This window comes from Alicyclobacillus acidocaldarius subsp. acidocaldarius Tc-4-1 (genome assembly GCF_000219875.1).
In the GTDB taxonomy this organism is placed as follows: domain Bacteria; phylum Bacillota; class Bacilli; order Alicyclobacillales; family Alicyclobacillaceae; genus Alicyclobacillus; species Alicyclobacillus acidocaldarius_A.
The window spans coordinates 863,511-919,532 of the sequence record NC_017167.1; the positions used below are offsets into that span (position 1 = coordinate 863,511).

Here is a 56,022-nt window from a genome sequence, read left to right on the forward strand (position 1 = left end):
ATCTCGCGCGAACGCCACATTTGGCTGACGTAAGAGAAGCGGCTACAATAGAGTCAGAGGAGCGAGACGGCCGGGGGCGATGGGGAATGCCGAAAAGTCGCGAACAGGCGTTTAACGAGATCGTTCGCAGGGTGCGAAAGGAGTGCTTCGGCAAGGGACCGGAGCGGATCCACACGGTGTTCGTCGATAACATGGCCATCTCCGTGCTGCAAGGTAATCTGACGCCGACGGAAAAGTTCATCAGCCGAACGCCCGAAGGGGCCGAGATGGTGCGCTTGGCGCGGACGAGCATGATTCAGGAGCTGTACAAGCGGAAGGTCCCGGAGGGTCTGGAAGAGGTGGCGGGCTCGAAGTTTCTATACCTGTTTTCCGACTTCAAGGTGGAGGAGGACATGGGGGTTTCGGTCTTCATTTTTGAGCGCCCCATTCCAAAAGAGCCCCTTCCGGACGGATTCATCTGCGGCAAACAGGCGAATCAAGCGCAAGAATCCGCAGAATGAGTTGTATTCGGATTCACTTCGAACGTGCTATAATGTAAGTCCGTGGCGGGTGCATTCGCGTGAGTGGGCGCGCTACGAAACCATTGGCTCGGCGCTTGAATGGTTGGCCTGTAGGTTCTGCAGGCGAACACATCGGCACAAGTTGACCGCAACAGGCGGCAATTTGTGTCTTTTTTTGTGCGCGCAGCGGATAGGTCATGATGGTTTTCGTTTTAGGTATGAAGCTCGCCGCGCTGCACAAGGTAAGGTTGGGCACGATGTGAACGAGAAGAGCGCTGAGGAGAAAAGGGTGAGAGTCGAATGAGCAACGGGTTCTTGAGTCCAGCGGAAATTGCGCAACTGGCAGTGGAGGTCGGGGAAAAGAAGTCGAAGGAAGCATGGTGGAAGCTGCTCATTCTCGGCATTCTGGCGGGCGCGTTCATCGCACTGGGGTTCCTCGTCGACATCCGGGTGACGGCCAGCCTGCCGGACAGCCTGGCGTCCATCAAGAGTCTGATAGGCGGCGCGGTATTTCCTGTCGGCCTCATGCTGGTAGTCATCGCGGGTGGCGAACTTTTGACCGGCAACATGATGACGGTGCCCATTGCCGTGCACGCGGGGCGCGCGAGCATCGGCGGTCTCGTGTACAACTGGTTCTGGGTGCTCGTGGGCAATCTCCTCGGTTCGCTGTTCGTCGCGGGCGCGTTTGGCGTCGGCGCGCACCTGCTCACGGCGGATCCGTTCAAGGCGACGGTGATTGCCATCGCGACGGCCAAAGCGAAGCTCGCGTTTGGGCCGACCATTCTCTCAGCCATTGGGTGTAACTGGTTGGTCTGCCTCGCGGTCTGGATGGCGTATGGTGCCAAGGACATCGTGGGCAAGATCTTCGCCATCTGGTTCCCCATCATGGCGTTTGTGGCCATTGGCTTCCAGCACGTCGTGGCCAACATGTTCGTGCTCCCGGCAGGTCTGTGGGTCGGCGCCGACTACTCGTGGGGCAAAATCATCGAGGAATGGTGCGGTGCGTTCATCGGCAACGCCATCGGCGGCTGGATTTTCACCGCGCTTGCGTATTACCTCGTCTACCTGACGAAGTCTCGGCGCGAGGCTTGATTCGCTCGTTCCGTCGCCCGCCCGCCATGACCGCGCCCTTGCCGTGGGGCGCGGCCCGTCTACGCGGCCGTCTGTCTCCTCTCGCGCAAACTGAAAGAGAAAGGGGATATCGGCATGATCGATATCAGGACCGAAGCACAGGTCGAGGCGCGGACCGTGCAAGTCGAGATCGACGGCAAGGAAGTCACGGTGGAACAAGGCGCGTCTGTGCTCGACGCCATCCTGTCCACGGGGCAGGAACATCCGCATGTCTGTTATCATCCGGCCCTCGGCCCCATTGAGACGTGCGACACCTGTATTGTCGAGATTAACGGCAAGCTGATGCGCGCTTGTTCGACACCTGTCGAGGACGGAATGGTGGTTCGAACCAAATCCGTCGCCGCGCGGTACGCCCGCAAAGAGGCGATGGATCGCATTTTGAAGAACCACGAACTGTATTGCACCGTGTGCGACAACAACAACGGCAACTGCGTGCTGCACAACACGGTGATGCAGATGGGCGTGGAACATCAGGCGTACCCGTTCACGCCCAAGCCGTACGAGGTCGACATGTCGAACCCGTTCTATCGGTACGATCCGCAGCAGTGCATCCTTTGCGGCCGCTGCGTCGAGGCGTGTCAAAACCTGCAGGTGAGCGAGGTTCTCTCCATCGCGTGGGACCGCGAGGTGCCGCGGGTCATCTGGGACAACGACGTGCCCATCAACGAGTCGTCGTGTGTGTCATGTGGCCACTGCGTGACCGTCTGTCCGACCAACGCGCTCATGGAAAATCCATGCTTGGGGAAAGCGGGTTTCCTCACGGGCATTGAAAAGCCCACTCTCGAGAAGATGATCGACATCACCAAAAAGGTCGAACCCGGTTACTCGTCCATCTTCGTCGTCTCCGAGATAGAGCACGAGATGCGCGAGGCGCGCATTCGGAAGACGAAGACGGTCTGCACGTATTGCGGCGTGGGCTGCGCGTTCGACGTATGGACGAAGGATCGGCATATTTTGAAGGTCGAGCCGCAGATGGAGGCGCCGGTCAACCAGATCTCCACGTGCGTCAAGGGGAAGTTCGGCTGGGACTTCGTGAACAGCCCGGATCGCTTGACCAAGCCGTTGGTGCGCAAGGGCGATCGGTTCGTGGAAGTGACCTGGGACGAGGCGCTCGACGTGATCGAACGGCGCATCAAGGAGATCCAGGCGAAGTACGGGTACGACGCGGTGGCGTTCATCTCGTCGTCCAAGACGACCAACGAAGAAAACTACTTGATGCAGAAGCTCGCGCGCGCCGTCATGCACACGAACAACATCGACAACTGCTCGCGCTACTGTCAGTCGCCTGCGACCGAAGCGCTGCGGCGGACCATGGGGCTCGGCGGCGACACCGGGTCCATCAAGGACCTCGAGTTGGCCGATCTCGTCCTGATCGTCGGTGCGAACCCTGCCGAGGCGCATCCTGTGTTGTCGACGCGCCTCCGCCGTGCGCAGAAGAAGCGCGGCCAGAAGCACATCGTGGCCGACGTGCGGCGCAACATCATGGCCACACGCGCCGACCTCTTCATTCAGCCGCGCCAAGGCACGGACTTGGTGTGGCTGTCCGCGGTGACGAAGTACATCATCGACCAGGGCCGGCACGACGAGGCGTTCTTGCGGGATCGGGTGAATGGCTTCGACGAGTACGTCCGGTCACTTGAGAAGTTCACGTTAGATTACGCGAGCGAGGTCTGCGGCCTTCGCAAAGAGGAACTCATTCGCGTGGCTGAGATGATCATGGAGGCAGAGCGCGTCGCCGTCTGCTGGGCCATGGGCGTGACGCAGCACCGCGGCGGCAGCGACACGTCGACCGCCATCTGCAACTTGCTCTTGGTAACGGGAAACGTGGCGCGTCCTGGCACCGGCGCGTATCCGCTGCGCGGTCACAACAACGTGCAGGGAGCGGGCGACATGGGCTGTGCGCCTCCGTTCCTGCCTGGGTACGAGCGAGTGGACAACGAAGAGCAGCGGCGGAAGTGGGAGAAACTATGGGGCGTCGAACTGCCGACCACGCCAGGTCTCAACAACCACCAGATGGTGGACGCCATTCACGAAGGCAAGCTCAAGGCGATGTATTTGTGCGGCGAAGACATGGCCGTGGTCGACTCCAACGCCAACTATGTGGAGGACGCCTTTCGGAAACTCGAGTTCTTCGTGGTTCAGGACGTCTTCCTTTCCAAAACCGCGCAGTTTGCCGATGTGGTCCTTCCGGCCTGCCCGAGCTTGGAGAAGGAGGGAACCTTCACGAACACCGAGCGCCGCATCCAGCGCCTGTACAAGGTCCTGGATCCGCTCGGCGATTCCAAGCCGGATTGGGAGATCATTCAGATGGTCGCCAACCGGTTTGGCGCCAACTGGAACTACACATCTCCGCGGGAGATTTTTGAGGAAATGGCGAGCGCGGCCGATTTGTTCCGCGGGGCGTCGTATGACCGCCTCGAAGGCTATCGGAGTCTGCAGTGGCCCGTGCTTCCGGACGGCACCGATACGCCGCTTTTGTACACGGACGGCTTCGCATTCCCAGACAAAAAGGCCCGGCTGTATCCTGTCGACTGGACACCGCCCATCGAAGTCGGCGAGGAATACGATCTCGAATTGAACAATGGGCGGTTGCTCGAGCACTTCCACGAGGGCAATATGACGAGCCGCGTGCCCGGGATCCACGAGAAGGTGCCGGAGACCTTCGTCGAAATTTCGCCGGAGCTCGCAAAGGAGCGCGGCGTGCAGGACGGTGCGCTGGTGCGCCTTGTCTCCCCGTACGGCAGCATCAAGGTGCGCGTGGCCGTGACGGATCGCGTGTCCGGAAAACACGTGTACGTCCCGCTCTTGTCCCATGCGGACGAGGAGGCGGTGAACCGCCTGACATCGAGCGATCACGACACCGCCACCTATACGCCTGCCTATAAGGAGATGCGCGTGCGCATGGAGGTCATCCAATCGTGCGGTGAACCGCCCATCAAGCGCGGGAACTTCCGCTTGGGCAAGCCGAACCCACAGCCCGGTGTGAATGTCGAGCAAAAGTGGGCGCGCAAAGACTATGTGCCGTTGGTGACGGATCGCGCCCTCGTGAAGGAGGGTTGAGCCGTGGCGGAACCGATTCAGGTCATTCAGCGCCGGGAGGAGACGCTCGAGGAGCGGCGCCAACGCGTCCTCGAGCGCCTGGCGGACGAGGTGGTGCACGAGGAGCAGGCGGCGGAGCGTTTGATTCGACTCGTGGCGCTGGCCGAGGAGAAAGGGCTTCTGCCGATGCTCACTGCGCTTCTTGAACGCGGAGACCGGATTCTGGCGCACGTCGTGGATCTGCTGGCTCGCGATGAGTACTCCTCTGCGCTGCAGAACGCCATCGGCTTGGCTCAGGCGCTCGGGAAATTTGATCCAAGTCTGCTAGCCAGGCTCGTGGACGCTGTCGCAGGTGGGCTCGCGGACGCAAAAGAGGCGACATCCGCTGACGGGAAGCCGCTCGGCGTGTTCGAACTGCTTGCGCTGCTGAAGGATCCGAATGTATCGTATGCGCTGAGGTTCCTTCTGCGCTTTTTGTCCGGAATGGGCAAGGCTCTTCAGTCGCAAGGCTCCTCAGACTGAAGGCGCAATTTCTCGGGAAATGTCGAACCAAAATGGGCCGCGGTCAGAAGCCGCGGCCTTGCTTGTGTTGTCATATCTCCAGCCATTGTCGATAGCGCTTGAAGAGGATTACAGGACCTCCTAAATGCATTAAATATTTCATCTTCGATCCGTCCTTGAGCACGAGCGCGGTGGCGCCGGTCGCGTGATGCTTGCCGATCTCAGCCACGCCGTACCTGGGTCCAAGCGAAGCCACCATGCCGTGATCGTGGTAGACAAATGGCAACGGAGGGCGCCCCTGTGCTCTTCGCACGAGATTCGCACCGAGGTGATGGCCCATCTGTTCAGCCACCTGCCCGGTGGGCGGCAGGACGTTGCCGCGAGCGTCGGTGAAGCGCGCGCAATCCCCAATGACGTACACGTCGGCCAAACCCCTGGCCATCAGGAACTCGTTCACGTCCACTCGGTTTCGCGCGTCCACCGGAAGCCCCGCTTCCTTCAACAGGGCGGGTGCTTCGACGCCGCCCGTCCAGACGAGCGTGCCGGCTTCGAGCTTTCGGCCCGACGCGAGCCGATACGCCTGCGGTTCGGCTCCGGCCACGCGCTCGTTGAGAATCAATTCCACGCCGCGTTCAACGAGCTTCGTCTGAGCCACAGCTCGGAGTTGGTGGTCCACGTCGGGAAGAATCTCGGCGTGCGCGTGGATCAAACCTAGGCGTAGGTCCGAAACGGGCAGTCCGAGCTCGCGCACGCGCTTCGGCAACCAGTCCGCCCATTCGCCAATGAGTTCGACCCCTGTCAGGCCGCCGCCTGCCACGAGCACCCTGAGGTGGATGGGGTCCCCCGTTTGTTGGCACCGCTCGAGTTCTCGTTCCACATGGTGATGGAGTTCCATCGCGGCGAGCAACGAATCCAGCCGGAACGTGTGCTCCGCCACGCCCGGAAGTCCGAAGGTGGCCGTGCGGCTCCCGAGCGCCACAATCAGCGTGTCGTATGCCAGCGTGGCGCCGTCGGTTTCGACGAGCTTGTCCGAAAGCCGCAGGTTCTTGACTTCAGCGATGACGATCTCGCTCGTCTTTCGATGAAACAGGTCTTCCAGCGATAGCGCATACGTATGCGGGTCATGTCGCGCCCCAGCGACTTCGTGTAGAAGCGTCTTGAACGTGTGGTACGGCTCGCGATTTACAAGTGTAAACGGAATGCCATGCCGATCCAGTTCCAGCGCTACGGCGAGGCCACCGTATCCCGCCCCTAGAATCACAATTCCACCCAAATGCACTCTCTCCTCTCGCTCTGATGATACACGAATCGAGAGAAGAGAGGAGCCGAGGAGACTCGACGGCGCTGTCGTCTCTTAAAAAATGGAGCCACGCTTGCGCGCGGCTCCGGATGGGTCTCAATTCGTATAGGCGCCGTACGGAACGAGGAGGATGAACAGCACGAAGATGATGAGAAACACGACAGCCCAGCGGGTGTAACCACCGAAGACACCGTACATCGTCTCAGCACCTCCTTGTCGTTCGATGGTTCACTGTATGTACGCGGGCGCGACATTGGGTGGACGGATGCCCGGATCGGAGGCGTATAATGGTCAAGCAAGGATCTCTTTGGAGGAGGGCGAATTTTCGTGGCATTGACCTTTCGGCAGATGGTGCAAAAAGCCAAGGAGAACGTGCCAGGGCTGACCGCCGCGGAGGCGAAGAAGCGGCTGGAAGAAGACCCGAACACCCTCGTCATCGACGTGCAGGATGCGGCGGACGCCGGCGCTTGCGGGCTCATCCCGTCGAGCGTCAACATCTCGCTCGGGATGCTTCCGATTCGCGCTGATCTGGAGCTTCCGAAGGAACTGCGCGATGAGCGCCTCGCGGATCGCAATCGGCCCATCATCACGACCTGTGGAGCCGGTGGACAAGCGGCTCTGGCGGCGTACGTGCTGAAACTCATGGGTTTCACGAACGTCGCGTACATCGAAGGCGGGACGGCTGCGTGGAAGCAAGCTGGCTATGAGGTCGTACACTGATGTACAAGGAGTGTTCGTAAAAGAGAAAGCGCCCCATTTGGGCGCTTTCTGCCTTAAAAGGTGTCGGGATCGGGTCCGAAGCGATGGTTCTGGTTGAGCGCGCTGATGCGTCGCATGTCTTCATCGGACAGCGAGAAGTCGAACAGGTCCGCGTTTTCGAAGATGCGCTCTCTGCGAACCGATTTGGGGATGGTCACCACCTCGTTCTGCAGATCCCAGCGAAGCACAATTTGGGCGGGCGTCTTGTGGTACTTCTGTGCCAGCTCTTGCAGGACCGGGAGATCGAGATTCCCTCGCATAATGGGACTCCACGCTTCCAGTTGAATGTGATGCTTCCGGCAGAACTGCCTCAGGGGTTCCTGGGTCAACAGAGGGTGATATTCCACCTGGTTGACCGCCGGGACGACGTTGCCGTGCGCGAGGATATCCTCGAGATGATGAATTTGAAAATTGCTTACCCCGATGGCTCTGGCAAGTTTCTCGTCGTAGATGCGCTCGAGTGCACGCCAGGTCTCGCGATACTTCCCGCTCACCGGCCAGTGGACCAGATACAGATCCACGTAGTCGAAGCCGAGGCGCTTGAGGCTTGCTTCGAATGCACGAAGCGTCTGGTCGTAACCTTGATCGGTATTCCAAACCTTGGTCGTGACAAAGACCTCACTGCGGGGTAGTCCTGATTCACGGACAGCTTTCCCAACGCTCTCCTCATTGGCGTAAAAAGCCGCGGTGTCGATATGGCGGTAGCCGGCTTCGAACGCGAAGCGGATGGCCTGTTCGACTTCGGCACCTGCCTGCGCCTTGTAGACGCCAAGCCCGAGCCACGGCATCTTGACTCCGTTGTTCAGGGTGACGGTGTCCTGCGCGTGTTGTGCGACCATTGCGGTGCAGCCTCCCTCTCGCAATTGGTATCCGAGTGCCAAACACGATTATACCGCAAGCGCGAAGCGGTGACCGTTCATGGGCTGGTGCCATACAATGCTCCAACACGCATCAGGTTGGAGGTTTCACGATGGCACTGACCGCCTCGCACTGGCTGTATCTGGCTGTCGTCGCGTTGGTCGTCCTCGGCATGGCCATGCGCCGAGGGGCCGAGAACTGCTCATTGAATGATGGACAATCATGTACATTTGATGTATTTTATTTCTATGAAAATAAGTGATTGGGCAAGAAAGAATGGAATCACGTACAAGACCGCCTGGCGTTGGGTAAAAGAAGGCCGGATGCCCGTGCCTTTTGAGCAAACTCCTTCGGGCACCATCCTTGTTCACGAACCCGAGTCTTCCACGGAGAATGCCGTGGCCTTGTATGCCCGCGTGTCAAGCGCCGATCAAAAAGCCGATTTGGATCGCCAAATCGCACGACTCATGGAATTTGCAACGGAACAGAGGCTTGTCGTGGTCAAGGCGGTCACGGAAATCGGCTCGGGCTCAACGGGACATCGACCGAAGCTCATGAAACTACTGTCCAATCCAGATGCGCATACGATTGTGGTGGAGCATCGGGATCGGCTCATGCGGTTCGGGTTTGAATACGTCGAGGCGGCTTTGGCGGCTCAAGGCCGACGAATCCTCGTCGTGGAGCCAGGTGAGGTCAAGGACGACTTGGTGCAAGACATGATCGAAGTCCTCACGTCGTTTTGCGCGCGGTTGTACGGGCGACGTTCCGCTCGTCACCGCGCCAAGCGCGCTTTGGAGGTTTTCAAACGTGAAGATTCATCGGGCGTATCGGTATGAGTTGGCGCCGAATCGGATGCAACGGAGCCTGCTTGCCAAGCACGCAGGTGCGGCCCGATTTGCGTACAATTGGGGGCTTGCCAGACGCATCGCGCTCTATGAAGAGACGGGGCAAAGCACGAACGCCATCGAACAGCATCGGGAACTCAACCGCCTGAAGAAAACCGACTTCCCGTGGATGTACGAGGTCTCCAAATGCGCCCCGCAGGAAGCGCTGCGGGACTTGGATCGCGCGTTTCAACACTTTTTTCGCGGGTTGAAGGAGGGACGCAGGGTCGGATTCCCTCGCTTCAAGAAAAAAGGGCGCGACGATTCATTTCGCCTGACGGGTTCGATTCGCGTCTTGGACAACGCCATACAACTGCCTCGGCTCGGGCGGATTCGGCTGAAAGAAAAACCGCATGTCGAAGGCCGAATCCTGTCGGCGACGGTCAAGCGGGAGGCGGACCGATGGTATGTGAGTTTGTCGGCAGAAACGGAGATTCCGGACCCTGTTCCACCTTCGGGCGAGCCGGTGGATGTGGATCTGGGGGTCTCGTGGTTTTTGACGTTGTCTGACGGGACGAAAATCGAGGCGCCAAAGCCGCTCGCCCGATACCTTCGCCGCTTAAGGCGGTTATCGAAGCGGCATAGCCGAAAGAAACCAGGCTCGCGAAATCGGCGGAAGTCGGCGCTGGCGCTTGCCCGGCTGCACCGGAAGATCCGCAACATACGGCAGGACTTTTTGCACAAAGTGACGACGGAGCTCGCGAAAACCAAGCGAGCAATCGCCATGGAAGACCTGCATGTGCGAGGCATGGTGCAGAATCGAGCGTTGGCGCGAGCCATTTCGGACGTGGGTTTTGGCGAGTTTCGGCGAATGTTGACGTACAAGTGTGCGTGGTATGGCTCGGAACTCATCGTGGCACCACGGTTTTACGCGAGCAGCAAGACGTGCTCGGCGTGCGGGTACGTGATAAGCGAGCTGCCATTGTCGGTGCGGGAGTGGACGTGCCCGGCGTGCAGCACGCGGCATGACCGCGACATCAACGCAGCGAAAAATCTTTTGAGAATCAGTACCGCGAGTTCCGCGGGAAGTGACGCCTGTGGAGATCCCTCTGGCGGGGCGGCCTTCGGCTGCTAGTCACGGGTCGTAGAAGCAGGAAGCGAGAAGTGGACATTTGTCCATGAATCGCAGAACGGTGCGGCCGCGTTCCACGTGATGTCGTGTTTGCAGGACGGCTTCACATTCTCCGTACGGGTCTTTGCACCCGTCATTCCAATTTCAGGATTTTTTCTCATGGGATCGCCAGAGGTGTCACCCGAGATCCTCGGGCCTGGAGCACCTGGGTTTCTCTTCGATCTCGGACGTGCCCTCATCCACCACGTACCTCTGTCCGTCGCTCCTGTGGCCATCATGATTGTGCTGGTCGGCGTGATTGCAGGCCTCGATGGGTCTGGGTTTTCTGGACTCGTGCTCGTGGGTACGCTCGCCCAGGCGCTCGGTCAGCCCATCGGCGCGAACGTCGCGATGCTTGCAGCGCTGGGACAGATGGGCTCCGTGTGGAGCGGAGGAGGAACATTAGTGCCGTGGGGCGTGTTGGATATCGCCGGCGTCACCGGTTGCGACCCCGAACTCTTGACGCGGCGCAATTTTCTACCGGTCATGTGTGGCCTGGCAGCAGCTACGGGTCTCGCCATCGCGCTTGCGTAGCCGGGATCTTTTGTGTTCACCAGGGGTACATTTTACGTTCGAGTCGGTCTGGACATTTCCTAAGATTCCGTTCATATTGAAACATAGCATCCCTTCGATGGGTCTTAGATAGAGATTTCACGGAGTGGCGAGGAGATGAACGAATGAACTACGTGTATTTGCTTGATACCACGCTGCGCGACGGTACCCAGGGCGAGGGCGTCAGCCTGACGGTCGCCGACAAACTCAAGATTGCAGAAAAGTTGGATGATCTCGGCGTCGCCTACATCGAAGGCGGTTTTCCGGGAGCAAATCCGAAGGATGAGGAGTTTTTCCGAGCCGCGAAGTCGCTTCACCTCAAGCACGCGAAGCTCACGGCATTTGGCTCGACACGCCGTCCCGGCGTCCGCGTCGAGGATGACGCGGGTGTGCGGGCCGTGCTAAACGCTTCGACGCCCGTCGTCGCGATCGTCGGGAAGGCCTGGGATTTTCACGTCACGGAGGCCCTCCGCATCGATCTCGACGAAAACCTCGCGATGATCCGGGATACCGTGCGTTACTTGAAACAGCACGGCCGCGAGGTCATCTTCGACGCGGAGCACTTTTTCGACGGATTCAAGCGAAACCGAGCGTATGCGCTCGCGACGGTTCGGGCGGCGTGGGAGGCCGGCGTGGACTGGGTGGCGCTTTGCGACACCAACGGCGGGAGCATGCCGCATGAGATCCACGAGGTGGTGGCCCAAGTCATTCAGGAAGTGCCAGTTCAAGTCGGCATTCACACGCATAACGACTGCGAACTAGCGGTGGCCAACAGCCTCGCCGCAGTTCAGGCGGGTGCCCGGATGGTGCACGGAACCATCAACGGCATCGGGGAACGCTGCGGGAATGCCAATTTGGCCTCCGTGATTCCGAACCTTGAGCTGAAGCTCGGGTATCCGTGCCTGCCTTCCCGCGATCACCTGCGGCTGTTGACGCCGGTGGCCCGGTTTGTTGGGGAAGTCTGCAATCTCGTGGCGCACAGTTACCAGCCATTCGTCGGACACAGCGCATTCGCCCATAAGGGCGGCATCCACGTGAGCGCCATCCAGCGAGATCCCGAGACGTATGAGCACATTCCACCGGAAGTCGTCGGCAACGAGCGCCGTGTGCTCCTGTCCGAGTTGTCGGGCGTCTCGAACGTCTTGGCGCAGGCGCAGGCGTTCGGCATTCCCACGGAGGGACGCGAGACCGAGCTCAGGCGTTTGCTTGAGCGCATCAAGCAGATGGAGCACATGGGGTATCAGTTCGAAGGTGCCGAGGCGTCGCAGGAACTTTTGTTTCGTAGGGCCCTCAACGATTTCAGACCGCCTTTTCAAGTCCTTGCTGTGCGCGTGGATACCGACGTGCAACGCCAAGGCGAGGCGACATCTCAGGCCATCATCAAGCTCGAGGTGGACGGGGAGATCGTCCACACCGTGTCCGAGGGCAACGGCCCGGTCAATGCGCTTGACGCGGTGCTGCGCAAAGCGCTCGCCCCCTATCGTCCCGAGATCCGCCGCATGCATCTCACGGACTACAAGGTCCGCGTGTTGGACGAAAAGGATGCGACGGCGGCGAGAGTGCGCGTGCTGATAGAGTCGACGGACGGCGATCACGTCTGGCGGACCGTGGGCGTATCGGAGAACGTCATCGCGGCGAGCTGGGAGGCGCTCGTCGACAGCATCCAGTACTACCTGGCGCTCGTGGTACCGAGTCAGCCCTGGTCGAGGCTTGAAACAATTGGATGAAAGCGCGACAATGGAAGGCGAACATCGACGCGACGCGGAGCGCCGAAGCCCAAGCCCTGGCTCGGCGCTTCAGCTCTGAGTGGGGGGTGCCGGTGGAAGCATCGGGTGCAGAGCGCGCCAGGGACCGACGTGGACGCCCAGTGTCCTGGCAACGGACGCTTTGGACGATGTGCGCCGTGCAAGCCATCATGATGATGGCCTTTTCGAGTATGAACCCGTTTCTGGCGCTTTTCATCAGTCAGCTAGGCGTCCACAACCCGCGCGCCGTGGATCTCTGGGCTGGAGCCGTGGCAAGTGCCAACTTCCTCATGTCGGCCATCATGTCCCCCGTGTGGGGATCCGTCGCGGATAAGCGCGGCAAGAAGCTAATGGTGATGCGGACTACCCTTGCCATTGCCATTGCCACCAGTCTGATGGGATTGTCCCGGAACGTGTATGAGCTTCTTGTCATCCGCATGTTGCAGGGGGCGTTCAGCGGGTTTTCGGCGTCTGCCAACGCGCTCGTCGCGAGCACGATTCCGGAGGAGCGGCTGGGATTCGCACTGGGATGGCTTTCGACATTCGCCATGGTCGGGAGCCTCGTCGGCCCCCTTTTGGGCGGCGTGCTCGTCGACGCATTTGACCATAACTATCGCATGGTGTTCTATCTCACGGCGGCGTTCGCCACCACTGCGTTCCTCTTGACCTGGACAATGATTCGAGAGCCGAAAACATCGTCTGGCGAATCGAATGGCATGGGCCGGCGCATGGGGCTCATTGCCCAGTTCAAGGCTGTGCGAGACCTCCGCAGCGTTCAGGTGATGTTTTTCGTCCTCTTTGCCGCTCAGTTCTCGGTCATGAGCGTACAACCGGTTCTTCCGCTGTACATCCGGGAGCTCGTTGGACGGGATCCGCAGCTGTTCGGCGTGATCGGCACGCTTTCCGGTGCATGCTTCGCCGTGACAGGCATCGCGGATCTGATCTTCTCTCCGTTTCTCGGCAAGCGAAGCGACCGGATCGGTTACCGCAAGGTGTTGTCGATCTCGCTGGTCGGCGCCGCACTGTGCTACATTCCGCAGGCCCTCGCGCCGAACGTGTGGGTGTTTATGCTTGGACGGTTCCTGCTTGGGGCGTTTATCGGCGGCATCTTGCCCACCGCGAACGCGCTCGTGGGCCGCATGACGCCCAAGGAGATGCGAGGGCGCGTCTATGGACTCACGGCCAGTTCCACCTTCCTCGGCAGCTTTGCCGGTCCCCTCATCGGGGGAGCTGTGTCTGCTGGATTTGGGATTCGCGTCATGTTGGCGGCGGTGATCTTGCTCTACTTGGCCAACTTTGCGTGGGTGCGCTTGAGAGTCTGTGAGTGGCGAGAAGGCGAGGGCGGGCATTCGGCGGATAACGGGCCGTGATGCCGGGAAACCTGGAGAGGAAAACAATGGATTGGCCTGAGATCTGTAGCACAGGACGAGGAGGATGGCGGTGAATCGAGCGAACGGTCAGCCGGAGGCGCTTCGCCTTCCGCACGACGCAGCTTCTCGCCGCGCGATGGAAAAGTCGTACGAAGACGAGAGCCCTTTCGAGTTGCGGAACGAGCTCCTGGCGCTCGCGCGGCGTCACGACGAGAAGCGAGCCCGGGCGATGCTCGATGCGGCGCGCGGCAACCCCAACTAGATTGCGGCTGCTCCACGCGACGCGTTTTGGTGTATTGGCCAGTTCGCGCTGGAAGAGGCGAGGCGCGTCTGGCAGGAGGGCGATCTCGCCGGTATGCCGCATCCAGACGGGATCGCCCGACGGTTTGACGATTTCGTGCAGCGCTACGCAGAAACGCCTGGCTGTCAAGTGCTCCTCGAGTGCCTGGATGCGGCCGCACAGCGCGGCCTCGACCGCGAAGAACTCCTGTACGAACTTGTGGACGGCGCCACAGGCGACAACTATCCCACGCCTGAACGCATGCTGCCGTATGTGGAGCGCGTCCTCGCCCACTATCTCAGCGAGGAGATCTGCGGAGGCCGTGTTCAACCGGCCGACTTGCAGCTGTTTGCCACGGAGGGCGCGACGGCCGCGATGTGTTACGTGTTCGATTCGCTCGCGGCGAACGAGCTCTTGTCACCTGGCGCGAAGGTCGCCGTGATGGTGCCCACTTTTCCGCCGTACGTGGAGATCCCTGCGCTTGACAGGTACCGGTTTGACGTGATCGAAATCCGGGCAACCGGTCGCAATCCAGGGGGCGAACCCACTTGGAAGTATCCACCAGACGAGCTCCGCAAGGTCGCGGATCCATCCGTGCAGGCACTGTTTCTCGTCCATCCATCCAATCCCCCGTCCGTTGCCCTCAGCCACGAGACGCGCGAGACGTTAGTGGATATCGTCCGCCGACACAACCCCGATCTCATGATGATCACGGACGATGTGTATGGCACATTCGTCGAAGGTTTTCGATCGCTCGCCGCGGAACTCCCCGAAAACACGCTGCTCGTGTACTCCTTGTCAAAGCACTTCGGCGTGACAGGCTGGCGGCTGGGCGTCGTCGCTCTGCACCGCCAAAACGTGTTTGACAAGCGCCTTCAGCGACTGCCCGCTCAAGCGCGTGCTCGCCTCGGCGCGCGGTATCGGATCCTTTCGCGCGAGCCCGACGGGCTTCCCTTCATCGACCGGATGGTGGCCGACAGTCGTCAAGTCGCGCTCAACCACACTGCGGGGCTGTCGGCGCCTCAGCAGGTACAGATGGCGCTCTTCGCGCTCTACGCCTTGACCGACCGCGGTCAGCGGTACAAGGCTCAGGTACGCGCTATCTGCCACAGGCGGATGGCACGCCTGTACCAGGCGCTTGGGGTCGAGATGCCCCACATTCCTCTCTGGACCGAGTACTACACCGAGGTCGATGTCGTCGCGCTCGCGCGGAGGCGGTACGGGGACAAGTTTGTCGAATATCTGCAGGCCCAGTACGAGCCGGTCGACATCCTCTTTCGCCTGGCTGAGTCGTCGGGCATTGTCTTGTTGAACGGCGGTGGCTTTCATGCGCCCGCGTGGTCCGTGCGCGTGTCGCTTGCGAATCTGCCGGACGACGCCTACGACACCGTTCTGCGATTCATGGACAAATGTCCACTTCTCGCTTCCTGCTTCTACGACCCGTGACTAGCAGCCGAAGGCCGCCCCGTCAGAGGGATCTCCACAGGCGTCACTTCCCGCGGAACTCGCGGTACTGATTCTCAAAAGATTTTTCGCTGCGTTGATGTCGCGGTCATGCCGCGTGCTGCACGCCGGGCACGTCCACTCCCGCGCCGACAATGGCAGCTCGCTTATCACGTACCCGCACGCCGAGCACGTCTTGCTGCTCGCGTAAAACCGTGGTGCCACGATGAGTTCCGAGCCATACCACGCACACTTGTACGTCAACATTCGCCGAAACTCGCCAAAACCCACGTCCGAAATGGCTCGCGCCAACGCTCGATTCTGCACCATGCCTCGCACATGCAGGTCTTCGATGGCGATTGCTCGCTTGGTTTTCGCGAGCTCCGTCGTCACTTTGTGCAAAAAGTCCTGACGTATGTTGCGGATCTTCCGGTGCAGCCGAGCAAGCGCCAGCGCCGACTTCCGCCGATTTCGCGAGCCTGGTTTCTTTCGGCTATGCCGCTTCGATAACCGCCTTAAGCGGCGAAGGTATCGGGCGAGCGGCTTTGGCGCCTCGATTTTCGTCCCGTCAGACAACGTCAAAAACCACGAGACCCCCAGATCCACATCCACCGGCTCGCCCGAAGGTGGAACAGGGTCCGGAATCTCCGTTTCTGCCGACAAACTCACATACCATCGGTCCGCCTCCCGCTTGACCGTCGCCGACAGGATTCGGCCTTCGACATGCGGTTTTTCTTTCAGCCGAATCCGCCCGAGCCGAGGCAGTTGTATGGCGTTGTCCAAGACGCGAATCGAACCCGTCAGGCGAAATGAATCGTCGCGCCCTTTTTTCTTGAAGCGAGGGAATCCGACCCTGCGTCCCTCCTTCAACCCGCGAAAAAAGTGTTGAAACGCGCGATCCAAGTCCCGCAGCGCTTCCTGCGGGGCGCATTTGGAGACCTCGTACATCCACGGGAAGTCGGTTTTCTTCAGGCGGTTGAGTTCCCGATGCTGTTCGATGGCGTTCGTGCTTTGCCCCGTCTCTTCATAGAGCGCGATGCGTCTGGCAAGCCCCCAATTGTACGCAAATCGGGCCGCACCTGCGTGCTTGGCAAGCAGGCTCCGTTGCATCCGATTCGGCGCCAACTCATACCGATACGCCCGATGAATCTTCACGTTTGAAAACCTCCAAAGCGCGCTTGGCGCGGTGACGAGCGGAACGTCGCCCGTACAACCGCGCGCAAAACGACGTGAGGACTTCGATCATGTCTTGCACCAAGTCGTCCTTGACCTCGCCTGGCTCCACGACGAGGATTCGTCGGCCTTGAGCCGCCAAAGCCGCCTCGACGTATTCAAACCCGAACCGCATGAGCCGATCCCGATGCTCCACCACAATCGTATGGGCATTTGGATCGGACAGTAGTTTCATGAGCTTCGGTCGATGTCCGTTGAGCCCCGAGCCGATTTCCGTGACCGCCTTGACCACGACAAGCCTCTGTTCCGTTGCAAATTCCATGAGTCGTGCGATTTGGCGATCCAAATCGGCTTTTTGATCGGCGCTTGACACGCGGGCATACAAGGCCACGGCATTCTCCGTGGAAGACTCGGGTTCGTGAACAAGGATGGTGCCCGAAGGAGTTTGCTCAAAAGGCACGGGCATCCGGCCTTCTTTTTACCCAACGCCAGGCGGTCTTGTACGTGATTCCATTCTTTCTTGCCCAATCATTGAGTTTCATAGAAATGAAATACATCAAATGTACATGATTGTCCATCATTCAATGAGCAGTTCTCAGCCCTCGGACGCGAACTCGTCTCGGCGCTCGACGCGTACGCGGAGGAATGGAGGCGCGGCGGGGGCGAGGCATGACGGCGCGCTCGATGTGTTTCGCAGGCACATGTCTGTTCGCATCCCCACACGGCATAAATTTTTAACGACAAACTCTTGCGATTAGGTTCGTCTAACTTGTAGAATACCTCCTAGAAAGTTGACTCCGGAAGTCAAGTATGCGGCGCCGCGGATCTAGGAGGATGTTGAGATGTCCATCGCATGGCGGAATATTGGGTGGAAGAAGGCGCTCGTGTGGGCATGTGCTGCTGTCGTGATTGCCGCGCTGGTCTGGCAGGGCGTGACGGCTGGCGGCAACCCGGATCCCACGAGCCATAACATCGGGCGAGGAGCGGCCATCGTCGATACGGGCATCCTCGTCTTTCGCGAGGGGTTGGAGACCATCTTGGTGCTCTCCGCCATCACGGCGAGCCTGATGCGGACCGGCCAAGGGTACTGGCGCCCCATCTCGGCCGGCGCAGGCCTCGCGTTTGCGGCGACACTGCTCACGTGGTTTGTCGTCGTGGGCATCATTGCTCTCGTGGGTCAGACGGCGCCTGAACTGTCCATCCAGGCGGCCACCGGGCTCTTGGCGATCATCGTCCTGCTCATCGTCATGAATTGGTTCTTCCACCGGATCTATTGGACTGGCTGGATCAGCTTCCACAACCGAAAAAAGAAGGAGATTATCGATCAAGCGGAGCGGGGCGCACAGGCGAGATCGCTCGCGTACCGAGGCCTTGTGGTGTTGGGCTTTACCTCGGTGTACCGCGAAGGGTTTGAAGTGGTGTTGTTCCTGCAGAACACGCGAATGCAACTGGGCTCGGGCGTGGTGGTGATTGGCGCCGGCATTGGCCTCGCGCTGACGCTCATGGTGGCCGTGCTCACGTTCTTCGCCCACCGAAAGCTGCCCTACAAGCGCATGCTGGTGCTGACGGGCGTCATGCTCGGGGTGGTGCTTCTCGTGATGGTGGGCGAACAGGTGCAGGAGATGCAGCTCGCGGGCTGGCTGCCATCTACGCCGCTCAACCTCGGTCTACCGGACTGGGCGGGGCTCTGGTTCTCCTTGTTCAACAATTTGCAGAGCATCGTCGCCCAGGCCCTGGCGGCCGTCATCGTCCTCGGCTCTTACTTCGGCGCCCAGTACCTCCGCGTCTGGCGCCCGCGCCGCGAAGCTGCTCGCGAGGCGCAGGCGCTCTCCGAATGAGCTCAAGCTCCGGCGGCTTCGCCCAAGCCAACACTCACGTCCAGCGCGTGGGTGCTTTTTTTTCGTGCAACCCCGCTTTGCCGAGCCGCCTCCGACGGGCTCCTTATGTTACCATGAGTTCAGAGAAAGCTAGGAGGGAGAGGCCATGTCCATTCGCTTTGCGTTTTTTGATATCGACGGCACGCTCATCGACGATCGGCGCCAGCTTTCGCCTCGCGTTGAGGAGGCCATCGCAGCGCTGAGGAGGCGAGGTGTCGAGACGGCCATCGCCACGGGACGGGCGCCGGACCAACTTCGGCCCATCGCCGAGCGTCTCGGATTTGATTCGTACGTGTGCTGCAACGGCGCTCTCGCCGTGTATCGCGGCGAAAAGGTGCTCGCGGCGCCTGTGCCGCGCGACGTAGTGGCCTCGTTCGTCGAACTCGCTGAATCGAGCGGCTTTTCCGTCGTGGTCGCCGGAGGCGAGGCGTGCTACGCCAATCGCCGCCATGACCCCGAAATCCGTGAGGCATACCGGTTCCTGGGCTTGCCGAGCGAGCCCGTCTACGATCCCGACGCGTGGAAGCGGGAAGACATCTATCAACTCTATCTCTTCTGCAAGCCGGGCCAGGAGTTTCCGTTTGTCGAAGCGTATCGCGATGCGCTTCGGTTCATACGGCCCCATCGCTTTTATCTCGATGTGTTTCCCGCAGGCGTGTCCAAAGCGACCGGTGTCGAGGCCATCTTGCGCCGCGCCGGCTGCAGCAAGGACGAGGTCGTGGCGTTTGGCGACAGTGAGAACGACGTCGAGATGCTGACGTACGTGGGCATGGGCGTCGCCATGGGAAATGCCGCCGAGTCGGCGAAACGCGCGGCCAAGCGGATCACGGGCTCCGTGGACGAGGGCGGCATCTTCGCCGCACTTGTCGATCTCGGCCTCATCGAAGGGCAGCCGGTGTCGTGATGGCCTCCGTTTCGGTCACCGCTGAACGACTACGATGGCCGTGGCGAGCGGGCGCTTGGGCGGCGTGAGATAACGCCCCTCATACCACAGTCCCACCGAGGAGCCCCCGTCCAGGTTCATCGCATCCCACAGGCCGAGCGCCTTGGCGATGGACGCCTCCTGCCACACGTTGGCCTCGTGGATCGTCAAAAAGATAAGGTGGCCCGCGCGGTCTGTCCCGACGACGGAGCGAAGGGTCTCCGCGTTCAGGATGTCGGCTGCGTTGAGTCCTTCAACGGACGGTTCGACGTCCACCCGCCCGTTGTGCAGGAGCATCGGGCCGGCGCCGATGGCGTTCGGATACGCGGAAAACGGTACTGGCCTTTCGCTCGGCAGCGCCAGCACGGTATCCGTCAATGTGGCCGGATCGCCGACGTGGACGCGCATGGCGATAGGCGTCTTCGCCTCGCCGGCCCCGAGCTCAATATCGTAGCCGTTGGACGGGATGGGGGTGATGCCTGCGTGAATCGCCGTCACTCTGCCGCGGACGACTTGCGCCACGAGGGCGCTCGGATCGCGCGTTTCGGGGCCGAAGTACGGGGTCAGTACGTCAACCCGCATGGGATTCGTGCTCGTCCGATTCAGGTACCAGGGCCACATCGCCGAGATGGAGCTTGACGGATCGTCCACGTCGAGGGACAGCGCTTCTGCCGCGCGCAGCATCGTGGTCTGGCCGTTAGGGCCGAAGCCAAGCAGCGTGCCGCGGGCGTTGAACACAAACGCGCCGTTGAGCTCGAGGGCACCGGCGGGAAAATTGTCGCCGCCGGCGTCGAAAAACGTGCCGTTGATAGCTGCAATGGCGTGATTTTGCGCTGCGATCTCGGCGAGCGACGCGGTCGTGCCCAGCCGGTTGTTGGCGATGGCGGGCATCGCTTCGACGCCCGGCGCGCGGAGATTGATCACCAACTCCTGCACGGCCTGACCGTTCACCGTGAGTGTGTGCGCCGAGATGGCGTTTGGCAAAGGCGCGGCATGGACGCTCACGGCGGGAATCGCCGCCCTCGTTGCATACGGCAGAGCATCGACGTGCAGTGGAACCAAACGTCATTCTCCTTTCGTGTTCTGGCGGGACGTGCATGGATTTGGAACGTATGGCTCATCTTGACCGAAAAGGGGCGTGGTCAAAGATGAAGGTGAGAAGCCTCTGCGCGTGGGGATGCGCGTTCACGGCGTCGCTCGCGCTCAGCGCGGGATGTGGCGCGGCCAAGCAATCAGGGACGCCCGGCACGCCGCGTCAGGCCGACCGCTTGCCGCAGGCGAGCACGTCGAGCTCCGGGGTCCAGAACCATCACATCTTGGTGGAACCCCTGCCTCAGGGCGTGAGGACCACGGCCGACCTGTACCATTGGCTTCTCGATCAGCGACTGGCGCAAATGGACAATCCAGCCCAGGGCGAAATCTGCCTCGATCCGTCGTGTCAAGTCGCGGCTACCGTGTTTTCCGGGCCGGCAAAAGGAAACGGTGGGGCGCTTGTCGCGTTGGTGGCCTTTCAGCCCAGGCCGGGTTGGCATGTCGTTTTGGGCCCGCTGCCGCAGGCGGACGATCCGCCGCGACAAGCGGAATCCCTCAACGTGCACCTCCGCAACTATCCGCGGGCGCAAGGCGTGTGCGTCGTGAGCGCAGGCGAGATCGACTGGTATTGGATCGAGGCAGGGCACCTACAGATCATGCGCCAGCCGAAGCTCTAACGAGGTCTGCGGCTGGCTTGTTGCTTCTTGTGACTAGACCCGCTTGTCTGCGAGCTGGACGAACTCGTCGAGATCGCGCAGGGCGAAGTCGATGGCGTTCTGCCAGAAGTCGGGCTTCGTCAAATCGGCGCCGATGTGCTTTTGCGCCAGGTCCTCGACGCGCATCCGGCCCGTATCGCGGAGCAGTTCGACGTACCGGCGGGAGAAGGCCTTGCCCTCCGCGGCCGCGATGGCGTGAATGCCGGAGGCAAACAGAAATCCAAACGTGTATGGGAAGTTGTAAAATGGCGTCCCGGTGATGTAGAAGTGGAGCTTTGACGCCCAGAAGTGCGGATGGTATCGCCGAAGCGATCCTCGGTACGCCTCCTGTTGTGCCTCCACCATGAGCTGGTTCAGCCGTTCGGTGGGCACGTAACCGCGCTTGCGCTCCTCGTAAAATCTTATCTCGAACAGGAAGCGGGCGTAAATGTTCATCAACATCGCAGCAGCGCGCTGCAGCTTGTCGTTCAACAGTTCAAGCCGTTCGGCTTCGTCAGAAGCGGTTCGAATCGCAGCGTCGGAGACGATGGCCTCCGCGAACGTCGAGGCCGTTTCCGCGACGTTCATCGCATACTGCGTCGCGAGGTAGGGGAGATCGCGCATCACGTGGTGATGATACGCGTGACCAATCTCGTGTGCGAGTGTCGCGACGTTGCCAGGCGTCCCCGAGAAGGTGACGAAGATCCGCGATTCGCCATGCAAAGGGAAGCTCGTACAGAATCCGCCTGGGCGCTTGCCTGGACGGTCTTCGGCCTCGATCCACTTCCGCTCGAAACAAGCGTCGGCAAACGCAGCCATCTCCGGGCTGAACGCGGCGAACTGATCCACGATGAACCTCCGCGCCTCATCGTACGAGATGGCCTGATGGTGCGCGCCGACCTGAAGTGGCGCGTCCACGTCGACGAATGACAGTTTTTCCACCCCAAGCAGCCGGGCCTTCGCGGCAAAGTAGGGGACAAGGCGTTCCTGATTGCGCGTCACGGCGTCCCACATGGCCTCCAGTGTATCTCGGGACATTCGGTTCATCTCGAGCGGCTCTTCTAAGACCGAGTGCCAGCCGCGCGCCTCGTACACCTGCAGCCGAAAGCCGGCTAGGTGATTCAGCGCATCGGCGCAGAGGTCAGCTTCGCGGGCCCAGCACGATTCCCACACATCGAAGAGCTGGTCGCGATGGCGCTGGGCCGCTTGGGTCATCCGGTTCGAGAGCTGGCCCATCGAGACCGTCTCCCGGCACCCCTCCATCTCGATGTCTGCGGCCATACGCCCGACAATCGTGTCATACAGCTCTCCCCACGCAACGTACCCGTCGGCCGACAGTCGTGCAATGAGCCGCTCCTGTTCCGCGGGCAATCGCCGCTTGGACCGCTCGATCCGCTCCTCAATCGCAAACGCGAGAGGCTTCAGCTCTGAATCGTCCCAGACTGCTTGGATGCTGCTTTCCCCGGCCTGCCGAAGCCGCTCATCCAACAGCGCCAGCGCGCTCGTGAGCGTGGACCGAATCCGGTTGACGCGCGTCTGCAGCTTCTTCGCCTCCGCGTCGTGCACGTTCTGGGCCGTCAGGCAGGACACGAACGCGCCCGCTTGCCGAAGCTGTTTGCTCAGATCCTGCATGGTGAGGATCATGGGCTTGAGCCCCATGTCGGGACTTTGCATGGCGCCTGGTGTGTTCTGCAGCACCATCGAGAAGGATGTGACATTGGTCTCCAAGTCGTCGAGAAAGTTTCGAAACGCAGGCGAATGGCTTCCCCCTGCGTACAGGGACTCGAGATCCCACCGCTGTTGTTCGCTCACGCGATCGCCTCCCATGACGAATTATACCGCTTGCTCCACCACATGAGCTTGCTTCCAGAGGCTCTCCTTTTGCATGTGCGCGTTCACCTCACGGCATGGACGATCTCGCCTCAATGCGCCACAATGGGCGGAGAGGCCATGAACGGGGAGGGGAGAGTCGGCGATGCAGCGCTGCAAGTGGGCGGGATCGAGAGAACTGTACGTGCGGTATCACGACGAGGAATGGGGCGTGCCCCAGTTTGACGATCGCGTCCTTTTCGAATTCCTGACGCTCGAAGCCGCGCAGGCGGGGCTGCAGTGGTATTTGATTTTGTCGCGCAGGGAAGCGTATCGACAGGCATTCGCGGATTTTCAGCCGGAGGTGGTGGCACGCTACGGGGAGGAGGATGTGGCACGCCTGTTGGCGCCCAACTCAGGGATCATTCGCAACCGGGCGAAGGTGGAAGCGGCCATTCACAATGCGCGGGTTTTTCTGGAGGTTCAGGATGCGCACGGTTCGTTTGCGCGCTGGTTGTGGCGATTCGTGGACGGCAAACCCGAAGTCCACGCCTTCGCGCGTGAAGAGGATGTGCCCGCCACGACCCCGCTCGCTAAGCGCGTGAGCCGAGAAATGCGTTCGCTCGGCTTCCGATTCGTGGGGCCCGTCATGGTCTATGCGTATCTGCAGGCTGTCGGCGTCGTCCTGGACCACGTCGTCGCGTGTTTCCGGTACGAGCCGCTCCGCGCCCTGGCGGAGTCCTTGAGACATGACGTCTGGTGACGCGGCGAGGTTTCGGGGACTCCCGTCCACGGCAACGTTTGACCAGCGGCCCACAAAAATGGTACTATAAAAATGCAAGTAAGTACCTTGGGGGGTATTCCGATGGCGACAATGACGTTGACAGACGCCAATTTCCGACAGGCGATTCAAGGCGATAAACCCGTGCTGGTGGATTTCTGGGCGGCGTGGTGCGGTCCTTGCCGCATGATGGCGCCGGTGCTCGAGGAATTCGCTGAGGCGCACGCCGACAAGGTGACCGTTGCGAAGCTGAACGTCGACGAGAACCCGGAGACCACCAGCCAGTTCGGCATCATGAGTATTCCGACGCTCATCCTGTTCAAGGGCGGCCGCCCTGTGAAACAGCTCATCGGGTATCAGCCGAAGGAGCAGCTTGAGGCGCAGCTTGCGGACGTCCTGCAGTGAGGGAGCGGCGGATCCGATGACATCCGAGGCGCAGCAGGACGCCAGCCTTGAACGGGCCACTTTCGCCGGCGGATGTTTCTGGTGCATGGTCAAGCCTTTCGACACGTGGCCGGGGGTCGTGTCCGTGGTCTCCGGCTACACCGGCGGCCATGTGCCGAATCCGACTTACGAACAGGTGTGTTCCGGGACCACGGGCCACGTGGAAGCCGTCCAGATCACGTATGATCCCCGCCAGATTACGTATCAGCAACTGCTGGACATCTTCTGGCGCCAGATCGATCCGACCGATCCCGGCGGGCAGTTCTACGATCGCGGCCCGTCTTACAAGACGGCAATCTTCTATCATACCGAAGAGCAACGCCGCCTGGCTGAGGCGTCGAAGGCCGCGTTGGAAGCGTCGGGCCGATTTCAGAAGCCGATTGTCACGGAAATCCGCCCTGCGGGGCCGTTCTACCCGGCGGAGGAGTACCACCAGGATTTCTATCGAAAACAACCGCTCCACTACGAGCGATATCGGCGCGCGTCAGGCCGAGATGCGTTTATTGCCGCGCACTGGGAGCGGGAATGACCCGTTCCGCGGCCTCGGCGCCTGGGGAAAGCACTGTCAAAAAGGCGCGATGGCCTTGCCAGACCGTGTGCACGGGGACGTGAAAAATGCGGGACAGCACGTCGTCCGTGAGCACGGCCTTTTTGTCTCCGCAGGCTGCGACGCGCCCGGCGTCGAGCGCGAGCACGTGCGTAATGGCGGGAATCATCTCGTCGATGTGGTGGGTGACGTACAGAAGTGCCGGCGCATCCGGGGCCTTTGCCATCGCGTTCAACGAGGTCAATAGCTCTTCCCGCGCACGCACGTCGAGTGCAGTACACGGCTCGTCGAGGATGAGGAGCGAAGGTTTGGCCATGAGTGCGCGCGAGATGAGGACGCGCTGTTTTTCACCTTGGGAAAGCGAGTGAAACGAGCTGTTGGCGAGGTGCTCAATCCCAAACTGCCGGGCCAGCGCGCGCGCCCGTTCCCAATGAGCTTGCGTCGGCCTTTCCCACAGGCCGATGGAGGAAAAGGCTCCGCTTGCGATCACGTTAAGTGCGGTGTCTGTTCCGGCGTCCTGTTCCACGCGCTGCAGGAGGGCGTAGCTGACCCAGCCGATGTTCCGCCGGACTTCGCGGATGTCCACGCGGCCGTACGGGCGTCCAAGCACCGAGACCCGTCCTCGTGTGGGCCATTGATAGCCCGTGATGATTTGCAGGAGCGAGGTCTTGCCGGAGCCGTTTAAGCCGACCAGACCCCAGTGTTCCCCTTCGCGAATTTCAAATGACACATCGTCCAGAATGGTCCGTCCATTTCGAATCCACGTCACGTTCGAAACGGAGAGAATCGCCACGTTTTCCGCCCCCTTGCTGTCCCTTTATCGTAACACAAAACCGGCCGCAGACGTAGCTGCGACCGGTCCAGGGGCAATTCCCGCCTCAGGCCCTCACTGTGCCTTCGCGGCTTGGATCTCGAGCTCGATGTTCACCTCGTCGCTCACGAGCACGCCGCCGGTCTCAAGCACGGCATTCCAAGTGAGGCCAAAGTCCTTGCGGTTGATCTTGGCCTGCGCCGTAAAGCCAGCCACTTCTTGGCCCCAGGGGTTTTTGCCCATGCCTTCGTACGTCACGTGAAAGGTGACAGGCTTGGTGACGTCACGGATGGTGAGATCCCCCGTCATGTCGTACGTATTGGGGCCCGTCTTGACGATCTTAGTGGCCTTGAACGTCATGTGGGGATACTTCTCAACGTCGAAGAAGTCGGCGCCGCGGAGATGGTTGTCCCGGTTTTCGTCGCGCGTTTCAATGCTGGCGACGTCGACCGTGAAGTCGATCTCGGCCGTCGTCAGATCTTCTGGATCGGCGATGACGGTCGCCGAGAACTTCTTGAAATGACCGCGCACCGTCGTGAACATCATGTGCTTCACGCTGAAGCCGACCGTGCTGTGAGCCGGATCTACATTCCAAGCGACTTTTGCCATAGGTCAACCTCCCGACAGATCGATGTGCACTCATGGCTGAGTGCTTCTGCCTGCTCTTATTATTCATCAGTGATGAAAAAATGATAAGTAGGAACATCGAAGTGCTTTGGTATACTTGAAGTAACCTACCTATAGCGAAAGGCAGGCGTTCATTTCGATGTCGTCCGGCCATTCCGCAGAGTCGCCCTGTTCGGCTGTCTCCACGCTTCAAGTGCTAAGTGGGAAATGGAAGTGGCTCATTCTGTACCACCTGTTTCAACACCCTTCGCTGAGATTCTCCGAGCTCATGCGCCGCATTCCCGGCATCACGCAGCGCGTCCTCACCAAGCAGTTGCGCGAACTGGAAGAAGAGGGCATCGTCGAGCGGACCGTGTACCCCGAGGTGCCCCCGCGCGTGGAGTACGCTATCACGCCATACGGGCAATCCCTGCGACCCATCCTTGACCTCATGCATGCGTGGGGACTCGAGCACTTGCGCCGGAAGGCGGAGCGAGCCCACCAAGAGCCCAAGCTGTAAGCAAGACACCTCATGGTGGCCCTTGGCAGGCCCGCCTGGCGAGACGTGGAGAGCGGATTCCCGAGGGGAACCGGAAAACGATGGAGGTGGCGCGGAATGCGCGTGGTCATCCGAGGGCTCCTTGGGGACGAGTGGAAGGACGTGATCGCCGAGGATGGCTGGATCACAGACGTCGGCGAAGCGAAAATGGGCCAGCTCACCGGTGCTCGGCTCATCGACACGGGAGCGCACCTGTTCCCTGGTTTCGTCGACGTGCACGTGCACGGAGGGGGCGGTGCGGACGTCATGGACGCGTCCATGGATGCGTTTGAACAGATTGCGACGACGCACGCCCGGCACGGGACGACTGCGCTCGTGTTGACGACGGTTGCCGCTTCACGTGAGGCCACATCGGCGACGTTGTCGGCTTGGCGAAAGCCGGCGGAGTGGCGGGGTGCGGACGTGCTTGGCTTTCACCTGGAGGGCCCGTTCATCCATCCCGAGAGGCGCGGGGCTCATCCCGCCGAGCACGTGCGCACGCCATCGCCGGAAGAATTGAGAGCGTACGCGAGGGCGGGCCCGGTGCGCATCCTCACCATGGCGCCGGAGTTGCCAGGTGCGGATGAAACCCTTCTTACTGCCCGCGATCTCGGCATCCTCGTTTCGCTCGGCCACTCAGCGGCCACGTACGGCGAGGCGATGCGGGCGTTCGATTTGGGCGCGAAAAGCGCGACGCACCTGTTCAACGCGATGGAAGGTCTGCATCACCGGCGGCCAGGCCTGGCTGCCGCGGCGCTGGATCGCGCGGACGCGATGGTCGAACTCATCCTCGACGGTGTCCACGTTCATCCAGCGCTCGCGCGCCTCGCGATGCGCATCAAGGGGCGCCATGGCGTGATGCTCGTGACCGATGCTGTATCGGTGGTGGACATGCCGGAGGGGCGGTACGGGTTTGCCGGTAGCGAGGTGGTCTACGAGGATGGCGTTGTGCGTCGGCCGGACGGGACGCTTGCGGGCAGCGCGTTGACGATGGAGCGCGCGGTGCAGATGGGCCTCGCGCACCACGTATTTTTGCCCAGGGACGTGCCGTACGTGGCGGCCGCAAACGCCGCGCGCCTCTTGGGCGAGCGGCGTGGGCGGATCGAGCCGGGATATCGAGCGGACCTCGTGGCTCTCTCGGAGGCGGGCGCCGTCACCCACACCATCGTCGGCGGCCGGCTCGTGCACTCCGCGTAGACGCGCAAATGGGTGAACACTTTGTGAACCGCCCGTCGTCGGGACCGCCCTCGCCAAAACGGGGTCGCGATGATACAATGTACATCATGTCTATCGGTTTACTTTATTTATGGCGATCTGACGGGATCTCATGCGTGAGGAGGAGTTGGCTTGTCAGTGACGAAACGCGAACGTGACGCGGTGCAGGAGCATCTGGTGCCGACGGATCAGACGGAAGAAGCGCGGCGGTCTTGGTCCGCGCTCAAGGTCATTCAGCTGGACGAGATCGCCGTGTCCGATCTATACCAGCTGGGCATTGGCGCATTTTCCCCTCTGGACGGATTTGTTTCGCAGGAGGACTACCACTCGATTGTGGAGACCATGCGCCTCACGACGGGGCACATCTGGTCCATCCCCGTGACGTTGCCCGTCTCGGAGGACGTGGCACGCACGCTGCGGCTGGACGACACGGTGGCGCTCGTGCGGCCGGACGGCGTGATTTGTGGGCGCATGACCATTCTGCACATGTATCGCCCCAACTTGGATCACGAGGCGGAGCAGGTTTACCGGACGCGGGATCTGGAACACCCTGGCGTCCGGCGACTCTACGAGCGCGGGGGCGTGTATCTGGGAGGCCCCGTGGAAGTGCTGCCAGATGAGCGCGTGGACGAGTTCACGCCATACGCGTACACGCCCAGGCAGACGCGCGCCGCGTTTCAGGAGCGCGGGTGGCGCACCATTGTCGGGTTTCAGACTCGAAATCCGGTGCATCGCGCGCACGAATACATTCAGAAGGTGGCGCTCGAAGTGGTCGACGGGCTGTTCCTGAACCCGCTGGTCGGGCCCACCAAGGCGGACGACGTCCCGGCCGACGTGCGCCTTCGCGCGTATCAGGCCATCCTGGAGCACTACTATCCGCGGGATCGCGTGTTTTTCGGCGTGTACAAGGCCGCCATGCGCTACGCCGGTCCTCGGGAGGCCGTCATGCACGCATTGGTGAGGCGGAACTTCGGCTGCACGCACTTCATCGTCGGGCGCGATCACGCCGGCGTGGGCAACTACTACGGCACCTTCGACGCGCAGCGGATTTTTGATCAGTTCGACGTTGCGGAGCTCGGCATCACGCCGTTGTTCTTCGACAATGCGTTCTACTGCCGCAAATGTCAGGGCATGGCGACCGCTAAGACGTGTCCGCACGGCGACGAACATCACGTGACGTTGTCGGGCACCAAGGTGCGCCAGATGCTGCGAGAGGGCATTGCACCGCCGCCCGAGTTTAGCCGCCCGGAGGTCGTCCAAGTTCTGATGGAGTATTACGCGAAACAGGCTTAAACTAGACGGTAGGCCCGCGAAGGCCGAGTCAAGCGAGCTTGGAGGCTTGTCGTGATGACCGAACGACCGCTCCTGAGTCTGGACGAACACCTGTGCTTCGCCGTGTACGCCTGCGCCCGCGAAACGATGCGACTCTATCGCTCGTTCTTGGAGCCCCATGGGTTGACCTTTCCGCAATACATGGTGCTGGTCGCGCTGTACGAACTCGGCGCATGCACAGTGAAGGCGCTCGGGGAGCGGCTTTACCTGGATTCTGGCACGCTAACCCCACTTTTGAAGCGAATGCAGGAGAGCGGCCTCGTGGACCGGCGGCGAGACACCGATGACGAGCGCAAGATGTGCGTGTCGCTGACGGAAAAGGGTCGCGCGTTGCGCGAAGAGCTCGGCGTGGTCCCCGACTGTGTCAAGGATCAGATTGACGACCTTCAGGACGAGGAAATCGCGGATCTCCGGGCGCGCGTGCGCGCCCTGCTCGAGCGCATCCACCGCGCCAACGAACGGTTGCCCGGCGAGTAGGGAAGGCCGATAACGGGCCGTGGCAAGCCGATGCGCGCTGTGCGCGCTTCCGCTGAATAGGCCAGCGCCGGGTGGCCGTCACATCCGTACATTTGGAGGAGTGACGTTTCTCCGACGCGGGCCTCCGCCGGCTGGATCACCCACGGCCGGTGAACCACGCGGGTCTCGAGCACCATGCCGAGGGCGTGCGCATAAAGTGCGTACCGATTGAGAAGCCATGCCTCGATGGAGTCGGGCGCGGGCTCATACCAAGGCATGCGGCTGCCGGCCCGACGAAACCCGAGGGACAGTGCCGGCCCGCGGCCCGCTCGGCTCACCAGGCCCACGGTGAGGCCATTTTCCGCCTCCCTCACGACCATGTCCGCCGGCTCGAACGGCAGCGCGTAAGCGAGTTTTCCGAGCCGTGCAGGCCACGCCCGACTCGTCTCCAAGCGGAGGAACCACACGCCCGGCTCTCCTCCGCGCCGGACGTACGTGCGGAGGTTCAGTTGCCAAAACCTGCGCATGCCCCGGATGGGCGGCAGTCCCCGCAGTCGAAACGGATCCACAGAAAACAACACCGCGCTGACGTACGCATGCCCGTCGAACCGGTCGAGCTCCAGTCCCGGCGGAATGTGGCGCATCAGAACATCAGGATCGACGCGCCAGTGCGCCATCGCCAGGTGCCGCCACGTTTGTTCCACACACCATGCCTCTCGCATAGACCTTCCCCCTTCTTGGGTATCGTGTGCGCGGCTTCGCGGGACATCACCAGCAAGTTTTGCTAACATGAAGGCGAAGAGAGGTGTGCCGGTTGACACCCTCGTACAAGGGTCGATTTGCGCCGAGTCCCACCGGCTATTTGCACGTGGGCAACGCCTGGGTGGCCATCCTCGCCTGGCTCGACGCGAGGCAAAAGGGCGGTGCGTTCATCCTGCGCGTCGAAGATCTGGACGAGGCGAGGTCCCGCGACGTGTACCGGGGGGCGATGATGGAGGATCTGCGTTGGCTCGGCGTGGATTGGGACGAAGGCCCAGACGTGGGCGGGCCCGCTGCGCCGTACGAGCAACGCTTTCGGCGCGGATTGTACGAGCAGGCGCTTGCGCGCCTCCAAGAAGCACGCGAACTGTACCCGTGTTTCTGTGCGCGATCTCGGCTTTTGTCCATCGCCTCGGCGCCACAAGGGCAAGGGCTGTTCTCCGATGAGCCCCGTTACGATGGCCGCTGTCTTCGGCTTTCGGACGCCGAGCGGGCGGAACGAGCCGCGAGCAAGCCGCCGTCGTTTCGCCTTCACGTCTCAGACGAGGCGCTTGTCACGGTCGACGATCGCCTGCTCGGCCGGACCACCGCTCGGCCGGCCGAAGGCGGCGACTTCGTCGTCCGCCGGGCGGATGGGGTGATTGCGTATCACCTGGCCGTGGTCGTCGACGATCACGCCATGGGCGTCACCGACGTGATCCGCGGCGCCGATTTGTTTCCGTCGGCGTTTCGCCAGGTCTATCTCGCTGAGCGCCTGGGCTATGCTCCCCCGCGCTACGCGCACGTGCCACTCGTCGTGGACGAGGAAGGGCGGAGGCTCGCAAAGCGCCACGGGGACCTGTCGCTCCGCGCCCTTCGCCAGGCGGGCGTGCGGTCCGAGCATCTCGTCGGATTCCTTCTGTGGCTTGCTGGGCAACTGGACCGCCCGGAGCCTGTGCGTCTAGCCGAGGTCATGGACCGGTTCGATCTCGCCCGGTTGCCTCGCCATCCCGTCGTATGGCGGGCGGCGTACACGAGGTGGCTTCAGGCGCATGCCGATGCGTAGCCGAGGAAACGCTGTGCAGAGAATCTCCTGCAGGAGGATGAAACCGTGAGCAAAGCGAGTGAAGTGGGGAAGACCCATCTGTTCATCGACGGCGACTGGGAAGAGGCGGCGCGCCACGTCGAACTGCGGAGCCCGTACAGCGGAGAGCCCCTGGCGAAGATTGGGTACGCGTCGCCGGAACAGGCGGCGCGGGCCATCGAGGTGGCCGCGCGAGCGCAAAAGTCGTTTCGCAAGGTGCCGGCCTGGCAGCGGGCGCAGATCCTGCGCAAGGTGGCGGAGATCATCGCCGACCGGAAAGAAGAACTTGCCGAGACCATCGCGCGCGAGGCGGCCAAGCCCATCCGGGCCGCGCGCCAGGAGATTGATCGGACCATCGAGACATACCGCTTCTCGGCCGAGGCGGCCAAGTCCATCCGCGGCGAGACGGTGCCTATGGATGCAGCGCCGCGCGGCGAACACCACGTGGCGTTCACGCTTTGGGAGCCGCTTGGCGTCGTGACGGCCATCACGCCGTTCAACTTCCCGATGAACCTGGTGGCGCACAAGGTCGGCCCGGCCATCGCGGCGGGGAACGCGATTGTGCTGAAGCCGGCCGAGCAGACGCCGCTTTCGGCCCTGGTGCTCGGACACATTTTCCAGGACGCGGGCCTGCCGCCTGGTGTGCTGAACATCATCCCGGGAGACGGCAAGGAGTTGAGCGAGGTGCTGACGACGCACCCGGACGTCGCGTTTGTGACCTTCACGGGAAGCCCGGCGGTGGGCAAGATCATCCGCCAGCAGGCGGGCCTGCGGCGCGTGACGCTGGAGCTCGGTTCGAACTCGCCGCTCGTGGTGGATGACGGATTCACCGCGCGCGAGCTCGACAAGATGGCGGCCGAGATCGTCCAGGGTGGGTTTTCGTACAACGGACAGGTGTGCATCTCGATTCAGCGCGTGTACATCCACGACGCGGTGTACGACGAGTTGGTGGAGCGAATTGTGGCCGGCGCGAAGGCGCTCAAAGTGGGCGATCCGCTTGACGAGGCGACGGATGTCTCGGCGCTCATCAACGAGCAGGCGGGCGTGCGGCTCAAGGCGTGGCTGGACGAGGCCGTCGATCGCGGCGCCAAGGTGCTTGTCGGCGGGCGGATTGAGGGCAACCGCATGGAGCCGACGGTGGTGACGGGTGTCCCGTTCGATGCGAAGCTGTGCACGGAGGAGGCGTTTGGGCCCATCCTGCTCGTGGAGCGGGTGTCGAGCTTCGAGAAGGGGCTGGAACTCGCGAACCGGAGCAAGTTCGGGCTGAACGCGGGCGTTTTCACGAAGCGGATGGATCACGCCATGCTGGCCATCGAGACGGTGCAGGCGGGGGCCGTGCTCATCAACCAGGTGCCGACGTACCGCGTGGATCACATGCCGTACGGCGGCGTGAAGGAGAGCGGCGTCGGACGCGAGGGCGTGCTGTACGCGATGTACGACATGATGGAAAGGAAGCTCGCCGCCATTCGCACGAACTTCTGAGCATCTGAAGAGCCAAAAGACCGGGCCCGCGGCGAGGAGGTGAGTCTCTCCCGTGGGCCCGGTGCCTGGTTTCGGAACGGATTAGTAGGCGCCGCGGATAAAGGGAAGCACCTCGTCCTCGTAAAACCGGCGCAGTCGCGCGCGCTCATCCGGGGAGAAGGGCCTGACCTCGAGCGCGGCCAGATTGTCTTCCACCTGGTGCCGGTTTTTGAAGCCCGGGATGGCGCAGGTCACCTCGTCGTGATCCAGGATGAAGCGGAGCGCGGCTCGCGTCATGTTGCCGCGGCCTTCGCCGATCCAGCGCAGCTTCTCCGCCAACTCGACGCCCTTCGCAAACCCGAGGCCGGCGAACGTCTCCCCCACGTTGAACTGCTCACCGTGTTCGTTGAACGAGCGGTGGTCGTCGGGATCGAAGCGGTGGTCGGGCTTGAACTTGCCGGTCAACAGGCCGCTCGCGAGCGGCAGTCGGGCGAGGATGCCCACCCCCTGCGCCTTGGCTTTGGGAAGCAACTCCTCAGCCGGTTTCTGACGGAAGATGTTGAAGATGACCTGCAAGGCTCGGACGCCCGGGACCTGGAGGCACAAAAGCCCCTCTTCGACCGTCTCCACGCTGACGCCGTAATACCGAATTTTCCCTTCCGACTGCAGCTTGTCTAGCACCTCGAACACGGCGCCATCGCGGAGGATCTCGGTGGGCGGACAATGAATCTGGTACAGGTCGACAACCTCCCGCCGCAGTCTGCGGAGACTTCCCTCGAGGAAGCGGCGCACCGAGGACTCGCTGTAGGTTGCCGGATCGTGAATGTCGCCCGCTCGGCAGAACTTGGTGGCGATATAGATCTCATGTTCGCGTCCCCTCGTGGCCTTGGCTAGCAGTTCCTCACTTCGGCCGTTGCCGTACACGTCCGCGGTATCAAAGAAGTTGACGCCCGCGTCCATCGCGGCGGCCAGCCCGTCGAGGGCATCGCGTTCGTCCACGCGCCCCCAGTCTCCTCCAATGGCCCAGGTCCCAAAGCTGATTTCGCTCACTTGCAGTTCGCCCAATGGCCGGTACTTCATTCGCTCGCCTCCCCGACGAATGCGCTTTCGCTACAAAAGACGCCCATTGAAGTGGGCGCCCGGCGTCATCGAGCCGGGCGAGCCCGCAGGTAGTAGATGGGTTGTCCCAGCTGACGGAACCTCGTCTCGTATTCGGTCTGCACGTATTTGCCCGACAACGTCCCGCCCGGATCGCCTGGTGGAAACCCTCGCTCGACCTCCGCGATTTCCCAACCGCTCGCGCGGAAGGACTCAAGCGACCACTCGAAGAACTCGAGGTTGTCGGTTTTCTGTTCGAGCCAGGCTTCCGGCCGCATCCACTGCGCGTACCACGCGAGCTTGGCCGGCGCCGTCAGGCGCCGCTTGTGGTGGCGCTTTTTCGGCCAGGGATCCGAGAAATTCAGATACAGCCACGCGACCCTTGGTTCCGTCCACAGAGGGCCGAAGCGCTCGACGTCTCCGACGAGAAACGAGAGGTTGCCGAGACCGTAGAGCGCAGCGCCATAGGCTGCTTTCGCGGCGACAGCCAGAACTCTGTCCACGCCGACGAAGCGCGTTTCGGGATGCAGGCGGGCCATTTGACGGATGAATCCGCCGCGGCCGCAGCCAATTTCGAGCGCGATGGGCTCGGTCAGGGCCTGGTACCAAGCGGCGGGATCGCCCTGGTACGCGTCGAACAGATGATCACGACCGCCTTCCAACCATTTCTCGAGGCGGTGTCCCGTGCGAAAGCGCATCTTGTCTCCCTCACTTCTCGCTCGATGGTACAAAAGACCCGGCGGCCAATGCAAGCGACGTGACGGGCCGATGCAGCAACTGGTACAATGAGGACGAAAGGGGGCGATCCGCATGGGCGAAGCGCTGTTGATTGTGGACATGTCCAACGATTTTGTTCATGACGAGGGTACCCTGACGGTCGGCAAGCCCGGACAGGCTATCGTGCCCTATATCGTTTCTCTCGCGGACCGCATGCTCGCCTCGGGAGGCGTGGTGGCCGTTTGCATGGACGAGCACGACCCCGATGACCGCCACTTTCGCGACTGGCCTCCGCACAACGTGCGCGGTACGTGGGGGCAGCAGTTGTATGGGGATTTGGCCACGTGGTACGAGCGGCACAAGGAGCACCCTGACGTGTGGTATGTCCCCAAGCGGAGTTACAACGCCTTTTACGGCACTGGACTGGGAGGGCGTCTGCGCGAGCGCGGCGTGGATGCCGTCCACGTGTGCGGCGTTTGCACGGACATCTGCGATTTTCTCACTGTCGCGGGCGCGTACGACGAGGGGTTTCATGCCGTGGTGCACCGACAGGGATGCGCCACCTTTACGGATCTCGGCGACATCTTCCTGGAGCACATGCGCAGGCTGTTTCATGCCGAGATCGCCTGAAGGTTCAGCCGAGGGGCTGCCAGGTGTCGCCCGCGTCGGACGATTCGTACAGGGTTGGCGACAGCCGAGCGTCGAGCGCCACGAGGAAAAAGGCATTGGGAGAGGGCGACGACAAATCGACGGAAGCCGCATCCGCAACGCTCGCAGGCAGGCCTACGGCGGTCTGGGTGTACCAGGTCTGGCCGCTGTCGGGGCTCACCATCCACGTCTGCTGCCCGGATTTGTCTTCCAGCGCGGCGAGATCGCCGGCGGGCGAGGCGCACATGGCTTCCAGGTTGTCGACGCCGATCTCGGCCACATCCCAATTGGAGCCGTAAGACGAGTTCATCACCAGGAGCTGCGAAGCAGAGCCCACCTGGACCTCGATGGCGAGTTGGAGCGCTTCTCCAGGCCCGGCGAGCACGAGTTCCACGGACGGAGGCTGCGTGATGCCGCTCGGGAGACTGATGCTCGTGGGCTGCCAATGGAGGCCGCCGTCGTTGGTCTCTACGACGTCCACCTCCTTCTCCAGGTCATCCACCACGACCATCAAGCCCGTCTTGCCATTGGGCGCGAACGACATCGCGGTGCGGACCCCATTATGTGGCAGGTCACCCGTGGATGTGGCCACGAGTTGCCATGAGTTCCCGCCGTTCTCCGTTCGATACAAGTACTTGGCCGCAACTCCGCCGTAACCGGCGCTTTCAAAGAGCATCCAGCCCAGTCTCCCGGCCATCCACTGGCCGGCGGCAAACTGAATCGCTCCTGCTGGCAGCGCAAGCGTCGTCTCACGCCAGTGCCGTCCCGCATCCTTGGTGATCCAGACGCGAGCCGCCTGACGGCTCACGCTCACCAGCGACCACATGGTGGAGGAGTCGATCACGGCCGCCACGTCGTGCGCGCCTCCCGGCCCATAGGCGGAGACGTCGTCTGTCGGCAACGTCGGCAGGGGTACCGATTTCCACGTGTGTCCGCCGTCCGCTGTCTCGTACATGACAAAGCGGTTGGCGCGATAGCCCCACAGCAGCCCGGTGCGAGTGGTGATCATGCGCATGTGCACGTCAATGGCGCGCAGGCTCGAGGCCAAGGTGGCCACTTGCGCACTCGCACGTGACGCAAGGCGCACACCCGTCGCGACGGATGCCTGGCCCGATGGGGCGCGGACCCCGGCAGAGGTGTGCGGGTGGGAAGGCGAATCGGTTCCGCATCCCGACAGGATGACCACGACAGCTGCCATTCCCAAACGCACGAGCGTTGACGGACGCATAGAGACCCTCCTCCGGTGCGGGGCGTCGCGGCCGAGCATCTCGACCGATTGTGATCTATCATGAACAATAGGCGCTTTACAGCCGGAACACAAGCGAAACCATACATGCCAACTGTGGAGGGGAACAAACGCCATGCCGGCACTCGGGCCTTGGCTGACGGCGCTTGGCGCCATGGTCTTGACCTCGCCCCTCGTCGTGCAGCCAGACGTCAGCTCATCATCGAACGGCACCGCGGACATCCAGGTGGCTCGCGAGGCTCGCGCGGCGCTCGCTTCCCAGCGAAGCCATGTGCTCGTGGCGCTCGGAGACTCCATCACATTCGGCTACAATCTTGGAAACAACGAGAAGCCATCACCGCTCGCGTTTCCGTATCTGTTCGCGAAAAAGGAAGGGTGGCGCGCCATCGATCTCGGCGTGCCCGGTTGGACGTCTGGGGATCTGTTGCGGGCGCTGACGACGGACGCCGCGATGCGCTCCGACGTTGCCGCCGCGCAGGTCGTCACGGTCGACATTGGCAGTAATGATCTGTTGCTTCCCGCGCTCGCGATGCTGCCGAAGGGCGCGGACTGGGCGCGGGTCACGCCGACCTCGTCACAGGCGGCCAGGTTGTCGTCGGAACTCGCCCGGGGCGTTCAGGACGTGCGAAGCAACCTGGCATCCATCCTCGGCTTGTTGCATCGGTACAATCCGCGGGCGACCGTGATTGTCTACGATCTCTACAATCCCTTTCCGGCGTCGGACCCATGGCTGCACCAGACCGCGGAAGCCGCGATTGTAGCGGCGAACGCGGCCATCGTCGCCGATGCCGTCTCAGCTGGCGATCCCGTCGCGGACGCGTATGACACGCTGACGCAGCCTGCCGTGGACATTCTGCCGCACGACGTGCATCCGACCGCGCTCGGACAGCGCCTCCTGGCCGAAGCTGGGGAACAGGCGCTCGCCATGGCCCCCATGTTCCAAGCGGCGGCCACGCCGCAGGGGCAAAACGCCATCCTGCAGTGGCTCGGCGACCAGCTCGCGGCCGGTACCTGGTGAGGGCGTATAACCGTGCGCGGCCGCCGCGAGCACAAGTGAGAGCGAGTGGCCGCGCTGAGAGAAGAAACACTGGAGAGAAGAGAAGATAGAAGCCAACACGAAGGGGGAGATTCTGTGAAGTCGGAAGTGGAGATGACCAACACTCGCACCCTCGCCGAGGCGCCCACTTCGTTCGGCGCCCGCTTGCGCTTGGCCGCGCTCCTCGGGAGCTTGACCGCGATTGCGCCACTCTCTATCGACATGTACCTGCCGGCGCTGCCCTCCATGGCGCGTGATTTGCACGCCGCCACGTCGGTCGCCCAGCTCAGCCTCACGGCGTGTCTTCTCGGTTTGGCGGTCGGCCAGCTATTTGCCGGGCCCTTGAGCGATGCGCTCGGCCGCAAGCGCCCGCTGCTCGTCGGGCTGGGCCTGTATCTCTTGGCCTCCTTCGCGTGTGGCCTGATGCCGAGCGCGTGGGGGCTCGTCGCCGTCCGCCTGGTGCAAGGGCTTTGTGGATCCGCGGCCATCGTCATCGCGCGAGCCATCGCTCGGGACTTGTTCAGCGGTGTGGAACTGACGCGGTTCTTTTCGCTGCTCATGTTGGTCAACGGCGTGGCGCCGATTCTGGCGCCGGTCATCGGGGGCCAGTTGCTCCGCTTCACCGACTGGCGAGGCGTGTTCGTCATCCTCGGATGTGTCGGCGCGGCGCTGTGGCTCTGGTCGCTCGTCGCTCTGCGGGAGACGCTCGAAGTGGAGCGCCGGAACCGGGCGGGACTCGTCGGTGCCCTGCGCGCGTTTGGCGTGCTGTTTCGCGATCCCGTCTTTGTCGCCTACGCCTTTTCGCAGGGGCTGGTGTCGGCCGCGATGTTCGCGTACATCTCGGGGTCGCCCTTCGTACTTCAGGACATCTACGGGCTCTCGCCGCAGGCGTTCAGCGCGTGCTTTGCGGCCAACGGCATCGGGATCGTGATTGCGTCCCAGGTCTCCGGGCATCTGGCCCGGCGCATCGAGGGGCGGAAGATCTTCCGCTTCGGCGTGAGCCTCGCCGCGCTCGGGGGACTTGGGCTTCTCGCGAGCGTCCTTCTCGGGCTTGGGCTTCCTGGGATTCTGCCGTCGCTCTTCGTGCTTGTCTCGTGTGTCGGCATCGTGAGTACTGTGGGATCGTCGCTGGCCATGCAGCATCACGGCAAGCAGGCCGGCAGCGCAGCCGGCCTCATTGGCGTGTCCCAACTTTTGCTCGGCGCAGCCGCGACGCCTCTCGCGGGGCTTGGCGGATCGCATGACAGCCTGCCCATGGGCGCCGTCATCGCGGTGGCAGACGTAGGCGCGCTCGCGTGGTACGCGCTGTGGTCCCTGGTCATGGTTCGCTCCAAGAGGGAGGTGGTTTCATGAGCGAGACCGGAACGCCGCCTCGCCCGGCGCTCGATCCGTACGAGGAAGAGAGACAGCATCTGGAACAGGTGCGAAACATCATTCGAGGGGCGCTCGACGCGGGGCCCAGGATGCCGGTTCGGGACGAGGACGACGAAGATGCAGACGAGGCCCTGACGGCCGACGTCGTCGCTGACGTGGCGGTCGCCGAGATGGCAGAGGAGCGGCGCCACCAGCTCCGGCGGGCGCTCAACGATCCATACTTCGGCCGCATTGATTTTCAGCCTGAGGGGGAGGCCCCTCAGAAGCTCTACATCGGCAAGCAAGGCATCGATCACCCGTCGACCGGCGAGCGCGTGGTCCTCGATTGGCGCGCCCCTGCCGCCAGCGTGTTTTACTCCTTCACCGGCCAGGGAGACGAGGCGCGCTACGAAGCTCCAGGCGGCGAGGTCCGCGGCACCGTGTCGCTCAAGCGAAACATCGTCGTGCGCGACGGCGATCTCGTCCGGGTCGTCGACAGCTACGTGAAAGGGCAGAATCAGGCGGGCAGCGTCGACGAATTTTTGCTCTACCGCCTCGCGGATTCTAAGGACAGCCGGCTGCACGACATCGTGGCCACGATTCAGGCGGAGCAAAATGAGGTCATTCGCGCGGATAAGAATGTGCCCATCCTCATTCAGGGCGTCGCAGGAAGCGGAAAAACGACGGTCGCACTGCATCGGCTCGCCTATCTGCTGTACCAGCATCCGGAAAAGCTGAGGGCGGAGAAGATGGTCATCTTTGCGCCTTCCGCGATGTTCGTGGATTACATTTCCGAGGTGCTGCCCGAACTCGGCGTGGGGGACGTCCAGCAAACGACGTTCGCGGCGTTTGCGCTCCGCGTGTTGGACCATGTGGTGCTCCTGCCCGATCCGGCCAAGCGACTCCGCGAGCGGTTCGCGCTTCGGCCGTCGCAGGCGTACGAGGCGATGCGGCGCGAGATCGAGGTGAAGGGGCGGGTTGAGACGCTGGAGGCCCTCCAAGCCTTCCTGCAGGATATGGAGAAAAAGATGGTGCCAAGTCGGGACGTCCCGTCTCCGGTTGGGCCGCCCATTTCTGCAGAAACCATCGCCCGCTGGTTTCACGTGGAGTACGTGCGCTACCCGGTGCGCCAGCGGCGCGATCGCGTGGTCGCCCGTGTGAAGCGGCAGTGGGAGATGCAGGCGAAGGATGCGGGCAAGGCGGATAAGTCCACCAAGCGGCAGATTGCGGCCGCCGCGCGGGAGTTCGAGCGGGCGTGGCCGGACCTCGAGCCTCTGCCCATTTACGAAGCGTTTCTGCGGCATCATCCGGATCTGTCGCTCGCGTCCATCCAGCGGCCGGCGAAATACGGGGCCCGGCCGCTCGTGGAACCGGAAGATCTGCCGCTGCTCCTCGCCATTCACCAGTGGCTTCACGGTGTAGACGCGCGGGATGTGTTTCACCATGTCGTGATCGACGAAGCGCAGGATTTTTCTCCGGCGCACATTCGGGTGCTGCAGGCGTACTGTCCAAGCCTGTCCTTTACCATTCTCGGGGACCTGTCTCAGAGCATTCACAGCGAGGCGGGATTCCGGGACTGGGATGAGGTTCGCGCGCTGTTTCCAGGTGGAAGCCGGTACGTGGAAATGTCGGTGTCGTACCGCTCAACTTATGAGATTGTCTCGTTCGCAAACCGGATCCTCGGACCCTTCCGGCCGAAGGTCGTGGCAAAACCCGTGTTTCGCAGCGGCGATCCTGTCGTCGTCGAGCCCGTCGCGTGGGACAGCCGGTTCGATGCGCTCATGGAGCGGCTGTCGGCAGAAAGCCGGAGGGCGACGACCATCGCGGTATTGACGCGGACGGAAGAGGATGCGCACGTCTATCATCAGATGTGCCTGGAGTCGGGACTCGACGCTCACCTTCTCACGGCCGCCCAGACGCGGTACGAAGGTGGTATCAGCGTCGTGCCCGTTTACCTGGCCAAGGGGCTCGAGTTCGACAGCGTCATCCTTGTGGACGCCGACGAGGCCCATTACCGCGCCGACGAGCGGGATGCGAAACTGTTGTTCGTCGGATGCACGCGAGCGTTGCATCGCTTGCGGCTGTTGTACTGTGACCGCCCTTCGCCGCTCATCGAGTGGGCCGTGGCCGATTAAATTCTTGTCTTTTGGCGCCGAAACAGGGGATTTCGGCGCCTTTCTTTCGCAAACAAGTGCCAAGAAAGACAAGAACGACGGGATTTACGACTCCCCTGTGCGCAGGGATTCTTTTATAATGTTTCGAGAGAAACCGTTTTCATTCCTCGTGGGGCGCGAGGGGAGGGCTAACGTGAGCGTGCGCATGCCGAAAAAGAGCAATGTTTCATCCTCGCTGCACGCCATCCGAGAAGTTCGCACGAGCTGGCCGTCTGTCACCTGGGACGTGCTGCAGCAACACCCCGTGGAACTCGATTTCCGAGAAGTGAAAAGGGCGCTGGAAAGCGTGCGGGATCGCCAGGCGTGGCTGGTGGTCGTCGTACGCAGTTCGCGCGTCGTGCCGATTTACCCGTTTTTGGCGCAGATTCAGTCGGCGGGTTTCGACTGTGTACATCTCGTGTCGTGTGACGCGGCCACGTACGTCATCACGCTCGCGGCTCATCACCCGGAGCGGGCCATGGAGGGCTTCGAGTCCGCACTCGCGAGGTTGGCCGCGGATCGGACGCTCGTCGGCGTGAGCACCGCGTGCGATGAGCGGGAGGTGGTGCGCTGGTGGCAGGCGCTGATGGAGGCCACGGCCGCGTCGCACTGGAACGTGTTTGAATCGTCGGCATACTCGCAGGGAAGGCGCGAGTTGGCGCCGCTCCATGAAGAGGACAGAACGCGGTTGATCACGCGGGCCGTCACCCAGCTTGGCGATCGCGGCTATGAGGGCATCGCTTCGGTGGTGGAGGACTGGTTCGCGCAGTTGGCGGAGCGGCCGACGAAGCTCGAAGACGTGGCGGAACTCTGCGCTCAGTTCATCATGGCAGCCGTCGGCCAGCGCCAGGCAGACGGGCGGGATCGGATGCTCCAAGTTCCCATCTCGACGCGCCAATGGCTCCGCTTTGTGGCGGAAGAATGTCCAAAATGGTGGGACTGGCGCGACAAGCTGAAGCACGCGCTGATGGTGGTGCTCGGGCGAGAAGAGGCGGCGCGCACGGCTCACAGCGCGCAAATCGGTCAGGTCATCGAGATCATCGAACGGCACTATGACTCGGATCTCGACGTAGCCACACTTGCCAGCCAAGTTTTTCTGAGCCCGAGCTACCTGTCCAAGCGATTCAAGAGCGAGACGGGCATGACGATTCGAGAGTTTATTGTGCAAACGCGCCTGAACAAGGCGAAGGATCTGCTGTTGCGCGATTTTCACCTCAAGGCGTACGAGGTGGGTGCACACGTTGGGTATCCGGATCCCACGTACTTCAACAAACTGTTCAAGCGGCAGGTGGGGCTCACGCCAAAGGCGTTTCGCGATCGCGCCATGCGGCAAGCTCGGGGATTCAAGCAGGAGGATTCACGGTCTAGTTGATGCAGGGGCCATCTGACGGCCGTCCGGCGGGGCCACGAAGGCCACGGCGGGCGGCCGTCTTTCATGGCTTCAAGCTCGTCGGGGCAAGCGGAGGCTCATGGTGAGGACGAAGGCGCCGAGACATGCAAGGACGGCCGCAAGGACGTGCAACTCCGACGTCGTAAGGTGCGCACCGAACAACAGGCCGAGGACGACCGTCGACAGGATGGTCCCCATGTAGCGAGCCATCTGAAACAGCCCGGATGCCGTGCTGATGACCTCGCGCGGGCTCGCCGCAAAGAGAGCCGTCTGCAGGCCGACGTTGTTGAAGCCGTTGGACAGTCCGAGGACGGATAACACCACGCACAGCCACCACACAGGCGATGCCGTGTGCAAGGTCAACATGAGCAGGCTGCCCGCCGTCATGAACACTGCAGCGAGGACAAGTGGCGGTCGAGAGCCGCTGCGAGCCACCCAGCGTCCCGTGATGGGCGCCGTGATGAGGCTGAAACCGGCCACCGTGAGCATGATGAGCCCCGTCTCCTGCGAGTCAAAGCCGCGCACCTCCTGCAGATAGGTGGGCATGCCGAAAAAGATGGAATAGAAGATGATGTTCACCGTGGTGAACTGGATCAACACCCACGTGAGCGACATGTACTGCTTGAAAAAGCGCAGGCTTAAGAACGGGCTTTGCGCGAGGTGCTCCCGCCACCCAAATGCTGTAAACGAAACGACGCCCGCCGCTGCGGCCCACCAGGCTGGTCGTTCCGTGAGCGAGAGCAGAAAGACGAGCGACGTGGCAATGGCGAGGATGAACAGGGCGATGCCGGGCAAATCGATTTCGCGCAGCACGTCGCGGGCCTTCTGGTGAACGCCGCGGCGAGGGTTCGGCAGCACGAAAATCGCGAGGAGGAAACTGGCGACGACGAACGGAAAGTTGACGAGGAAAATCCCCTGCCAGTCCAGATAGTTCATGATGACCCCGCCGATGGACGGGCCAAAGGCGGCCGCTCCCGAAGAAAACACGGACAAAAACGCGAGTGCCTGGGCCTGCCGCTCCGTGATGACGTTCCGCACAATTCCCATGCCCGCAGGGTAGATGGCGCCGCTCCCAAACGACTGAATGAGGCGGAAGATGACCAACCATGTGAACGACGGTGCGAAAGGGGCCAACGCGCACGACAGCGTCACAAGCGCGAGTCCGATGAGAAACAGCGGTTTTCGGCCGACGAGATCGGCCACCTTCCCCATGATGGGTTGGGCGACGGCGCTGGCGAGGTAATACGAGGAGATGAGCCAAGAGGCCGTGGTAAAATGGACATGAAACACGTGTTCGAATTTGGCCATGGCCACGGAGATCATGGACGAGTTGAGTGGGTTCAAAAGCACGCCGAGCGCGATGGTCATCAAGAAGAGGATCCGTCGCCCGCCGCGCGGTTCCCCTGTCGACATGGTGATAGTGGACATGCGCCTTCCTCCTTGCAGATTCCGGTTGAATTATACGCTTCTCGAAAGATGTCTTCCAAATCGCTGGGGGTGCTGGGGATGCGCGCGGTGAAGGTCGTGAATGAGGCGCAGTTGCGCGATTGCCTGTCCATCCGGCGACAGGTGTTCATTGAGGAACAGCGAGTTCCGGAAGAGTTGGAAATCGACGAGTTTGATCATCCGGATCGGGCGGTGCATGTGCTCTTGTATGACGACGATGGGGCGCCGGTGGCCACGGCGCGGTTTCGCCCGTATCACCCTGGGGACCATCGCACGGCCAAAGTGCAGCGCGTGGCCGTCCTCGGGCACCTGCGCGGCCGCGGACTCGGCCGGGAGGTGATGCAGGCCGTGGAGGAACTGGTGCGCGAAGGTGGATTTCAGGAGATTGTGCTCGACGCGCAGCTGCACGCCGAGCAGTTTTACCAAAAACTTGGTTACCGACGCGTCTCGAACGACGTATTCGAGGACGCCGGCATTCCTCACGTTCGCATGCAAAAATCCCTCACGTGAGGCGCGCAATGACGTCCTTCTGATCCGGAAACCGTGGAGCCACCTCTTCGCGCGACACGAGCTCAAAGTCCTGAAAGTCGAATCCGGGCGTCACCATGCAGCCCACGAGCGCGAATGCCGCGCCCTCTCCCGGGATGAGCTCGGCCCCGAAGATGGTTCCGGCGGGAACCAAGACCTGAGGTTCTCGGCCGGGCGCGTCGGGCAGGCCGAGCTCCCTCGCCTCGTAGCGGCCGTCGGCATGGAACAGATGTACGATGAGCGGTCGGCCGTAGTGAAAGTACCACAGCTCGTCGGAGCGGAGCCGGTGCAGGCGGGACACGTCGCCTTGTGGCAACAGGAAGTAGATGCTGGTGGCGCTGCGGCGCGCGCCGCCATATGCCGCGATGGTGGCCGGATCGCAGAGGTAGCGCGGCGAGTGATAGATTTCGCGATAGTATCCGCCTTCGGGGTGCGGGGCGAGTTGTAAGCGTTCGATCCATCTGCGTGCGTCGGTGTTCATGGAAGACCTCCTTCATTCCATCGCGCGCTGGGAGGCATCCCTCGGCCATTTGAATCGGCCCCGATGTTTTGGCACGATAGAGAACGTTGATTCTTGACCATTATCGCACAGGCACAAAACTCGGAAGAAGGTCAGGTGCTGCGTGTTGAAACCGATCGACGTGCAAGCAGTACAGGCTGCGTTAAACCGCTTTGTCGGAGACGACGTCTACTTGCACCTAGAGACCACCAATGGCGCGTATGCCGCGCACCGGTTCGGCCAGCCGATGGCGGTGTGTGCCTACATTCGAAACGGGCGCGTTCGCTTTGAGCGGGCCGCCATCGCCGGGAATCGGCCGTATCGCGTCGGGCTCAAGATGGAGAATGGCTGGATTTACGCGGAGGGACTCACGGACTACGAAGTAGACGAGAAGGGCCGGTTGCTCTTGGCAGGCCACGATGACGAGGGGCGGCTCGCGGTTGCGCTGCAGCTTTCACGCACCCCCTGGCCCATGAGCGCGATGGAGGAGGAGGCGTGAGCGATGGCACCCGTGGAAAAGACGCGTCACCTGCTGCTCGTATATCCCCATCCCGATGACGAGTCGTTCGGCAAGGCCGGGACCGTGATCTTGTTCACCCGCGCGGGCACGCCCGCCACCCTCATCTGCGGCACGCTCGGCGAACTGGGGCGCAACATGGGCAACCCTCCTATCGCCAACCGGGAGACCCTCCCGAAGATTCGCCGGAAGGAGCTTGAACAGGCGTGCGAGATCCTCGGCATTCGGGATCTCCGATTGCTGGGCCTGCGGGACAAGACTGTCGAATTTGAAGATCCCGAGCGAATCGCAGATCGCATCGAGGCCGTGATCCGCGAGGTAAAGCCGTCGATTCTCATGACGTATTATCCTGGGCTCGGGGTGCATCCCGATCACGACGCCATGTCGAGTGCGGCGGTGATCGCCGTCAAGCGGCTGCCCAAAGAGGAGCGGCCAGTCATCTGGGGTTCGGCGGTCGTGCACGAGCCCGAGAAGATCCTCGGCGATCCCGACTTTGTGATCGACGTGTCGAGCGTCCTGGATCAGAAGCTGGCGGCGATGAAGGCCCACCGCTCGCAGTTCTCGGGCATCTTCGCGCGGGTGGAGGAGGCGCTCGCCGCTGGAGGACCGGCGCGGGAAGAAGTGTTGCGCCTGTTGGGCACGGAGCGGTATTGGGTCTACCGGATCGACGATTGAGGAGGGTCCGCATGATCCGCGTCCTATTTGTGTGTCTCGGAAACATCTGTCGATCCCCGATGGCGGAGGCGGTCTTTCGCGACATGGTCCGAAAAGCCGGCCTCGAGGGTGAAATTGAGGTCGATTCCGCCGGCATCGGCGACTGGCACGCTGGCGACCCGCCGCATCACGGGACGCGCCGCGTGCTCGAACAAAACGGCATCGACTACGCGGGCATCGTGAGCCGGCAGATTCGTCCGGAGGACCTCGAGCGGTTCGACTACATCGTCGCGATGGACGAGTCCAACATGCGCGCCCTCGAGCGGCTCGGCGCGAAGCGGTCGGAACGCGTGTTCCGGCTGCTCGATCTCGTCCCCGACGAGCCGGACGAAGTGCCGGATCCGTACTACGACGGCCGCTTCGAAGAAGTGTATCGCCTGGTGCGCCTCGGCTGCGAGGCACTTCTCCGCCGCATCCAGGCGGATCTCGCCAAGACCTGACCCCGTCTCGTTTTCTTTCATCCGCGGGCCCGGGATCTCCGGGCCCGCGCTCGTCTTCGGCACCCACGCACCTCCATCGGCATACACATGGGCGAACGGCTGAATCGAGTGGAGGATCCGACATGAAGACCATGTATCGAAACCCACTGCGGCGCGTGCGCACTGTGTTTCTCGAAGGCGTGTATCCCGACGGCCCGCTCGCCGGGCGAACCTTGGCCGCCGCTCGCTTGCCGCGCGGCAGCGTCTACCAGGTATGGATTGGTGGCGGAGATGACGTTGCCGAATGGGCGCGCCGCGCGCGAGGAAAGCTAGGCGGCACCGTCGCGGTCGGCGCGTGGCAGGACGCACACCGGTTTGAGTTGTCCGTTGAGCGGTGGCGCCCGCTTTCGGCCATTGCGCCGAAAAGCGAGGGCAAGCGGGTGGCTGGGCTGGCGCGCCCGTTCCTTTTCGCCATGGCGGCTGCGGATCGTTACTTCATCGAGACGCACGACGGCGCCTCAGACGCCGAGATTGTGGTGCGCGATGCGAGCGGGGAGCGCTGGCCCGCAGGCACGTGGCGCGACTTTCTCCCCAAGCGAGTTCACCCTGTGCGTTAAAAAATATGACGAATCCAAAGAAAAATCTTTATCTATGTAAACTATCATTACAAAATGCATTGATCCGACCCCCGCGATGCGCTACGCTACAGACAACAGGGCACGCCCTGGTCCGCATTCTCTCGCGGAGGGTCGATCTCGATGGAACCGCCATTCGAAACGGTCATCTTCACGCAGGCCGACGAAGCTCGCAACGAGTTGATGATGCGGGAGCTCAAGGAAGCGGTGGAACGGAGCCAAATCCGCGTCGTCGACATTCGGCGGTATCGGGATCAGTTGATCGTCACCTTTCGCCGGCTCTCGTCCTGAGACGGGCGGGAGCCGCCCCGGCCACGCGCCGGTCGCTTCAGGCTGTCCACGCCACTCCTTCTCCTGGGCGGATCGACTGGATCCGCCTTCTTTTTTGTGCTCCTCCGCACTCTTTGTTCGGGCGAGTGGTTTTGGACACGGCGAGCAGTATAATGAAGGCAGAAGGGAGCGAGCGCCGTGGAAGAGATCCGCACGAGCGATAGGTATCGGGAAGCGGTGCAATCGGGCCGCGTGGTGGTGGAATTCTATGCGACGTGGTGCCCGGACTGCCGTCGCATTGAACCATATTTGGGCGAATGGGAGGAAAAGTACCGAGGGCAATTCACCTTGATCCGTGTAAACCGGGACGAGGTGCCAGAGCTGGCGGAAGAGCTCCAGATTCTCGGAATTCCGACCTTCCTCGTGTATGACCAAGGCCGCGAGGTCAAGCGGCTCTTCAGTCGGGATGCGAAGTCCAAGGAGCAGGTGGAGCAGTTCTTGGACAAGGCGTATGCCTGATTTGTGCGATCACGGCCGCGGGCGGATAACGCCCTTGCGGCCTTTCGCGTCAGGAGAGGGGCAGAGAGCGGTATGACGTCGTTGCACCACTTTTTTCATCCGAAGGTGGTTGCCGTCGTGGGCGCGTCGAGGAACAAGGATCGACTCGGCCACGTTCTGTTTCGTCACATCCTAAACAGCGACTTTCGCGGGACGGTGTACCCCGTCAATCCGTCCGCGCAATCAGTGGCCGCGGTTCGCGCCTACCCCAGCCTGCGCGACGTCCCGGAACCCGTCGATCTGGCGGTGCTGGTGGTGCCAGCGTCGCAGGTCTTGTCCGTCATCGATGACGTGATTGCGGCGGGCATCAAGCACGTGATGATCTTGTCGTCTGGGTTTTCCGATATGGATAAGCCTGGAGAAGAGTTGGAGCGCGAGATTTCGGAAAAGCTGCGCGCGGCGGGATGCCGTCTCATTGGCCCCAACAGCCTCGGTCTCATCCAGATGGACAGCGAGACGCGGCTCAACGCGAGCTTTGCGCCGAAGGTGCCAGAGTACGGTCACGTCGCCATCGCGTCGCATTCCGGCGCGCTCGGGATCACCATTCTGGACTATGCGGCCTACATTGGCTTGGGCGTCGCGAGCTTCGTCAGCCTGGGCAACCGCGCGGACGTCTCGGGCAACGACTTGCTGCAATATTGGGGCGACGATCCGGCCATCGAAATGATTCTCCTGTACCTCGAGTCGTTTGGGAATCCGAGGAATTTCTCTCGGCTCGCCCGGCGCATCACCCGCCAGAAGCCCATCCTGGCTGTGAAGAGCGCACGGACGCCCGTCGGGCACGATGTGGCGAACGCGCGGACCGTCTCCGTGGCGGCCGAAGACGCGACCGTGGAGGCGATGTTCCAACAGGCCGGCGTCATCCGCGTGGACACGCTACAGGAACTGTTTGATGTCGCTGTGCTGCTGAAGGCGGGTCCCACGCGCGGCGGGCGGCGGGTGGCGGTCGTGACCAACACCGCCGGAGGGGCCGTGATGACGGTCGACCGCATTGTCCGGGAGGGGCTGGAATTCGTCGGGCCGGTCATCAACGTGGGCTTCGAGACGCTCGCCGAGAGCTATCGTGAAGTGTTGCCGCAGGTGCTGCGCGATCCGAGTGTGGATTCCGTCATCGTGCTCTTTACGCCCGTGGGCCCGTCCAACGAGGAGGCCGTGCGCGTCGCCATCTCGGCGGCGCTGTGCGAAGTGGCCAACGATCCGCCCGTCCCCGGCGTCCGCCATCCGTACGAGAAGCCGGTGGTGGCCAACTTTCTGACCACAGGTGACTACCGCGTGCGGATGCTCGAGGTGGATTCGGAGCGGCAGATCCCCATCTACCCGTTCCCAGAGCAGGCGGTTCGCGCCCTCGCGAAGGTCGTGGCGTACCACGAGTACCGCGAGAAGGATCCGGGCGTGATTCCGTTTGTCGACGGGATCGACACGGACTTGGCCCGGACGCGCATGTACCAGGAAATTTCCGCAACATCGTATCGTGGCGAGGAGGACGTTCAGGGGCTGGTGACGCTCGATTGGCCCGCCGTGCGCGAAGTGCTGGCAGCTATTGGGCTCGACGCGTCGGATGCGCCGAACGACCAAGCGGAGGAGCAGGCGACCTTCAACATCGTCGTAGAGGCGGATCCGCTGTTTGGCCCGCTTTTGCGCCTGTACCTCTCCTCGGAGGAGCGGGGCGCGGCCGCGCTTCGTCGGTCCGCCAAGACCTTGCCCGCCGTGCGGCTTCTGCCACTCACGGATTCCGACGCCCGAGAGCTGTGGAGCGACGCTCTGGTCAACAGTGCCTCGTCGCGGATGAAGCCGCATGAAGAGGTCGTGATCGACGCGATGATCCGCATGTCGCAGTGGGTCGAAGACGTGCCGGAGATTCTAGAGGCAGATCTGTACTTCGTCATCGAAAAGGACCGCGCCGTATGCGTCGCGGGCCGAGTGGAAGTCGCGCGGCGCAACGGGTAACATAGCATGAAAGAGGGGAGGTCTTGTCATGGAACACAGGAGGCTTATCATCCTGGGAACGGGGCCAGCTGGGTACACGGCGGCCATTTACGCGGCACGAGCAAATCTCGAGCCGCTCGTGTTCGAGGGCGATCAGGCGGGCGGCCAGTTGACCTTGACGACGGAAGTGGAGAATTTCCCCGGTTTTCCGGATGGCGTGATGGGTCCGGAGCTGATGGAGGCCATGAAGAAGCAGGCCGAGAAGTTCGGCGCGGAGTTCAAAGCGGGCATCGCGACGGGAGTGGACTTGTCGCAGCGCCCGTTCAAGGTCGTGATCGACAAAGAACGCGAATACACCGCGGACGCGCTCATCGTAGCGACGGGCGCGTCAGCCAAGCTGCTCGGCATTGAAGGAGAGAGCGAGATGATTGGCCGAGGCGTGTCGACGTGCGCTACGTGCGACGGGTTTTTCTTCCGGAACAAGCGCGTCATCGTCGTGGGCGGCGGCGATTCGGCCATGGAGGAGGCGACGTTTCTCACGAAATTCGCCTCCGAGGTGACGATTGTCCACCGACGCGAGGAGTTCCGCGCGTCGAAGATCATGCAGGAGCGCGCCAAGGCGAATCCAAAGATCCGGTTTGTCATGAACGTGCAGTCGAAGCGCGTGCTCTCGGACGGCAATAAGGTAACGGGGCTTGAGGTGGTGGACAACCGGACGGGCGAGACGAAGGTGCTCGAGGCGGACGGCGTGTTCGTCGCCATTGGTCACAAACCGAACACGGACTTCCTGCGCGGCCAGCTGGAGTTGGACGACATCGGGTACATCATCACGAAGGGCAACACGTCGGAGACGAGTGTGGAAGGGGTCTTTGCCTGCGGCGACGTGATGGATTCGCGTTACCGGCAGGCTATCACGGCGGCGGGATCCGGCTGCAAAGCGGCCATGGACGCAGAGAAGTTCCTGGAGGGTCAGGCGGCTCACGATTGGTCAGTGTCGCTCAACGCCTGACCTCTGGACGGGATTTCTGGTTCCGGCACCGTCTGCATGTCGGGTGCGGCGATGGCGCATACTTCAGGCGAAACACCCACTTCAACGAAGGAGTGACGCCTAGATGCAGCCGATGCAACCGACCTATGGTGGCCAGGGCCAGGGCCAGGGAATGGGCTACAATGCGCAGGTGTATCAGCAGATGCGCCAGTTCGCCACCCCGGCCGAAACGGTTCATCAGCACATGCAGCAGGACGCGCAGTACGCACAGCCGTCGTACGGCTATGCGCCGATGGGGACCATGGGCATGGGCCACAGCATGCTGAGCCAGTTTGGGTCCAATCCGCAAATGGTCCGTCAACACATTCAAGAGGACCTGCAGGCATACGGCGGGCAACCGATGGGACAAGCGATGGCGGGGATGCACGGCGGCGCTGGATATGCTGCGGGCTACGGCTCGTATGGTGCGCCGCAACAAGCGCACGTCGTCTCCATGCAGGGACGCCAGGCATATCAGCAAGCGGCTGGCCAGGGCGGCTACGGCATGTCGCCCTCGGGTTACGGCCCGCAATTGGGCTTGATGGGCGCACAGGGCCACGCGCAATCCTACCCGCAACCCTATGCGCAAATGATGCAAATGCAACCTGGCTATCAGGCGCACGGCTATGGGATGCAGGGCCATCCGTCGCGCGGCGCGTTTGCGCAATATGGGACGGATCCTCAGGTCGTGCGCCAACACATTCAGCAGGATCTAGGTTATTACGGCGCGATGCAGTGACACAAAGGGCCAGTCGCCAAGTAGGGCGGCTGGCCCAATTCCTTGTATCGCGCTGCATCTCACCTGAGCATTCGCCGCACGATTCGATGCCGCCCAACTCCTTACTCCTCGAGCGCCCCGCGGATGGTGTCCACGAGTTGGTCCGCTGCGTTCGCCTCTCGCAGGGCGCTGACAAAGTCGTCGTGCATGAGTTTGCGCGCCAGTTTCGACAGCAGGCGGAGGTGCTCATCGTGAGCGCCTTCCGGCACCAGAATGAGGAACACCGTGTCCACGGGGACGCCGTCCAGGCTGTTCCAATCCACAGGCTTTGCCAGCCGGGCGAACATGAGCGCGGCCTCTCGCACTGCGGAGGACTTGCCGTGCGGAATGGCGATGCCCTTGCCGAATCCAGTCGTCCCCTCTTCTTCGCGGTGCTCGACCGCTTGAACGGCAACGTCGACGTCGTCTACGTGGCCCAAGCGAAAAGCCAGTTCTACCATCCGCCGAATGACGTCGGTGCGCGTCGCGACCGACTCGTCCAGAAAGCATACGTGATCGCGCGTCAGGATCGTCATCTTCCTCAGCCATCCTTTCCTTGCGAATCCCCAAGTCGCGTGATTCGTCGAGCCATGGTGTGGGCCATACCCAAGCGTTTTCACGAGAAATCCATCTCTCGATTGACAACCTCCATGCTACACCATAAAATGATCGCAATCAATCATCTTCGAGCATATTCGAGCGCTCGTATGTGAAAGGTGCGTCCATCGAACGCCTGCGAGTGAAAACCTGAGAACAGCGAGGGGCAAGGGCCAAGCGGGAGGTGGTGAGCATGTTCGCAGATGAGCGCAAGGCCCGCATTGCGCAGCACGTGCTCGTGCATAAGCGAGCGACCGTGAGCGAACTGGCGCAGATGTTTCAAGCTTCCGAATCCACGATTCGGCGAGATTTGCAAGAGCTCGAGGAGCAAGGCGTGTTGCACCGCACGCACGGCGGCGCGGTGGCCAAGGAAGTGGCCGCGTTTGAGCCGACGTGGAGCGAGAAACGAATCCAGAACCAGGATGCGAAGATGCGGATTGCCGCGCTTGCCCTCGACCTTGTGCGGCCAGGGCAAGTCGTGCTGCTGGACGCAGGGACGACGACATACGAAATCGCCCGGCAGTGGCGCCATGAAGGCGTGACGGTTGTCACCAACAGCCTGGATATCGCCTCTGAATTCAGCACGCGCCGTGACCTGGATCTCGTGCTATTGGGCGGCCAGCTTCGCGCCAAGACCGGAGCCTTTGTGGGGCCGTTTGCGGAGCGGATGTTGGACGAATTGCACGTCGACATCGCCTTTTTGGGCGCGAACGGCATCGATTTCCGCGGCATCACGACGCCGAATCCCCAGGAGGCTGCTATCAAACGGGCGATGGTCAAGTGTGCCGATCGCGTGGTTCTTGTCGCGGATCGCACGAAGCTCCACCAGACCGCGTTTGTGCGGGTGGCCACCTGGGACGAGATCCATACGTGGGTGTCGGACGGACCCCTGCCGGACGGCGAGTGGCGCCAGTGGCAGGCGGAAACCGAGGTGGAGTTCATTTGTGAAAACGAGGAGGGAGGGGTGATGGAATGACTGTGCAGCCGGACGATCCAGAAAGCCTCAGTTCGGCGGACATCGTGACGGTGACCGTCAATCCGGCGATTGATGTGTACGTGCGCACAGAGTCCCTCCAACCGGGCGAACTGCATCGCGTGGACGAACAGATTCTTGTGCCTGGAGGCAAAGGCGTGAACGTATCTTGTGCGCTCGAGGCGATGGGCCGAAAGAGTCGCGCGCTCGGGTTTGCGGGCGGTTCGCGCGGGCGGTGGCTGGCCTCTTCGCTTCCTGGGTGGGCGCAGTGGATCCCCATTGCAGGAGAGACGCGGATGAACTTGAAGGTGATGGAGGACAACGGTCGGCTGACCGAGCTGAACGGGCCTTCGCCTCACATCGATCCCGAGAGCTGGGCGTTGCTGAGTGCTCAGGTGCTCGAGGTCTTGCGGCCGGGGGCGTGGCTCGTCATCGCCGGGAATCTGCCAGAAGGATGCCCAGTGGAGGGATACCGTGCGTGGACGAAGGCGGCCGTCGAGAGAGGGGCGCGCGTCGTTCTCGATTCTAGCGGAGATGCGCTGCGCCTCGCGTTGGAAGCTCGTCCGCACGTCGTGAAGCCAAATCGGCAGGAGCTCGCGGAGTGGGCCAAGGCTCCGGTGCTGGACGCGGTGGACGCGGTTCGACAGGCGCTGCGCATGGCTCGATACGCAGCGTGCGTCGTGGTCTCGCTCGGGGCGGATGGCGCCATCGCGGTCACGCAAGAAGGCGTTTGGCGCGCGCGGGTGCCGAGCGTGAAAGTGGTGTCGCCCGTGGGCGCTGGGGACAGTCTTGTGGCCGGAATGGTGCATGCGCTCTCAAGCGGGCGTTCCGTGCCCGAGGCTCTCGCCTTCGCTTCCGCAGCGGCCACGTGCAAGGTAGCGTTGCCGCCGGGCGTGTTTCCTTCGCTCGCACAAATTGCGGCCATCGAGCAGCAGATTGAAATCGAAGCGTGGAGGGATGTGTTTTGGCCAAGTTCGTAGCGGTGACCGCGTGTCCAACTGGAATCGCGCACACGTTCATGGCGCAGGAGGCGCTTTTGCAGGCTGGAAAGAAGTTGGGGCACGAGGTGCGCGTCGAGACGCAGGGCGCGCTCGGCGCCGAGGACGCGCTGACCGAGGCCGAGATCCGCGAGGCGGACGCTGTCATCGTAGCAGCGGATAAGCAGGTCGATCTCGACCGTTTTCGAGGGAAGCGCTTGCTTCAGACGTCCGTGAGCGCGGCCATCAAGGAGCCGGAAAGGTTGCTGGAGGATGCGTTGCGGGCGCCGACCTTTGAGCCGGGCGAATCGCGCGGGGCGCTCGACGAGATTCAGGCGGCGAAGCACGCGCGCAACCAAGGGACACCCGCCGTCTATCGGCACCTGATGAACGGCGTGTCGCACATGTTGCCGCTTGTCATTGCGGGGGGCATCTTCATCGCGCTGTCCACGGCTATCGACATCAACGGCCAGTCGTCCTTGGCTCAGGCCTTTGACAACATCGGCGGCGGATCGGCCTTTAAGCTGTTTGTCCCCGTTCTGGCGGCCTTCATCGCGCAGTCCATTGCGGATCGGGCCGCGTTCGCCGCAGGGCTCGTCGGCGGCTGGATTGGCACGCAAGGGACCATGTATCACGCGGGGCCGAACGCGAGCGCTGGGTATTTGGGAGGCATCATCGCAGGGTTCGTGGCGGGCTATGTCACGCTTGCGCTGAAAAAGTGGATCCGGGTGCCGCGATCGCTCGAAGGCATCAAAACCGTTCTCATCCTTCCGGTTCTGTCCGTGGGCATCGTGGGGCTGCTGATGATCTACGTCTTGGGCCATCCGGTGGCCGCGCTGATGGGCGCGCTGTCCAGTGGCCTCATGCACATTGGCGCGAGCGCGTCGCTCGGGCTCGGCGCCCTGCTCGGTCTGATGATGGCCTTCGACATGGGCGGTCCGTTCAACAAGGTGGCGTATTTCTTTGCTGTCGGCCTTTTGGCCACGAAGACGCCAGAAGCCGAAATGATCATGGCGGCCGTGATGGGGGCGGGCATGGTTCCGCCGCTCGCGATGGCCATCTCAGCTTTCGCCGCGCCGCGCAAGTACTCGCCGGAGGAGCGGGACGCCGCGAAAGCCGCCGTGATTCTGGGGGCCTGCTTCATCACCGAAGGAGCCATCCCGTTCGCGACACGAGATCCGCTCCGCGTGATCCCGTCCATCATGGTGGGATCCGCCGTGACGGGCGCCCTCAGCATGCTGTTCCACGTCACGAACCCGGCGCCGCACGGAGGCATCTTCGTGTTCCCGCTCATCGGGCACTGGTACCTGTTCGTGGTCGCCATCCTCGTCGGGGCGGGCGTGGGCGCCGCCATGGTGACGGCGCTCAAGCGGGAAATCCAGGCTCAGCCCGCCTGATGCGTCAGCAAGGCAAGTCCGCAGCACGCACGTAGGAGAATCGAACCGTCATCCCGCATCCACACGCAACTTACAAGCGGCCCCAGCTCTCGCGCTGGGGTCGCTCCATCGTGTCTGATGTGCGAGAACCCTCGGCATGTGCCAATC

At 62.2% G+C, this 56,022-nt stretch carries 57 protein-coding genes and 1 pseudogene; 43 read left to right on the top strand and 15 right to left on the bottom strand.

Features of this window, described 5'->3' with window-relative positions:
• Positions 1-86 precede the first annotated feature (86 nt).
• The 4 genes from TC41_RS03865 (at position 87) to TC41_RS03880 (ending at position 5,192) form a co-directional block, all read left to right on the top strand.
• The gene (locus tag TC41_RS03865) at positions 87-500 is read left to right on the top strand and encodes a DUF2294 domain-containing protein (RefSeq protein WP_014463698.1); all 414 of its coding nucleotides are present in this window, start codon (positions 87-89) and stop codon (positions 498-500) included.
• Positions 501-800: 300 nt separating this feature from the next.
• Positions 801-1,592 (top strand): formate/nitrite transporter family protein, encoded by a 792-nt coding sequence (locus tag TC41_RS03870; RefSeq protein ID WP_014463699.1) that lies wholly within the window; start codon positions 801-803, stop codon positions 1,590-1,592.
• Between the two features lie 114 nt (positions 1,593-1,706).
• Complete coding sequence (gene fdhF / locus TC41_RS03875; protein WP_014463700.1) at positions 1,707-4,691, top strand: formate dehydrogenase subunit alpha; 2,985 nt, start codon at positions 1,707-1,709, stop codon at positions 4,689-4,691.
• A gap of 3 nt (positions 4,692-4,694) precedes the next feature.
• On the top strand, positions 4,695-5,192 hold the full coding sequence (locus tag TC41_RS03880; protein WP_014463701.1) for a DUF1641 domain-containing protein: 498 nt from the start codon (positions 4,695-4,697) through the stop codon (positions 5,190-5,192).
• Positions 5,193-5,262: 70 nt separating this feature from the next.
• Here the strand turns inward: TC41_RS03880 and TC41_RS03885 are convergent, their stop codons facing one another.
• A complete protein-coding gene (locus TC41_RS03885; RefSeq protein WP_014463702.1) occupies positions 5,263-6,450 on the bottom strand; it encodes an NAD(P)/FAD-dependent oxidoreductase in 1,188 nt (395 codons plus the stop codon).
• A 348-nt stretch (positions 6,451-6,798) separates the two neighbouring features.
• Here TC41_RS03885 and TC41_RS03890 point away from each other — a divergent pair, with 348 nt between their 5' ends.
• Positions 6,799-7,191: a rhodanese-like domain-containing protein gene (locus tag TC41_RS03890; protein ID WP_014463703.1), complete on the top strand. Its 393-nt coding sequence runs from the start codon at positions 6,799-6,801 to the stop codon at positions 7,189-7,191.
• Between the two features lie 53 nt (positions 7,192-7,244).
• Here TC41_RS03890 and TC41_RS03895 read toward each other — a convergent pair whose 3' ends face one another.
• Complete coding sequence (locus TC41_RS03895; protein WP_014463704.1) at positions 7,245-8,069, bottom strand: aldo/keto reductase; 825 nt, start codon at positions 8,067-8,069, stop codon at positions 7,245-7,247.
• Between the two features lie 131 nt (positions 8,070-8,200).
• Here TC41_RS03895 and TC41_RS16400 point away from each other — a divergent pair, with 131 nt between their 5' ends.
• The 8 genes from TC41_RS16400 to aspD all read left to right on the top strand — a co-directional run bounded on the left by TC41_RS16400 (position 8,201) and on the right by aspD (position 15,476).
• The gene (locus tag TC41_RS16400; RefSeq protein ID WP_014463705.1) at positions 8,201-8,350 is read left to right on the top strand and encodes a hypothetical protein; all 150 of its coding nucleotides are present in this window, start codon (positions 8,201-8,203) and stop codon (positions 8,348-8,350) included.
• Positions 8,337-8,924, top strand: coding sequence for an IS607 family transposase (locus tag TC41_RS03900; protein WP_041695004.1), 588 nt, complete (start codon positions 8,337-8,339; stop codon positions 8,922-8,924). Before TC41_RS16400 ends, TC41_RS03900 begins: the two co-directional genes overlap by 14 nt.
• Positions 8,896-10,047 carry an RNA-guided endonuclease InsQ/TnpB family protein gene (locus TC41_RS03905; protein WP_014463707.1) on the top strand — a complete coding sequence of 384 codons (1,152 nt, stop codon included), beginning with the start codon at positions 8,896-8,898 and terminating at the stop codon, positions 10,045-10,047. The genes TC41_RS03900 and TC41_RS03905 overlap by 29 nt, the downstream gene beginning before the upstream one ends.
• Before the next feature lie 156 nt (positions 10,048-10,203).
• Positions 10,204-10,617 (top strand): hypothetical protein, encoded by a 414-nt coding sequence (locus TC41_RS03910; protein WP_049784326.1) that lies wholly within the window; start codon positions 10,204-10,206, stop codon positions 10,615-10,617.
• 143 nt (positions 10,618-10,760) lie between these two features.
• Entirely contained in the window at positions 10,761-12,362 is a 1,602-nt protein-coding gene (cimA, locus tag TC41_RS03915; protein ID WP_014463709.1) for a citramalate synthase, read from the top strand.
• Positions 12,359-13,750, top strand: coding sequence for an MFS transporter (locus TC41_RS03920; protein ID WP_237700026.1), 1,392 nt, complete (start codon positions 12,359-12,361; stop codon positions 13,748-13,750). The genes cimA and TC41_RS03920 overlap by 4 nt, the downstream gene beginning before the upstream one ends.
• 70 nt (positions 13,751-13,820) lie before the next feature.
• Complete coding sequence (locus TC41_RS16725) at positions 13,821-14,012, top strand: hypothetical protein (RefSeq protein ID WP_081462241.1); 192 nt, start codon at positions 13,821-13,823, stop codon at positions 14,010-14,012.
• A complete protein-coding gene (aspD, locus tag TC41_RS03925) occupies positions 14,013-15,476 on the top strand; it encodes an aspartate 4-decarboxylase (RefSeq protein WP_081462242.1) in 1,464 nt (487 codons plus the stop codon).
• Here the strand turns inward: aspD and TC41_RS03930 are convergent, their stop codons facing one another.
• Both TC41_RS03930 and TC41_RS03935 read right to left on the bottom strand, forming a co-directional pair.
• Positions 15,477-16,628, bottom strand: coding sequence for an RNA-guided endonuclease InsQ/TnpB family protein (locus TC41_RS03930; RefSeq protein WP_014463713.1), 1,152 nt, complete (start codon positions 16,626-16,628; stop codon positions 15,477-15,479).
• A pseudogene (locus TC41_RS03935) lies at positions 16,600-17,188 on the bottom strand (IS607 family transposase). The gene TC41_RS03930 and the pseudogene TC41_RS03935 overlap by 29 nt, the downstream one beginning before the upstream one ends.
• A gap of 300 nt (positions 17,189-17,488) precedes the next feature.
• Here TC41_RS03935 and TC41_RS03940 point away from each other — a divergent pair.
• On the top strand, positions 17,489-18,484 hold the full coding sequence (locus tag TC41_RS03940) for an FTR1 family iron permease (protein WP_014463715.1): 996 nt from the start codon (positions 17,489-17,491) through the stop codon (positions 18,482-18,484).
• 145 nt (positions 18,485-18,629) lie between these two features.
• Entirely contained in the window at positions 18,630-19,427 is a 798-nt protein-coding gene (locus TC41_RS03945; protein ID WP_014463716.1) for an HAD family hydrolase, read from the top strand.
• Positions 19,428-19,442: 15 nt separating this feature from the next.
• Here the strand turns inward: TC41_RS03945 and TC41_RS03950 are convergent, their stop codons facing one another.
• Positions 19,443-20,507 carry a phosphodiester glycosidase family protein gene (locus tag TC41_RS03950; RefSeq protein WP_041695006.1) on the bottom strand — a complete coding sequence of 355 codons (1,065 nt, stop codon included), beginning with the start codon at positions 20,505-20,507 and terminating at the stop codon, positions 19,443-19,445.
• Between the two features lie 86 nt (positions 20,508-20,593).
• Here TC41_RS03950 and TC41_RS03955 point away from each other — a divergent pair, with 86 nt between their 5' ends.
• Positions 20,594-21,154 (top strand): hypothetical protein, encoded by a 561-nt coding sequence (locus TC41_RS03955; protein ID WP_237700027.1) that lies wholly within the window; start codon positions 20,594-20,596, stop codon positions 21,152-21,154.
• Positions 21,155-21,187: 33 nt separating this feature from the next.
• Here the strand turns inward: TC41_RS03955 and TC41_RS03960 are convergent, their stop codons facing one another.
• Positions 21,188-22,999: a M3 family oligoendopeptidase gene (locus tag TC41_RS03960; RefSeq protein ID WP_014463719.1), complete on the bottom strand. Its 1,812-nt coding sequence runs from the start codon at positions 22,997-22,999 to the stop codon at positions 21,188-21,190.
• 148 nt (positions 23,000-23,147) lie between these two features.
• Here TC41_RS03960 and TC41_RS03965 point away from each other — a divergent pair, with 148 nt between their 5' ends.
• The 3 genes from TC41_RS03965 (at position 23,148) to msrA (ending at position 24,735) form a co-directional block, all read left to right on the top strand.
• Entirely contained in the window at positions 23,148-23,744 is a 597-nt protein-coding gene (locus tag TC41_RS03965) for a DNA-3-methyladenine glycosylase I (protein ID WP_014463720.1), read from the top strand.
• Positions 23,745-23,846: 102 nt separating this feature from the next.
• Positions 23,847-24,167, top strand: coding sequence for a thioredoxin (gene trxA, locus TC41_RS03970; protein ID WP_041695007.1), 321 nt, complete (start codon positions 23,847-23,849; stop codon positions 24,165-24,167).
• 16 nt (positions 24,168-24,183) lie between these two features.
• Complete coding sequence (gene msrA / locus TC41_RS03975; RefSeq protein ID WP_041695008.1) at positions 24,184-24,735, top strand: peptide-methionine (S)-S-oxide reductase MsrA; 552 nt, start codon at positions 24,184-24,186, stop codon at positions 24,733-24,735.
• Here msrA and TC41_RS03980 read toward each other — a convergent pair.
• Complete coding sequence (locus tag TC41_RS03980) at positions 24,707-25,546, bottom strand: ABC transporter ATP-binding protein (RefSeq protein WP_014463723.1); 840 nt, start codon at positions 25,544-25,546, stop codon at positions 24,707-24,709. The two genes, msrA and TC41_RS03980, sit on opposite strands and share 29 nt — an antisense overlap.
• Positions 25,547-25,639: 93 nt before the next feature.
• Entirely contained in the window at positions 25,640-26,173 is a 534-nt protein-coding gene (locus TC41_RS03985) for a YceI family protein (protein ID WP_014463724.1), read from the bottom strand.
• Between the two features lie 157 nt (positions 26,174-26,330).
• On the opposite strand from TC41_RS03985, the gene TC41_RS03990 reads away from it, so the two are divergent.
• The 4 genes from TC41_RS03990 to TC41_RS04005 all read left to right on the top strand — a co-directional run bounded on the left by TC41_RS03990 (position 26,331) and on the right by TC41_RS04005 (position 29,732).
• Positions 26,331-26,690: a winged helix-turn-helix transcriptional regulator gene (locus tag TC41_RS03990; RefSeq protein ID WP_041695009.1), complete on the top strand. Its 360-nt coding sequence runs from the start codon at positions 26,331-26,333 to the stop codon at positions 26,688-26,690.
• A gap of 96 nt (positions 26,691-26,786) precedes the next feature.
• Positions 26,787-27,905, top strand: coding sequence for an N-acetylglucosamine-6-phosphate deacetylase (gene nagA, locus TC41_RS03995; protein WP_014463726.1), 1,119 nt, complete (start codon positions 26,787-26,789; stop codon positions 27,903-27,905).
• Positions 27,906-28,055: 150 nt separating this feature from the next.
• Positions 28,056-29,216: a sulfate adenylyltransferase gene (sat, locus tag TC41_RS04000; RefSeq protein WP_041695010.1), complete on the top strand. Its 1,161-nt coding sequence runs from the start codon at positions 28,056-28,058 to the stop codon at positions 29,214-29,216.
• Between the two features lie 54 nt (positions 29,217-29,270).
• Positions 29,271-29,732, top strand: coding sequence for a MarR family winged helix-turn-helix transcriptional regulator (locus TC41_RS04005; RefSeq protein WP_041695011.1), 462 nt, complete (start codon positions 29,271-29,273; stop codon positions 29,730-29,732).
• On the opposite strand, the gene TC41_RS04010 is transcribed toward TC41_RS04005, so the two are convergent.
• Positions 29,642-30,433: a DUF2071 domain-containing protein gene (locus tag TC41_RS04010; RefSeq protein WP_014463728.1), complete on the bottom strand. Its 792-nt coding sequence runs from the start codon at positions 30,431-30,433 to the stop codon at positions 29,642-29,644. The genes TC41_RS04005 and TC41_RS04010 overlap by 91 nt on opposite strands.
• Before the next feature lie 92 nt (positions 30,434-30,525).
• Here TC41_RS04010 and gluQRS point away from each other — a divergent pair, with 92 nt between their 5' ends.
• Positions 30,526-31,515 carry a tRNA glutamyl-Q(34) synthetase GluQRS gene (gene gluQRS, locus TC41_RS04015; protein WP_014463729.1) on the top strand — a complete coding sequence of 330 codons (990 nt, stop codon included), beginning with the start codon at positions 30,526-30,528 and terminating at the stop codon, positions 31,513-31,515.
• Positions 31,516-31,560: 45 nt separating this feature from the next.
• Positions 31,561-33,015, top strand: coding sequence for an aldehyde dehydrogenase family protein (locus tag TC41_RS04020; protein WP_014463730.1), 1,455 nt, complete (start codon positions 31,561-31,563; stop codon positions 33,013-33,015).
• Positions 33,016-33,096: 81 nt separating this feature from the next.
• Here the strand turns inward: TC41_RS04020 and TC41_RS04025 are convergent, their stop codons facing one another.
• Complete coding sequence (locus TC41_RS04025) at positions 33,097-34,074, bottom strand: aldo/keto reductase (protein WP_014463731.1); 978 nt, start codon at positions 34,072-34,074, stop codon at positions 33,097-33,099.
• 65 nt (positions 34,075-34,139) lie between these two features.
• Entirely contained in the window at positions 34,140-34,790 is a 651-nt protein-coding gene (gene trmB, locus TC41_RS04030) for a tRNA (guanosine(46)-N7)-methyltransferase TrmB (protein ID WP_014463732.1), read from the bottom strand.
• Positions 34,791-34,902: 112 nt separating this feature from the next.
• Between trmB and TC41_RS04035 the strand changes: the two genes are divergently transcribed.
• Complete coding sequence (locus TC41_RS04035; RefSeq protein ID WP_014463733.1) at positions 34,903-35,439, top strand: cysteine hydrolase family protein; 537 nt, start codon at positions 34,903-34,905, stop codon at positions 35,437-35,439.
• Positions 35,440-35,443: 4 nt separating this feature from the next.
• Here the strand turns inward: TC41_RS04035 and TC41_RS04040 are convergent, their stop codons facing one another.
• On the bottom strand, positions 35,444-36,685 hold the full coding sequence (locus TC41_RS04040; protein WP_041695012.1) for a WD40/YVTN/BNR-like repeat-containing protein: 1,242 nt from the start codon (positions 36,683-36,685) through the stop codon (positions 35,444-35,446).
• A 133-nt stretch (positions 36,686-36,818) separates the two neighbouring features.
• Here TC41_RS04040 and TC41_RS04045 point away from each other — a divergent pair, with 133 nt between their 5' ends.
• The 4 genes from TC41_RS04045 to TC41_RS04060 all read left to right on the top strand — a co-directional run bounded on the left by TC41_RS04045 (position 36,819) and on the right by TC41_RS04060 (position 42,617).
• Positions 36,819-37,721 (top strand): SGNH/GDSL hydrolase family protein, encoded by a 903-nt coding sequence (locus TC41_RS04045; protein ID WP_014463735.1) that lies wholly within the window; start codon positions 36,819-36,821, stop codon positions 37,719-37,721.
• A 114-nt stretch (positions 37,722-37,835) separates the two neighbouring features.
• Positions 37,836-39,092, top strand: coding sequence for a multidrug effflux MFS transporter (locus TC41_RS04050; protein WP_014463736.1), 1,257 nt, complete (start codon positions 37,836-37,838; stop codon positions 39,090-39,092).
• Positions 39,089-41,227 (top strand): HelD family protein, encoded by a 2,139-nt coding sequence (locus TC41_RS04055; protein ID WP_041695013.1) that lies wholly within the window; start codon positions 39,089-39,091, stop codon positions 41,225-41,227. Before TC41_RS04050 ends, TC41_RS04055 begins: the two co-directional genes overlap by 4 nt.
• A gap of 172 nt (positions 41,228-41,399) precedes the next feature.
• On the top strand, positions 41,400-42,617 hold the full coding sequence (locus TC41_RS04060; protein ID WP_041695014.1) for a helix-turn-helix transcriptional regulator: 1,218 nt from the start codon (positions 41,400-41,402) through the stop codon (positions 42,615-42,617).
• A gap of 69 nt (positions 42,618-42,686) precedes the next feature.
• Here the strand turns inward: TC41_RS04060 and TC41_RS04065 are convergent, their stop codons facing one another.
• On the bottom strand, positions 42,687-44,063 hold the full coding sequence (locus TC41_RS04065) for an MFS transporter (RefSeq protein ID WP_014463739.1): 1,377 nt from the start codon (positions 44,061-44,063) through the stop codon (positions 42,687-42,689).
• A gap of 78 nt (positions 44,064-44,141) precedes the next feature.
• Here TC41_RS04065 and TC41_RS04070 point away from each other — a divergent pair, with 78 nt between their 5' ends.
• The gene (locus tag TC41_RS04070; RefSeq protein WP_041695015.1) at positions 44,142-44,591 is read left to right on the top strand and encodes a GNAT family N-acetyltransferase; all 450 of its coding nucleotides are present in this window, start codon (positions 44,142-44,144) and stop codon (positions 44,589-44,591) included.
• Here the strand turns inward: TC41_RS04070 and TC41_RS04075 are convergent.
• A complete protein-coding gene (locus TC41_RS04075; RefSeq protein ID WP_014463741.1) occupies positions 44,584-45,090 on the bottom strand; it encodes a cupin domain-containing protein in 507 nt (168 codons plus the stop codon). The genes TC41_RS04070 and TC41_RS04075 overlap by 8 nt on opposite strands.
• Before the next feature lie 145 nt (positions 45,091-45,235).
• Here TC41_RS04075 and TC41_RS04080 point away from each other — a divergent pair, with 145 nt between their 5' ends.
• The 9 genes from TC41_RS04080 (at position 45,236) to TC41_RS04115 (ending at position 51,913) form a co-directional block, all read left to right on the top strand.
• Entirely contained in the window at positions 45,236-45,607 is a 372-nt protein-coding gene (locus tag TC41_RS04080) for a YojF family protein (RefSeq protein WP_041695694.1), read from the top strand.
• Between the two features lie 3 nt (positions 45,608-45,610).
• On the top strand, positions 45,611-46,300 hold the full coding sequence (gene bshB2, locus TC41_RS04085) for a bacillithiol biosynthesis deacetylase BshB2 (protein WP_014463743.1): 690 nt from the start codon (positions 45,611-45,613) through the stop codon (positions 46,298-46,300).
• 11 nt (positions 46,301-46,311) lie between these two features.
• Positions 46,312-46,779 carry a low molecular weight protein-tyrosine-phosphatase gene (locus TC41_RS04090; RefSeq protein ID WP_041695016.1) on the top strand — a complete coding sequence of 156 codons (468 nt, stop codon included), beginning with the start codon at positions 46,312-46,314 and terminating at the stop codon, positions 46,777-46,779.
• Positions 46,780-46,901: 122 nt separating this feature from the next.
• Positions 46,902-47,375, top strand: a complete 474-nt coding sequence (locus tag TC41_RS04095; RefSeq protein WP_014463745.1) for a hypothetical protein — start codon at positions 46,902-46,904, stop codon at positions 47,373-47,375.
• Positions 47,376-47,516: 141 nt separating this feature from the next.
• Positions 47,517-47,684 (top strand): hypothetical protein, encoded by a 168-nt coding sequence (locus tag TC41_RS16535; RefSeq protein WP_014463746.1) that lies wholly within the window; start codon positions 47,517-47,519, stop codon positions 47,682-47,684.
• Positions 47,685-47,861: 177 nt separating this feature from the next.
• A complete protein-coding gene (locus tag TC41_RS04100; protein WP_014463747.1) occupies positions 47,862-48,182 on the top strand; it encodes a thioredoxin family protein in 321 nt (106 codons plus the stop codon).
• Positions 48,183-48,254: 72 nt separating this feature from the next.
• Entirely contained in the window at positions 48,255-50,168 is a 1,914-nt protein-coding gene (locus TC41_RS04105) for an acetate--CoA ligase family protein (RefSeq protein ID WP_014463748.1), read from the top strand.
• 28 nt (positions 50,169-50,196) lie between these two features.
• Complete coding sequence (gene trxB / locus TC41_RS04110; protein WP_014463749.1) at positions 50,197-51,156, top strand: thioredoxin-disulfide reductase; 960 nt, start codon at positions 50,197-50,199, stop codon at positions 51,154-51,156.
• 103 nt (positions 51,157-51,259) lie between these two features.
• Positions 51,260-51,913 carry a hypothetical protein gene (locus TC41_RS04115; protein WP_041695017.1) on the top strand — a complete coding sequence of 218 codons (654 nt, stop codon included), beginning with the start codon at positions 51,260-51,262 and terminating at the stop codon, positions 51,911-51,913.
• 101 nt (positions 51,914-52,014) lie between these two features.
• On the opposite strand, the gene TC41_RS04120 is transcribed toward TC41_RS04115, so the two are convergent.
• Entirely contained in the window at positions 52,015-52,467 is a 453-nt protein-coding gene (locus tag TC41_RS04120; protein WP_014463751.1) for a PTS sugar transporter subunit IIA, read from the bottom strand.
• Between the two features lie 254 nt (positions 52,468-52,721).
• On the opposite strand from TC41_RS04120, the gene TC41_RS04125 reads away from it, so the two are divergent.
• From TC41_RS04125 to TC41_RS04135, 3 genes are read left to right on the top strand one after another with little or no spacing between them, the layout of a single operon-like run.
• Positions 52,722-53,504: a DeoR/GlpR family DNA-binding transcription regulator gene (locus tag TC41_RS04125; protein ID WP_041695018.1), complete on the top strand. Its 783-nt coding sequence runs from the start codon at positions 52,722-52,724 to the stop codon at positions 53,502-53,504.
• Positions 53,501-54,481: a 1-phosphofructokinase family hexose kinase gene (locus TC41_RS04130; protein WP_148260120.1), complete on the top strand. Its 981-nt coding sequence runs from the start codon at positions 53,501-53,503 to the stop codon at positions 54,479-54,481. Before TC41_RS04125 ends, TC41_RS04130 begins: the two co-directional genes overlap by 4 nt.
• Entirely contained in the window at positions 54,466-55,875 is a 1,410-nt protein-coding gene (locus tag TC41_RS04135; protein ID WP_041695019.1) for a PTS fructose transporter subunit IIC, read from the top strand. The genes TC41_RS04130 and TC41_RS04135 overlap by 16 nt, the downstream gene beginning before the upstream one ends.
• Positions 55,876-56,022 lie beyond the last annotated feature (147 nt).

Coding starts and splice junctions, on each gene's coding strand:
- TC41_RS03865 (WP_014463698.1), top strand. CDS start 87: ATGCCGAAAAGTCGCGAACAGGCGTTTAACGAGATCGTTCGCAGGGTG.
- TC41_RS03870 (WP_014463699.1), top strand. CDS start 801: ATGAGCAACGGGTTCTTGAGTCCAGCGGAAATTGCGCAACTGGCAGTG.
- fdhF (WP_014463700.1), top strand. CDS start 1,707: ATGATCGATATCAGGACCGAAGCACAGGTCGAGGCGCGGACCGTGCAA.
- TC41_RS03895 (WP_014463704.1), bottom strand. CDS start 8,069: ATGGTCGCACAACACGCGCAGGACACCGTCACCCTGAACAACGGAGTC.
- TC41_RS16400 (WP_014463705.1), top strand. CDS start 8,201: ATGGCACTGACCGCCTCGCACTGGCTGTATCTGGCTGTCGTCGCGTTG.
- TC41_RS03900 (WP_041695004.1), top strand. CDS start 8,337: ATGAAAATAAGTGATTGGGCAAGAAAGAATGGAATCACGTACAAGACC.
- TC41_RS03910 (WP_049784326.1), top strand. CDS start 10,204: ATGGGATCGCCAGAGGTGTCACCCGAGATCCTCGGGCCTGGAGCACCT.
- cimA (WP_014463709.1), top strand. CDS start 10,761: ATGAACTACGTGTATTTGCTTGATACCACGCTGCGCGACGGTACCCAG.
- TC41_RS03920 (WP_237700026.1), top strand. CDS start 12,359: ATGAAAGCGCGACAATGGAAGGCGAACATCGACGCGACGCGGAGCGCC.
- TC41_RS03940 (WP_014463715.1), top strand. CDS start 17,489: ATGTCCATCGCATGGCGGAATATTGGGTGGAAGAAGGCGCTCGTGTGG.
- TC41_RS03945 (WP_014463716.1), top strand. CDS start 18,630: ATGTCCATTCGCTTTGCGTTTTTTGATATCGACGGCACGCTCATCGAC.
- TC41_RS03955 (WP_237700027.1), top strand. CDS start 20,594: ATGAAGGTGAGAAGCCTCTGCGCGTGGGGATGCGCGTTCACGGCGTCG.
- TC41_RS03960 (WP_014463719.1), bottom strand. CDS start 22,999: ATGGGAGGCGATCGCGTGAGCGAACAACAGCGGTGGGATCTCGAGTCC.
- TC41_RS03965 (WP_014463720.1), top strand. CDS start 23,148: ATGCAGCGCTGCAAGTGGGCGGGATCGAGAGAACTGTACGTGCGGTAT.
- trxA (WP_041695007.1), top strand. CDS start 23,847: ATGGCGACAATGACGTTGACAGACGCCAATTTCCGACAGGCGATTCAA.
- msrA (WP_041695008.1), top strand. CDS start 24,184: ATGACATCCGAGGCGCAGCAGGACGCCAGCCTTGAACGGGCCACTTTC.
- TC41_RS03985 (WP_014463724.1), bottom strand. CDS start 26,173: ATGGCAAAAGTCGCTTGGAATGTAGATCCGGCTCACAGCACGGTCGGC.
- TC41_RS03990 (WP_041695009.1), top strand. CDS start 26,331: ATGTCGTCCGGCCATTCCGCAGAGTCGCCCTGTTCGGCTGTCTCCACG.
- nagA (WP_014463726.1), top strand. CDS start 26,787: ATGCGCGTGGTCATCCGAGGGCTCCTTGGGGACGAGTGGAAGGACGTG.
- TC41_RS04005 (WP_041695011.1), top strand. CDS start 29,271: ATGACCGAACGACCGCTCCTGAGTCTGGACGAACACCTGTGCTTCGCC.
- TC41_RS04010 (WP_014463728.1), bottom strand. CDS start 30,433: ATGCGAGAGGCATGGTGTGTGGAACAAACGTGGCGGCACCTGGCGATG.
- TC41_RS04025 (WP_014463731.1), bottom strand. CDS start 34,074: ATGAAGTACCGGCCATTGGGCGAACTGCAAGTGAGCGAAATCAGCTTT.
- trmB (WP_014463732.1), bottom strand. CDS start 34,790: ATGCGCTTTCGCACGGGACACCGCCTCGAGAAATGGTTGGAAGGCGGT.
- TC41_RS04035 (WP_014463733.1), top strand. CDS start 34,903: ATGGGCGAAGCGCTGTTGATTGTGGACATGTCCAACGATTTTGTTCAT.
- TC41_RS04040 (WP_041695012.1), bottom strand. CDS start 36,685: ATGCGTCCGTCAACGCTCGTGCGTTTGGGAATGGCAGCTGTCGTGGTC.
- TC41_RS04045 (WP_014463735.1), top strand. CDS start 36,819: ATGCCGGCACTCGGGCCTTGGCTGACGGCGCTTGGCGCCATGGTCTTG.
- TC41_RS04055 (WP_041695013.1), top strand. CDS start 39,089: ATGAGCGAGACCGGAACGCCGCCTCGCCCGGCGCTCGATCCGTACGAG.
- TC41_RS04065 (WP_014463739.1), bottom strand. CDS start 44,063: ATGTCCACTATCACCATGTCGACAGGGGAACCGCGCGGCGGGCGACGG.
- TC41_RS04070 (WP_041695015.1), top strand. CDS start 44,142: ATGCGCGCGGTGAAGGTCGTGAATGAGGCGCAGTTGCGCGATTGCCTG.
- TC41_RS04075 (WP_014463741.1), bottom strand. CDS start 45,090: ATGAACACCGACGCACGCAGATGGATCGAACGCTTACAACTCGCCCCG.
- bshB2 (WP_014463743.1), top strand. CDS start 45,611: ATGGCACCCGTGGAAAAGACGCGTCACCTGCTGCTCGTATATCCCCAT.
- TC41_RS04090 (WP_041695016.1), top strand. CDS start 46,312: ATGATCCGCGTCCTATTTGTGTGTCTCGGAAACATCTGTCGATCCCCG.
- TC41_RS04095 (WP_014463745.1), top strand. CDS start 46,902: ATGAAGACCATGTATCGAAACCCACTGCGGCGCGTGCGCACTGTGTTT.
- TC41_RS16535 (WP_014463746.1), top strand. CDS start 47,517: ATGGAACCGCCATTCGAAACGGTCATCTTCACGCAGGCCGACGAAGCT.
- TC41_RS04105 (WP_014463748.1), top strand. CDS start 48,255: ATGACGTCGTTGCACCACTTTTTTCATCCGAAGGTGGTTGCCGTCGTG.
- trxB (WP_014463749.1), top strand. CDS start 50,197: ATGGAACACAGGAGGCTTATCATCCTGGGAACGGGGCCAGCTGGGTAC.
- TC41_RS04115 (WP_041695017.1), top strand. CDS start 51,260: ATGCAGCCGATGCAACCGACCTATGGTGGCCAGGGCCAGGGCCAGGGA.
- TC41_RS04120 (WP_014463751.1), bottom strand. CDS start 52,467: ATGACGATCCTGACGCGCGATCACGTATGCTTTCTGGACGAGTCGGTC.
- TC41_RS04125 (WP_041695018.1), top strand. CDS start 52,722: ATGTTCGCAGATGAGCGCAAGGCCCGCATTGCGCAGCACGTGCTCGTG.
- TC41_RS04130 (WP_148260120.1), top strand. CDS start 53,501: ATGACTGTGCAGCCGGACGATCCAGAAAGCCTCAGTTCGGCGGACATC.